This window comes from Pseudomonas fluorescens (assembly GCF_902497775.2).
Classification (GTDB): Bacteria; Pseudomonadota; Gammaproteobacteria; order Pseudomonadales; family Pseudomonadaceae; genus Aquipseudomonas; species Aquipseudomonas putida_F.
The window spans coordinates 5,882,293-5,939,356 of record NZ_OZ024668.1 but is presented as its reverse complement, the minus strand read 5'-3'; the positions used below and the strand labels follow the sequence as shown (position 1 = coordinate 5,939,356).

At 61.4% G+C, this 57,064-nt stretch carries 52 protein-coding genes and 1 tRNA gene (2 of these 53 running past the window's edge); 33 read left to right on the top strand and 20 right to left on the bottom strand.

Translation table 11 applies throughout. From position 1 onward, the window contains the following. Positions 1-1,460, bottom strand: partial view of a PAS domain-containing sensor histidine kinase gene (locus F8N82_RS27335; RefSeq protein ID WP_038998450.1) — the 5' portion only. It extends 937 nt beyond the left edge of the window; only the first 1,460 of its 2,397 coding nucleotides appear in the window; it begins with the start codon at positions 1,458-1,460; its stop codon lies beyond the left edge, outside the window. A 94-nt stretch (positions 1,461-1,554) separates the two neighbouring features. On the opposite strand from F8N82_RS27335, the gene F8N82_RS27330 reads away from it, so the two are divergent. Further along, entirely contained in the window at positions 1,555-2,559 is a 1,005-nt protein-coding gene (locus tag F8N82_RS27330) for an alpha/beta hydrolase family protein (protein ID WP_038998449.1), read from the top strand. Here F8N82_RS27330 and F8N82_RS27325 read toward each other — a convergent pair. Genes F8N82_RS27325 through F8N82_RS27315 form a run of 3 tightly spaced genes read right to left on the bottom strand, consistent with a single transcriptional unit; the run spans position 2,556 to position 5,015 of the window. Beyond that, entirely contained in the window at positions 2,556-3,320 is a 765-nt protein-coding gene (locus tag F8N82_RS27325) for a TerB family tellurite resistance protein (RefSeq protein WP_038998448.1), read from the bottom strand. The two genes, F8N82_RS27330 and F8N82_RS27325, sit on opposite strands and share 4 nt — an antisense overlap. A 1-nt stretch (position 3,321) precedes the next feature. Next, positions 3,322-3,993 carry an N-acetylmuramate alpha-1-phosphate uridylyltransferase MurU gene (gene murU, locus F8N82_RS27320; protein ID WP_038998447.1) on the bottom strand — a complete coding sequence of 224 codons (672 nt, stop codon included), beginning with the start codon at positions 3,991-3,993 and terminating at the stop codon, positions 3,322-3,324. Then, positions 3,990-5,015, bottom strand: a complete 1,026-nt coding sequence (locus F8N82_RS27315) for an aminoglycoside phosphotransferase family protein (RefSeq protein ID WP_038998446.1) — start codon at positions 5,013-5,015, stop codon at positions 3,990-3,992. The genes murU and F8N82_RS27315 overlap by 4 nt, the downstream gene beginning before the upstream one ends. 130 nt (positions 5,016-5,145) lie before the next feature. Here F8N82_RS27315 and F8N82_RS27310 point away from each other — a divergent pair, with 130 nt between their 5' ends. The 11 genes from F8N82_RS27310 (at position 5,146) to F8N82_RS27260 (ending at position 19,178) form a co-directional block, all read left to right on the top strand. Further along, entirely contained in the window at positions 5,146-7,962 is a 2,817-nt protein-coding gene (locus F8N82_RS27310) for an LPS-assembly protein LptD (protein ID WP_038998445.1), read from the top strand. Then, complete coding sequence (gene surA, locus F8N82_RS27305) at positions 7,943-9,262, top strand: peptidylprolyl isomerase SurA (protein ID WP_095163107.1); 1,320 nt, start codon at positions 7,943-7,945, stop codon at positions 9,260-9,262. The genes F8N82_RS27310 and surA overlap by 20 nt, the downstream gene beginning before the upstream one ends. Next, positions 9,259-10,248 carry a 4-hydroxythreonine-4-phosphate dehydrogenase PdxA gene (gene pdxA, locus F8N82_RS27300; RefSeq protein ID WP_038998443.1) on the top strand — a complete coding sequence of 330 codons (990 nt, stop codon included), beginning with the start codon at positions 9,259-9,261 and terminating at the stop codon, positions 10,246-10,248. The genes surA and pdxA overlap by 4 nt, the downstream gene beginning before the upstream one ends. Next, on the top strand, positions 10,245-11,051 hold the full coding sequence (rsmA, locus tag F8N82_RS27295; RefSeq protein ID WP_038998441.1) for a 16S rRNA (adenine(1518)-N(6)/adenine(1519)-N(6))-dimethyltransferase RsmA: 807 nt from the start codon (positions 10,245-10,247) through the stop codon (positions 11,049-11,051). The genes pdxA and rsmA overlap by 4 nt, the downstream gene beginning before the upstream one ends. A gap of 103 nt (positions 11,052-11,154) precedes the next feature. After that, positions 11,155-11,535 carry a Co2+/Mg2+ efflux protein ApaG gene (gene apaG / locus F8N82_RS27290; protein WP_038998440.1) on the top strand — a complete coding sequence of 127 codons (381 nt, stop codon included), beginning with the start codon at positions 11,155-11,157 and terminating at the stop codon, positions 11,533-11,535. Further along, positions 11,535-12,410, top strand: coding sequence for a symmetrical bis(5'-nucleosyl)-tetraphosphatase (locus tag F8N82_RS27285; protein WP_038998439.1), 876 nt, complete (start codon positions 11,535-11,537; stop codon positions 12,408-12,410). The genes apaG and F8N82_RS27285 overlap by 1 nt, the downstream gene beginning before the upstream one ends. 14 nt (positions 12,411-12,424) lie before the next feature. Continuing rightward, on the top strand, positions 12,425-12,754 hold the full coding sequence (gene glpE, locus F8N82_RS27280; protein WP_038998438.1) for a thiosulfate sulfurtransferase GlpE: 330 nt from the start codon (positions 12,425-12,427) through the stop codon (positions 12,752-12,754). A 281-nt stretch (positions 12,755-13,035) separates the two neighbouring features. Beyond that, positions 13,036-14,958 (top strand): PrkA family serine protein kinase, encoded by a 1,923-nt coding sequence (locus tag F8N82_RS27275; RefSeq protein WP_010221441.1) that lies wholly within the window; start codon positions 13,036-13,038, stop codon positions 14,956-14,958. A 104-nt stretch (positions 14,959-15,062) separates the two neighbouring features. After that, positions 15,063-16,334: a YeaH/YhbH family protein gene (locus F8N82_RS27270; RefSeq protein ID WP_038998437.1), complete on the top strand. Its 1,272-nt coding sequence runs from the start codon at positions 15,063-15,065 to the stop codon at positions 16,332-16,334. Further along, entirely contained in the window at positions 16,331-17,893 is a 1,563-nt protein-coding gene (locus F8N82_RS27265; protein WP_038998436.1) for a SpoVR family protein, read from the top strand. Before F8N82_RS27270 ends, F8N82_RS27265 begins: the two co-directional genes overlap by 4 nt. A gap of 55 nt (positions 17,894-17,948) precedes the next feature. Continuing rightward, positions 17,949-19,178 carry a multifunctional CCA addition/repair protein gene (locus tag F8N82_RS27260; protein ID WP_038998435.1) on the top strand — a complete coding sequence of 410 codons (1,230 nt, stop codon included), beginning with the start codon at positions 17,949-17,951 and terminating at the stop codon, positions 19,176-19,178. Between the two features lie 63 nt (positions 19,179-19,241). On the opposite strand, the gene folK is transcribed toward F8N82_RS27260, so the two are convergent. Together folK and folB are read right to left on the bottom strand one after the other, a co-directional pair. Beyond that, positions 19,242-19,751, bottom strand: coding sequence for a 2-amino-4-hydroxy-6-hydroxymethyldihydropteridine diphosphokinase (gene folK / locus F8N82_RS27255; RefSeq protein ID WP_038998434.1), 510 nt, complete (start codon positions 19,749-19,751; stop codon positions 19,242-19,244). After that, a complete protein-coding gene (gene folB, locus F8N82_RS27250; protein ID WP_038998433.1) occupies positions 19,742-20,095 on the bottom strand; it encodes a dihydroneopterin aldolase in 354 nt (117 codons plus the stop codon). The genes folK and folB overlap by 10 nt, the downstream gene beginning before the upstream one ends. Positions 20,096-20,169: 74 nt before the next feature. Between folB and plsY the strand changes: the two genes are divergently transcribed. Continuing rightward, on the top strand, positions 20,170-20,739 hold the full coding sequence (gene plsY, locus F8N82_RS27245; protein ID WP_038998432.1) for a glycerol-3-phosphate 1-O-acyltransferase PlsY: 570 nt from the start codon (positions 20,170-20,172) through the stop codon (positions 20,737-20,739). Positions 20,740-20,765: 26 nt separating this feature from the next. On the opposite strand, the gene tsaD is transcribed toward plsY, so the two are convergent. Further along, positions 20,766-21,791 carry a tRNA (adenosine(37)-N6)-threonylcarbamoyltransferase complex transferase subunit TsaD gene (tsaD, locus tag F8N82_RS27240; protein WP_038998431.1) on the bottom strand — a complete coding sequence of 342 codons (1,026 nt, stop codon included), beginning with the start codon at positions 21,789-21,791 and terminating at the stop codon, positions 20,766-20,768. Positions 21,792-21,992: 201 nt separating this feature from the next. Between tsaD and rpsU the strand changes: the two genes are divergently transcribed. The 5 genes from rpsU (at position 21,993) to F8N82_RS27215 (ending at position 30,363) form a co-directional block, all read left to right on the top strand. Further along, positions 21,993-22,208, top strand: coding sequence for a 30S ribosomal protein S21 (rpsU, locus tag F8N82_RS27235; RefSeq protein WP_002551877.1), 216 nt, complete (start codon positions 21,993-21,995; stop codon positions 22,206-22,208). Between the two features lie 304 nt (positions 22,209-22,512). Beyond that, complete coding sequence (dnaG, locus tag F8N82_RS27230) at positions 22,513-24,483, top strand: DNA primase (RefSeq protein WP_038998430.1); 1,971 nt, start codon at positions 22,513-22,515, stop codon at positions 24,481-24,483. Positions 24,484-24,550: 67 nt separating this feature from the next. Beyond that, a complete protein-coding gene (gene rpoD / locus F8N82_RS27225; RefSeq protein ID WP_038998429.1) occupies positions 24,551-26,401 on the top strand; it encodes an RNA polymerase sigma factor RpoD in 1,851 nt (616 codons plus the stop codon). A gap of 128 nt (positions 26,402-26,529) precedes the next feature. Then, positions 26,530-30,273, top strand: a complete 3,744-nt coding sequence (locus F8N82_RS27220; protein ID WP_038998428.1) for an EAL domain-containing protein — start codon at positions 26,530-26,532, stop codon at positions 30,271-30,273. A 13-nt stretch (positions 30,274-30,286) separates the two neighbouring features. Continuing rightward, positions 30,287-30,363 (top strand) — tRNA-Ile (locus tag F8N82_RS27215). Positions 30,364-30,574: 211 nt separating this feature from the next. Here F8N82_RS27215 and F8N82_RS27210 read toward each other — a convergent pair. The 3 genes from F8N82_RS27210 to F8N82_RS27200 all read right to left on the bottom strand — a co-directional run bounded on the left by F8N82_RS27210 (position 30,575) and on the right by F8N82_RS27200 (position 32,516). After that, positions 30,575-30,997 carry a type II toxin-antitoxin system HicB family antitoxin gene (locus F8N82_RS27210; RefSeq protein WP_038998427.1) on the bottom strand — a complete coding sequence of 141 codons (423 nt, stop codon included), beginning with the start codon at positions 30,995-30,997 and terminating at the stop codon, positions 30,575-30,577. A 54-nt stretch (positions 30,998-31,051) separates the two neighbouring features. After that, complete coding sequence (locus tag F8N82_RS27205; protein WP_080764869.1) at positions 31,052-31,234, bottom strand: type II toxin-antitoxin system HicA family toxin; 183 nt, start codon at positions 31,232-31,234, stop codon at positions 31,052-31,054. A 628-nt stretch (positions 31,235-31,862) separates the two neighbouring features. Beyond that, positions 31,863-32,516, bottom strand: coding sequence for a hypothetical protein (locus tag F8N82_RS27200; protein WP_038998425.1), 654 nt, complete (start codon positions 32,514-32,516; stop codon positions 31,863-31,865). A gap of 270 nt (positions 32,517-32,786) precedes the next feature. Here F8N82_RS27200 and F8N82_RS27195 point away from each other — a divergent pair, with 270 nt between their 5' ends. Beyond that, positions 32,787-33,542 carry a lipopolysaccharide biosynthesis protein gene (locus F8N82_RS27195; RefSeq protein ID WP_318196223.1) on the top strand — a complete coding sequence of 252 codons (756 nt, stop codon included), beginning with the start codon at positions 32,787-32,789 and terminating at the stop codon, positions 33,540-33,542. Here the strand turns inward: F8N82_RS27195 and F8N82_RS27190 are convergent. Continuing rightward, positions 33,500-34,360: an AraC family transcriptional regulator gene (locus tag F8N82_RS27190; RefSeq protein WP_224793840.1), complete on the bottom strand. Its 861-nt coding sequence runs from the start codon at positions 34,358-34,360 to the stop codon at positions 33,500-33,502. The two genes, F8N82_RS27195 and F8N82_RS27190, sit on opposite strands and share 43 nt — an antisense overlap. Before the next feature lie 84 nt (positions 34,361-34,444). Here F8N82_RS27190 and panB point away from each other — a divergent pair, with 84 nt between their 5' ends. The 13 genes from panB to F8N82_RS27125 all read left to right on the top strand — a co-directional run bounded on the left by panB (position 34,445) and on the right by F8N82_RS27125 (position 46,806). Next, complete coding sequence (panB, locus tag F8N82_RS27185; protein WP_038998421.1) at positions 34,445-35,263, top strand: 3-methyl-2-oxobutanoate hydroxymethyltransferase; 819 nt, start codon at positions 34,445-34,447, stop codon at positions 35,261-35,263. A 92-nt stretch (positions 35,264-35,355) separates the two neighbouring features. Then, a complete protein-coding gene (locus F8N82_RS27180) occupies positions 35,356-35,817 on the top strand; it encodes an Lrp/AsnC family transcriptional regulator (RefSeq protein WP_038998420.1) in 462 nt (153 codons plus the stop codon). 172 nt (positions 35,818-35,989) lie between these two features. Further along, positions 35,990-36,274, top strand: a complete 285-nt coding sequence (locus tag F8N82_RS27175; protein WP_224793842.1) for a toxin — start codon at positions 35,990-35,992, stop codon at positions 36,272-36,274. A 1-nt stretch (position 36,275) separates the two neighbouring features. Next, positions 36,276-36,590 carry a helix-turn-helix domain-containing protein gene (locus tag F8N82_RS27170; RefSeq protein WP_038998419.1) on the top strand — a complete coding sequence of 105 codons (315 nt, stop codon included), beginning with the start codon at positions 36,276-36,278 and terminating at the stop codon, positions 36,588-36,590. Between the two features lie 159 nt (positions 36,591-36,749). After that, on the top strand, positions 36,750-38,432 hold the full coding sequence (locus F8N82_RS27165) for a flavin monoamine oxidase family protein (protein WP_038998418.1): 1,683 nt from the start codon (positions 36,750-36,752) through the stop codon (positions 38,430-38,432). A gap of 13 nt (positions 38,433-38,445) precedes the next feature. Further along, the gene (locus F8N82_RS27160) at positions 38,446-39,243 is read left to right on the top strand and encodes a carbon-nitrogen hydrolase family protein (protein ID WP_038998417.1); all 798 of its coding nucleotides are present in this window, start codon (positions 38,446-38,448) and stop codon (positions 39,241-39,243) included. A 38-nt stretch (positions 39,244-39,281) separates the two neighbouring features. Next, positions 39,282-41,615, top strand: coding sequence for a pyrroloquinoline quinone biosynthesis protein PqqF (gene pqqF, locus F8N82_RS27155; protein ID WP_038998416.1), 2,334 nt, complete (start codon positions 39,282-39,284; stop codon positions 41,613-41,615). 168 nt (positions 41,616-41,783) lie between these two features. Continuing rightward, positions 41,784-41,855 carry a pyrroloquinoline quinone precursor peptide PqqA gene (gene pqqA, locus F8N82_RS27150; protein ID WP_008365141.1) on the top strand — a complete coding sequence of 24 codons (72 nt, stop codon included), beginning with the start codon at positions 41,784-41,786 and terminating at the stop codon, positions 41,853-41,855. A 67-nt stretch (positions 41,856-41,922) separates the two neighbouring features. Next, positions 41,923-42,834: a pyrroloquinoline quinone biosynthesis protein PqqB gene (gene pqqB, locus F8N82_RS27145; protein ID WP_038998414.1), complete on the top strand. Its 912-nt coding sequence runs from the start codon at positions 41,923-41,925 to the stop codon at positions 42,832-42,834. An 8-nt stretch (positions 42,835-42,842) separates the two neighbouring features. Then, positions 42,843-43,598 (top strand): pyrroloquinoline-quinone synthase PqqC, encoded by a 756-nt coding sequence (pqqC, locus tag F8N82_RS27140; RefSeq protein WP_038998413.1) that lies wholly within the window; start codon positions 42,843-42,845, stop codon positions 43,596-43,598. Further along, complete coding sequence (gene pqqD / locus F8N82_RS27135) at positions 43,595-43,870, top strand: pyrroloquinoline quinone biosynthesis peptide chaperone PqqD (RefSeq protein WP_038998410.1); 276 nt, start codon at positions 43,595-43,597, stop codon at positions 43,868-43,870. The genes pqqC and pqqD overlap by 4 nt, the downstream gene beginning before the upstream one ends. Beyond that, on the top strand, positions 43,842-45,002 hold the full coding sequence (gene pqqE, locus F8N82_RS27130) for a pyrroloquinoline quinone biosynthesis protein PqqE (RefSeq protein ID WP_038998409.1): 1,161 nt from the start codon (positions 43,842-43,844) through the stop codon (positions 45,000-45,002). Before pqqD ends, pqqE begins: the two co-directional genes overlap by 29 nt. Beyond that, entirely contained in the window at positions 44,968-46,806 is a 1,839-nt protein-coding gene (locus tag F8N82_RS27125; protein WP_038998407.1) for a S9 family peptidase, read from the top strand. Before pqqE ends, F8N82_RS27125 begins: the two co-directional genes overlap by 35 nt. Before the next feature lie 60 nt (positions 46,807-46,866). Here the strand turns inward: F8N82_RS27125 and F8N82_RS27120 are convergent, their stop codons facing one another. The 3 genes from F8N82_RS27120 to F8N82_RS27110 all read right to left on the bottom strand — a co-directional run bounded on the left by F8N82_RS27120 (position 46,867) and on the right by F8N82_RS27110 (position 49,165). Beyond that, positions 46,867-47,025 carry a YqaE/Pmp3 family membrane protein gene (locus tag F8N82_RS27120; protein WP_003177654.1) on the bottom strand — a complete coding sequence of 53 codons (159 nt, stop codon included), beginning with the start codon at positions 47,023-47,025 and terminating at the stop codon, positions 46,867-46,869. 164 nt (positions 47,026-47,189) lie between these two features. After that, positions 47,190-48,470: an aspartate aminotransferase family protein gene (locus F8N82_RS27115; RefSeq protein ID WP_038998406.1), complete on the bottom strand. Its 1,281-nt coding sequence runs from the start codon at positions 48,468-48,470 to the stop codon at positions 47,190-47,192. Further along, the gene (locus F8N82_RS27110) at positions 48,467-49,165 is read right to left on the bottom strand and encodes an MOSC domain-containing protein (RefSeq protein WP_038998404.1); all 699 of its coding nucleotides are present in this window, start codon (positions 49,163-49,165) and stop codon (positions 48,467-48,469) included. The genes F8N82_RS27115 and F8N82_RS27110 overlap by 4 nt, the downstream gene beginning before the upstream one ends. A gap of 102 nt (positions 49,166-49,267) precedes the next feature. On the opposite strand from F8N82_RS27110, the gene F8N82_RS27105 reads away from it, so the two are divergent. Further along, positions 49,268-50,191, top strand: coding sequence for a LysR family transcriptional regulator (locus tag F8N82_RS27105; RefSeq protein ID WP_038998401.1), 924 nt, complete (start codon positions 49,268-49,270; stop codon positions 50,189-50,191). 229 nt (positions 50,192-50,420) lie between these two features. Here F8N82_RS27105 and F8N82_RS27100 read toward each other — a convergent pair whose 3' ends face one another. The 6 genes from F8N82_RS27100 to bioC all read right to left on the bottom strand — a co-directional run. Then, positions 50,421-52,199, bottom strand: a complete 1,779-nt coding sequence (locus F8N82_RS27100) for an acyl-CoA dehydrogenase C-terminal domain-containing protein (RefSeq protein WP_038998398.1) — start codon at positions 52,197-52,199, stop codon at positions 50,421-50,423. A 122-nt stretch (positions 52,200-52,321) separates the two neighbouring features. Further along, positions 52,322-53,605, bottom strand: a complete 1,284-nt coding sequence (locus tag F8N82_RS27095; RefSeq protein WP_038998396.1) for a GGDEF domain-containing protein — start codon at positions 53,603-53,605, stop codon at positions 52,322-52,324. A gap of 151 nt (positions 53,606-53,756) precedes the next feature. Next, entirely contained in the window at positions 53,757-55,562 is a 1,806-nt protein-coding gene (locus F8N82_RS27090; RefSeq protein WP_038998394.1) for a phenylacyl-CoA dehydrogenase, read from the bottom strand. Positions 55,563-55,831: 269 nt separating this feature from the next. Beyond that, entirely contained in the window at positions 55,832-56,128 is a 297-nt protein-coding gene (locus tag F8N82_RS27085; protein ID WP_038998393.1) for a hypothetical protein, read from the bottom strand. A gap of 107 nt (positions 56,129-56,235) precedes the next feature. Further along, entirely contained in the window at positions 56,236-56,916 is a 681-nt protein-coding gene (gene bioD / locus F8N82_RS27080; RefSeq protein ID WP_038998392.1) for a dethiobiotin synthase, read from the bottom strand. 1 nt (position 56,917) lies between these two features. Continuing rightward, a protein-coding gene (gene bioC / locus F8N82_RS27075) for a malonyl-ACP O-methyltransferase BioC (RefSeq protein ID WP_038998390.1) crosses the window boundary here: on the bottom strand, positions 56,918-57,064 show its 3' end. Its footprint extends 678 nt past the window's final position; the window shows 147 of its 825 coding nt (coding positions 679-825); its start codon lies off the right edge, out of view — the gene reads right to left on this strand; the stop codon is at positions 56,918-56,920.

Sequence of the window (57,064 nt, the reverse complement as noted above, 5' to 3'; positions counted from 1 at the left end):
CCTTCACTGATATAGGGGAACTCCAACTCACCTTCGGCCGGGTTGCGTTCAAGGCGAAATACCAGGCCTGGGACGTTGCCGGCGATGCCCTTGAGCCGCGCCTCGCTCTCGCGCAATGCCGCCAATGCACGCCTGCGCTCGGTGACGTCGGCGAGAAACACCACCAGGTACTCGGCATCGCGAAAACGCAGGAAGCTCAGCGACACATCCACCGGCAACAGGCTGCCATCGGCGCGCAGGCATTGGGTTTCAAAGTGCTGCGGGGCTTCATCGCTGGCCCGGGCGCGCTTCCACAGGACGAGCCAACGGTCCATATGCAGGTTCGGTTCGAAATCGATCAACGGCCGATCGATCAGCGCCCCCGAGGCGTAACCAAGCATGCTCTCGGCGGCGCGGTTGGCGTAGCGCACATGGCTGTCCCAGTTGACCCAGAGAATACCCACGGTGCTCTGATCGATCGAGAACTGGCTCAGGCGCAGCGCTTCTTCGCGGGCCTGGCGCTGGGCCAGGGTGTCGCGGGTGGCCAGCAGGCTGTGCTCGAGCTGATGCAGTTGCCGACGCTGCCAGATGACGATGGCCACGCAACTGAGCAGCAAGGCCGCCAGCAGTAAACCAAGGTTTTGCCAGAAGCCCGGGGACTCGCTCAGGCGTGGATACTTGGGTTCCAGCCAACGCTGGTGCAGCTGCTCAAGATCCTTGGCCGGCACCGCCTGCAGGCCGCGCTCAAGAATCTCGGCCAGCTCTGGCCAGTCCCGGCGCGAGCCAACCCGCAACAACTGCGGCAGGCCGATATCACCGACCACCACCAGTTCGCTGAACTCGCTTTCCCGAGACAGCCGACTCAGTTGTGCCTCATCCACTACTGCAAAACGTGCCTGATCGCTGAGCACCAGTTGCAGGGCCTGGCGTTCCTGAGGCACGCCTTGCAGGTTGAGATTGGTATAGGTGGCTCGCAGATAGTCGGCAACGGTACTGGGCATGCGCACGGCGACCCGATCGGTACTGGCCAGCTTCTCCAGATCCACTGACACCGCGCCGGTACGCGGCCCGACGATCAGTTGCGGCACGCGCATGTAGGGATCGCTGAACAACCACAGGCGCAAGCTGGCCGGGGTCTGGGTCAGGCCCGGGGCCAAATCGACTTCGCCCGCCAGCAATGCATGCTCAAGAGCCGCCTGGTCGGGAAAATTGCGCCAGGTCAGGTCCAGCCCCAACGAGCGACCGAGCCAGTTCATCAGCTCGACGTTGACCCCATAGAGTTGCTGCAGACGCCGGTCGAACTGGGCAAAAGGTGCCTGCAGCACCAACCCGACCCGCAGGCTGCGATGTTGCTCAAGCCACTGCTGCTGCGCAGGCTCCAGCACAACCTGCGCAGGTGCAGCAGCCGAAGCCGAAGCCGCCCAGGTGATCAAGGGCAGGCAAAAACAGCCGATAAGCAACAGGCAGCGCAAAAGCTTCATCTGCACTCTCATCAAGGGTAGGACGGTCATCGAGCATGGTCGTCCCGAGCAAATACTATTAGGCTGCCGGTATTAATCTGGCCTGGATCGATCCATGTTCGCACTTTATCGCACGACGCTACCGGCGTTATGCCTGTCACTGATACTACCTTGTACCGCACAAGCGGCAGCTGGAGAAACGCCAGAAGCTGCTGCAGACAGCAAACCTGCCGCTGTCGAGCGCCAACCGCTGGCCGAACGCAGCCAGGAAGACGCCCAGGCCCTGGAGCGCCAGGTTCCCCAGGCTGAACAGCAAACCCTGCAGGCTGGCAGCGACAGCTTCCTGGCCCTGTGGAAACCGGCCAACAGCACCGAGCCCGAAGGTGCCCTGATCATTCTCGCCGGTGCCGGCGAAAGTGCCGACTGGCCGAAAACCGTCGGCCCGTTACGGCGCAAGTTTCCCGATGCCGGTTGGCACAGCCTGAGCCTGGCCCAGCCGGACTTGCTCGCCAATGCTCCGCAGGCGCGCGTCGAAGTGGCACCGGCGCCGGCGAAAAAGGCCGAGCAAGGCGAAAGCGCGCCGGTCAAGGACACCCCGGCCAATGCCAACGCCAGTATCGAACAGGCCACGGCCGCCGAAAGCGACAACAACGAAAGCACCGAGCAAGCCCAGGCCCCGGTTGCCGATGACAAAGTTGACGCCGAACGTATCTTCGCCCGCCTCGATGCTGCCGTCGCCTACGCCCAGCAACAGAATGCCCGCAGCATTGTCCTGCTCGGCAACGGCAGCGGCGCCTACTGGGCAGCCCGTTACCTGAGCGAACGGCAACCGGCACAGGTGCAGAAACTGGTGATGGTCGCCGCGCAGACGCCAGCCCAAGCCGAACAAGGCCTGGACAGCCTGGCGCCGAACCTGAAGGTGCCCACCGCAGACTTTTTCTACGCCAGCCTGCCACAGGCCAAACGCGCCGCCGAGCAACGCCTGAAGGCCAGCAAGCGCTTGAAGGACGCCAACTACCGCCAGGTCAGCTTGACCGCCATGCCAGGCAACAGCGCAGCGGAACAGGAACAACTGTTCCGCCGCATCCGTGGCTGGCTGAGCCCGGAAAAGCTCGACTAAAAGCCGCGGCGCTTGCGAATGACGGCGTAGGCCTGATGCAGTTCGCGGGTACGCTCAGTGGCCTCGCGGACCTGCGCGGGGCTGGCGCCATTGCCCACCAGCTTGTCCGGGTGGTGACGGCTGAGCAGCCGCCGGTAGGCTTGCTTGATCTGCCCGGCTTCGGCGTCTGCGCTAACCCCGAGCATGCGCAAGGCCTGGGGATAACCTAGCGTGCCATCGGCCAGTGCCGCCTTTGGCGGTTCATAGTCCAGTGCCAACGCCTGGACCTTGGCCGACGACCAACCGAGGGCCTGGCCCCACTCCAGCAACAGCTCACGCTCATGCCGACCGGCCTGGCCATCGGCCCAGACCATACGCCAGCAAGCGCGCAACATGCCTTCGGCGGCATGCGGCTGTTGCTTGAGCCGCCGCAGATGAGCACCCAGGCGTTCCTTGCCGCTCTTGCCGCGATTGAACGCGGCAATGGCTCGTCGCCTGGCCGGCTCGGTCATTTCCAGGCGTTGCATTTCCACCCGCGCCTGCTGGATATGCCCATCGGCCACCCGACCGTCGCTCTTGGCCAGGCGCCCGAGCAGGACGAACAGCACCTCATCGTCGCGCAACACCGGCCGGCCGCCCAAACGCTCGCGCACGTGCGCCCAACTGTGCAACTGCAAACGGCGGTCCATCGCCTGGCCCAGCAACGCCCCCAACAACGCCCCGGGAATACTGGCGATGGCAAAGCCTGCTCCGGCACCTATCACTGTGCTCGGCCACAACATGTCAGCGGCGCTCGGCGAGCAGTTGCTCGACTTCGGCCAGACGCTCGAGGGTACCGACATCCACCCAGTGCCCGCTGAAATGCTCACCGCTGACCTGTCCGGCCGCCATTGCCTGGCGTAGCAGCGGCGCCAGCTTGAAGGCGCCTGCCTGGCAGTCGGCGAACAGTTGCGGGGCAAGCACGGCGATGCCGCTGTAGGTCAGGGTATCGGCATCGGCGTTGGCGTCACTGACTTGGCCGTGGTCAAGACAGAAGTCGCCCTTGCCGTGATGACCAGGGTTATCCACCAGCACAAGGTGCGCCAACCCGTTCAGGCTCTTTGGTAGACCGGCGAAGTCGTATTCGGTCCAGATATCGCCATTGACCAGCAAGAAGGATTCATCACCCAGCAACGGCAAGGCGTTGAAGATCCCGCCGCCGGTTTCCAGCGGCTCGCCTTCAGGCGAGTAACTGATACTCAGCCCCCAGTTCGAACCATCACCCAGGTGATCCTCGATCTGCTGCCCAAGCCAGGCGTGGTTGATCACCACTTCTTTGAACCCCGCTGCCGCCAGGGCTCGCAGGTGATACTCGATAAGTGGCATGCCGGCCACCGGCACCAGCGGTTTTGGCGTGTGCAGGGTCAGCGGGCGCATCCGCTCGCCTTTGCCCGCAGCAAGAATCATCGCTTTCATGGGCGCGCTCCGGCTGCGGCCTGCAGGCTTTCGATCAGCTCATCGAGCTCGGCAAGCTCCGGACGGCGGGCGATCACTTCATCTATATAAGCAAAGAAGCGCGGCACATCGGCCAGGTAGCGCGGCTTGCCGTCGCGGTGACAGATGCGCGCGAAGATGCCAATGACCTTGAGGTGACGCTGCACCCCCATCAGGTCGCTGGCGCGGTGGAAGTCTTCGAAATCGGCCTGCACCGGAATACCTTGGGCCTGGGCGCGCTGCCAGTACTCCTTGAGCCAGCCCTGCACCCGTGCCTGTGGCCAGCTCAGGAATGCATCCTTGAACAGGCAGGTAATGTCGTAGGTAACCGGCCCGTAAACCGCATCCTGGAAATCCAGCACCCCGGGGTTCGGCTCGCTGTCCATCAGGTTGCGTGGCATATAGTCGCGGTGCACCAGCACTTTCGGCTGGGCCAGGGCGCTGTCGATCAGCAGGCTGCTGATGCGTTGCCAGGCAGCCAATTGCGCATCGGTGAAGCCCAGGCCCAGTTCGCGGCCCACGTACCACTCGGGAAACAGCTCAAGCTCACGGCGCAACAGCGCAACGTCGTAGCTGGGCAGCGGCGCATCCATCGGCAACTGCTGGAAAGCCAGCAGCGCTTGAATTGCGTCATCGAACAGGCCATCGGCGTTTTCGGCGTGGATCACATCGAGGTAGGTCTGGGTGCCCAGATCGCTGAGCAGGAGGAAGCCGCGCTCAAGATCCTGGGCATGAATGACCGGCACATTGACCTTGGCAGTAGCCAACAGGTGGGCAATATCAACGAACGGCCGGCAGTTTTCCTGCGGCGGCGGCGCATCCATGACAATAAAGCTGTGGCCTTGGGCCTGCCAGCGGAAGTAGCGGCGAAAGCTCGCATCGCTGCTGGCAGCGGTCAGGCTACCCGCGGGAACACTGCCCCAGCCCTGTTTATGGAACAGATTTGCCAGCTGCTCGGCGAGCCAGACATTCAGGTGTTGCAAGCGTACATCGTGATCGGGCATTACAAGGGTCTCCGACGGCCCTAGCCGTCAAGCGGGTCATGCTTTATTATCCAGCATCTTTTTCAGACCATCGAGAGGCGTGCGGCCCCACACGCGGGCAGATGGCACGCAGGAAGCCCGGACTAATAAGATGGCATTGAAATCCCCCGCGTTTCGTAAAAAATTCCCGTTGCTGGTCACCGGCGGTTTGCTGGCGATGCAACCTCTGGCCACCTCATACGTGGTTGCCGCAGAGCAGTTCGACTGCCAAGTGTCTGCTGCCGGAGGCTGGGACTGCAAGCCCAAAACCCCTGCCGCCGCACTGCCGCCGCGCCCGGTGCACGCCGGGGCTGCCGCCAGCTCGTCCGGTGAAACGCCAGCCGGCTCCGGCGAGGTCGCCCAGGAGCAGGCTCAAGGTCCGGCGCTGGTCACCGAAGCCAAAGGCCGCGTGCTGAAATCCCGCAGCCCCGACGCCAGCCACCTGGACTGGGTGCCGCGTGATCAACTCACCCCGGCTCAGCTCGCCGAAACCGGGCCGTACTGCGCCGGTGCCTACATCGAGCCGACCCGTCCGGGCATGGATGACACCACGCCAAAAGACGAGTCGCCGACCTTCATTGGCGCCAAGGTCTCGCGCTACCAGCAGGAGCAGCAAATCGCTACCCTCGCCGGTGACGTGGTCATGCGCCAGGGCAGCATGCAGGTCGAGGCCGACGAGGCCAACCTGTACCAGGCTGAAAACCGTGGTGAGCTGAGCGGCAACGTGAAGATTCGCGACAACGGTTCGCTGGTAGTGGGCGATCACGCCGACATCCAGCTCGACACCGGTGAAGCCAAGGTCGACAACGCCGAATACGTGATGCACAAATCACGCATCCGCGGCAGCGCGCTGTACGCCAAGCGTGCCGAGAACGCCATCATCCGCCTCAAGGATGGTACCTACACCACCTGTGAGCCGAACAGCAACGCCTGGCAGCTCAAGGGCAACAACATCACCCTGAACCCGGCCACCGGCTTCGGCACCGCGACCAACGTCACCCTGCGGGTCAAGGATGTACCGGTGTTCTACACCCCGTACATCTACTTCCCGATCGATGACCGTCGCCAGTCCGGCTTCCTGCCACCGTCGTTCAGCACCAGCAGCGACACCGGCTTCATGCTGGTCACGCCGTACTACTTCAACTTGGCGCCAAACTATGACGCCACCTTGTATCCACGCTACATGGCCAAGCGCGGCATGTTGATGGAAGGCGAGTTCCGCTACCTGACCAAGTCCAGTGAAGGTCAATTCGGCGGTGCTTACCTGAATGACAAGGAAGATGAGCGCAAGCTGCAATCCGACTACAAAGATCAGCGCTGGATGATCAATTGGCAGCACAAGGGCGGCCTCGACGAGCGCCTAATGACTGAAGTCGACTACACCGACATCAGCGATCCTTACTACTTCCAGGATCTGGAATCGGATCAGATTGGCGTCGAAAACCGGGATTTCCTTAACCAGCAAGGCGCCTTGACTTATCGCGGCGACTCCTACACTGCTCGCTTTAATGTTCAAGCTTACAAGCTAGCGACAATTACTGAAATCACCCCCTATGATCGGCTACCTCAGATCACTTTCAACGGGAAGTTACCTTACCATCCAGGTGGGCTAGACTTCGCTTACAATACTGAATTTGTAAGATTCGATAGAGATCTACGCAATGGCAATTTCGTAGACAAGAACAATGTTACGGCCCCTTGGCTAGACAATAATGTTAGAGGCTTAGCACGTTCCACTGGCGACCGTATAAATATAGCGCCAGAAGTCAGCTTGCCGCTTGAGTGGACCTACGGTTTCTTGAAGCCGTCCATAAAAAATACCTACACTCGTTACGACTTGGACTTGGACAATAAAGGGAAGCAGGACATTGCTTTCGGATTGGACAATGCCAATCGCAACGGTACTGAGTATATCGATGGTGAGTTCAAGGGTACCCGTACCCGCAACGTACCGACTTTCAGTGTAGATAGCGGTCTGTATTTTGACCGAAGCACTCAATGGTTCGGTAAAAATTACCGTCAGACATTAGAACCACGCCTGTACTACTTGTATGTACCCTATGAGGACCAAAAAGATATTCCGGTCTTTGATACTAGCGAGAGCACATTCAACTATGCTTCGCTTTTCCGAGATAATCGCTTTTTTGGTTCAGACCGCATCGGCGACGAAAACAAACTTTCGCTGGGTGTAACCAACCGCTGGATTGAAGACAACGGCTTCCAACGCCAGCGCTTCAGCATCGGTCAAGCGTTGTACTTTAAAGATCGCAAGGTCCAATTACCCGGTATCGACTGGAGAACTCGCGACGACGCCCAGGCAAATGTCTCACCTTATGCACTGGAATATGAGTATCGCTTCAACCGCGACTGGCGCTTCAACTCCGACTTTAACTGGGATCCGGACAGCCGCAGTACCCGTTCGGGCAGTGCGATGTTCCACTACCAGCCTGAAGATAATGTGAACAAGGTTGTGAACCTTGGTTATCGCTATCGCAATGACATGGTCCGCTATGACAACGCTACTGGCAAATGGTCCGTTGGCGGCGGGGATTATGGTTCTCCAGGCGACCCGAACTACGTCAAGGACTACTACAAGATCCAGCAGCATGATTTCTCGGTCATGTGGCCAATCGTGCCACAGTGGACCGCGATCGCCCGCTGGCAGCACGACTACAACCGCAACCGCACCCTGGAAGCCTTCGGTGGTTTCGAATACGACAACTGCTGTTGGAAGCTGCGCCTGATCAACCGTTACTGGGTTGATTACGACGAGTTCAGCCAGGATGCACCGCAAAACGAAAAAGGCGACCACGGCGTCTTCCTGCAGATTGTGCTGAAAGGCCTCGGCGGCGTAGTGGGCAATAAGGTCGAGTCTTTCCTCGACAAGGGCATTCAAGGTTATCGTACTCGTGAAGACCAAGCTTACTGATTGTCTGCGCCCGCTGTTGCTGGGCGCAGTATTGCTGACCGGCACGGCACATGCCGCCGTGCAACCTCTGGACAGCGTTGTGGCCATCGTCGATAACGACGTGGTGATGAAGAGCCAGCTGGACAGCCGCGTGCGTGAAGTCCAGCAGTCCATCGCCAAGCGTGGTGGCTCCGTGCCGCCCGCCAGTGTTCTGGACCAACAGGTGCTTGAGCGCCTGATCGTCGAAAACCTGCAACTGCAGATCGGCGATCGCTCGGGCATCCGCATCACCGACGAAGAACTGAACCAGGCCATCGGGACCATTGCCCAGCGCAATGGCATGAACCTGGAGCAGTTCCGCGCGGCCCTGGCTCGCGATGGCCTGTCGTACGACGATGCCCGCGAGCAGGTTCGTCGCGAGATGATCATCAGCCGCGTACGTCAGCGTCGGGTTGCCGAGCGCATCCAGGTCTCGGAGCAGGAAGTGAAGAACTTCCTCGCCTCGGACATGGGCAAGATGCAGCTGTCGGAAGAATTCCGTCTGGCCAACATCCTCATCCCGACCCCGGAAAGCGCCAACTCGGCGCAGATCCAGGCGGCGGCCCAGAAGGCTGGCGAGGTGTACTCGCGCCTGAAGAGCGGCGCCGACTTCGGCCAGATGGCAATCGCCAACTCCGCCAGCGAGAACGCCCTGGAAGGCGGCGAAATGGGCTGGCGTAAAGCTGCTCAGTTGCCACCGCAGTTCGGCGAGATGCTCAGCAGAATGAGCGTTGGTGAAGTCACCGAGCCGCTGCGCATTCCGAACGGCTTCATCATCATCAAGATGCAGGAAAAACGCGGCGGCAGCGAAGCGATGATGCGTGACGAAGTGCATGTCCGCCATATCCTGATCAAGCCAAGCGAAATCCGCAACGAAGCAGCCACTCAGCAACTGGCCGAGAAGCTGTACGAGCGCATCCGCAATGGCGAAGACTTTGCCGAACTGGCCAAGGCCTTCTCCGAAGACCCAGGCTCGGCCCTCAATGGCGGCGACCTCAACTGGATCGACCCGAGCGCCCTGGTGCCGGAGTTCCGCGAAGAAATGGCCAACGCCCAGCAGGGCCAGGTGACCAAGCCGTTCAAGACCCAGTACGGCTGGCATGTCCTCGAAGTGCTGGGCCGCCGCGCCACCGACAGCACCGAACAGGCCCGCGAGCAACAAGCGATGAACGTGTTGCGTAACCGCAAGTACGATGAAGAGCTGCAGACCTGGCTGCGTCAGATCCGTGACGAAGCCTACGTCGAAATCAAGCTTCCTGGCGCCGATCAGGCCGCGCAGTGAAACCTCAGCGCTTCGCCCTCACACCCGGCGAGCCGGCCGGCATAGGTCCTGACCTGTGCCTGCTGCTTGCCACGCAAGCCCAGCCGCACCCCCTGATTGCCATTACCAGCCGTGACCTGCTCGCCGAGCGGGCCGCGCAGCTGGGCGTGGCCGTCACGCTGCTGGCAGTGAACCTCGACGCCCTCCCCGATCAGCCCGCTCCGGCAGGCAGTCTGTACGTCTGGGATACACCGCTGCAAAAACCGGTGGTAGCAGGGCAGTTGGACAAGGCCAACGCCGCGTTCGTGCTGCAGACCCTGACCCGCGCCGGGCAAGGCTGCCTGGACGGGCACTTCGCCGGAATGATCACCGCGCCCGTGCACAAGGGTGTGATCAACGAAAGCGGTATCGCCTTCTCCGGGCATACCGAGTTCCTCGCCGACCTGACCAGCACCGCGCAAGTGGTAATGATGCTGGCAACCCGCGGCCTGCGCGTGGCCCTGGTGACCACTCACCTGCCCCTGCGCGACGTTGCCGATGCAATCACCAGCGAGCGCCTGGAGCGCGTTACGCGGATCCTGCATGCCGACCTGCAAAACAAATTCGGCATTGCCAACCCGCGCATCCTTGTCTGCGGACTCAACCCGCATGCCGGCGAAGGTGGCCATTTGGGCCACGAAGAAATAGACACCATCGAACCGACATTGGCGCGCCTGCGCAGCGAAGGCATGGACCTTCGCGGCCCGTTGCCCGCCGACACCCTGTTTACCCCCAAATATCTGGAGCACTGCGATGCAGTGCTGGCGATGTACCACGACCAGGGCCTGCCCGTGCTCAAGTACAAAGGCTTCGGCGCTGCAGTCAACGTGACCCTGGGCCTGCCGATCATCCGCACCTCGGTCGACCACGGCACTGCCTTGGACCTGGCCGGCAGCGGTAAGATCGACACCGGCAGCCTGCAGGTCGCCCTGGAAACCGCCTACCAGATGGCCGAGACCCGAAAATGACCGAGCAATACCAACACAAGGCGCGCAAGCGCTTTGGCCAGAACTTCCTGCACGACGCCGGGGTCATCGACCGCATTCTGCGCTCGATCCACGCCAAGGCCGGCGAGCGCATGCTGGAAATCGGCCCGGGCCAGGGTGCCCTGACCTCCGGCCTGCTGGCCAGCGGCGCACAGCTGGACGTGGTCGAGCTGGACAAGGACCTGGTGCCGATCCTCAACCAGCAGTTCGCTGGCCGCGACAACTTCCGCCTGCACCAGGGCGATGCGCTGAAATTCGACTTCACCACTCTCGGTGCTGCCCCCCACAGCCTGCGCGTGGTCGGCAACCTGCCGTACAACATCTCCACGCCGCTGATCTTCCACCTGCTGGCCAACGCCGAGCTGATCCGCGACATGCATTTCATGTTGCAGAAGGAGGTGGTCGAGCGACTGGCCGCAGGCCCTGGCGGTGGTGACTGGGGCCGCCTGTCGATCATGGTGCAGTACCACTGCCGGGTCGAGCACCTGTTCAACGTCGGCCCGGGCGCGTTCAATCCGCCCCCCAAGGTCGACTCGGCGATCGTGCGCCTGGTACCGCACGAAACCCTGCCGTTCCCGGCCAAGGACCATCGCCTGCTCGAGCGCATCGTGCGCGAAGCCTTCAACCAGCGCCGCAAGACCCTGCGCAACACCCTCAAGGCCCTGCTCAGCAGCGACGCCATCGAGGCTGCCGGCGTCGATGGCAGCCTACGCCCGGAGCAACTCGACCTGGCCGCCTTCGTGCGCCTGGCCGACAAACTGGCCGAGCAACAGGGCGCCGCGTAACTTGCCCCTATGGCCAGTCATGCAGCATGACTGGCCGGCTACCCCGCCGATAGCCTAGACTGACGCCATCGCCGTATCCGCGTCTGTTGCCAAGGCCCCTTGCATGTCTGATCCCCGTTACCAGATCGACGTCAGCGTCGTGACCCGCTACCTCAAAGAACAATCTGATCCCGAAAACGACCGTTTTGCCTTCGCCTATACCATTACGGTGCAGAACAACGGCACTGTGCCGGCCAAACTGATGTCACGCCACTGGCTGATCACCAACGGTGATGGTCATGTCGAAGAGGTCAAGGGAGCAGGTGTTATCGGTCAGCAACCGCTGATCGAACCGGGCCAAAGCCACACCTACAGCAGCGGCGCGGTGATCAGCACCAAGGTCGGCACCATGCAGGGCAGCTACCAGATGTTCGCTGAGGACGGTAAGCGTTTCGACGCCGTCATCAAACCCTTCCGCCTCGCCGTGCCCGGAGCCCTGCACTGATGGCGGTATACGCAGTCGGAGACCTGCAAGGCTGCCTGCAGCCGCTCAAGTGCCTGCTCGAACGGGTAGCCTTCAACCCGGCGGTCGACCGCCTGTGGCTGGTCGGCGACCTGGTCAACCGCGGCCCGGAATCGCTGGAGACCCTGCGCTTCCTTTATTCCATCCGCGAATCGCTGGTGTGCGTACTGGGCAACCATGACCTGCACCTGCTGGCCGCCTGGCACAACATCGAGCGTCTGAAAAAGAACGACACCCTGCGCGAAATCCTCGATGCTCCGGATGCCGGCGAGTTGCTCGACTGGCTGCGCCGGCAAAAGCTGCTGCACTACGACGAGCAACGCGGCATAGCGTTGGTCCACGCCGGCATCCCGCCGCAGTGGACCCTGGGCAAGGCTCTGGAGCTGGCAGGCGAAGTCGAAGAAGTGCTGCGCGACGACAATCGCCTCAAGCCCTACCTCGATGGCATGTACGGCAACGAACCGAACAAGTGGAGCAAAGACCTGAGCGGCGTCACTCGCCTGCGGGTAATCACCAACTACTTCACCCGCATGCGCTTTTGCACCAGTGAAGGCAAGCTCGACCTCAAGGGCAAGGAAGGCGCCGAGACCGCCCCGCCCGGCTATAAGCCGTGGTTCGCCCACAAGGGTCGCCGCTCACGGCATGTGAAGATTATCTTCGGCCACTGGGCTGCCCTTGAAGGGCGCTGCAAGGAGCCCGGGGTGATTGCCCTGGACACCGGTTGCGTCTGGGGTGGCGCCATGACTCTGTACAACGTCGACAGCGGCGCATTCCACCGCTGCGAATGCGCCGACCAAGGCACCCCGCGAATGCAGCCTGCACCGGCACAACCCGCTAGAATGAACGACCAGTCCTGAAGGAAACCGTACCCATGAGCGAATTCAAACGCATCCCTCCCGAGCAGGCCCAGGCGCTGCGTGAGCAAGGTGCGGTCGTGGTCGATATTCGCGACCAGCCAACCTTTGCCCTCGGACACATCACCGGCTCGAAGCATCTGGACAACCACTCGGTAGCGGACTTCATCCGCGCTGCCGATCTCGACGCGCCAACCGTGGTGGTCTGCTATCACGGCAATTCCAGTCAGAGCGCTGCCGCTTACCTGATCAGCCAGGGCTTTTCCGACGTCTACAGCCTCGACGGCGGCTTCGAGCTGTGGCGTAACACATATCCTGCAGAAACTGCCCAGGGCACTGCCGAATAATTTTTTTCATCTCCCGCAGCCCGCGTCCTGTGCGGGCTCGCGCCTGACCAGACGAACGGTCATGGCGAACTTCATGTACAACCGCCCTTGACCTCCCCGATTCCGAACTATCCTTAAGCGCAGGCCATCCAAAAAGGGGAGAGCCGGTACACCGGCGTGCGGGTCATCGGTAGCGAGTTCTAGGTGTTCTGGGGGGTATACAGCAATCGGCGGTGTCGATTGCATGCCAGCATCAGCTGACTGATCCGGCGTCGGCTCCACGTATCGAGCGAGGTGACGTCATGAGTATTTTTAGCCACTTCCAACAACGTTTCGAGTCCACCCGTCAGGAAGAACTTTCGCTGCAGGAGTACCTTGAGCTCTGCAAAAGCGATCGCAGTGCTTATGCGTCGGCGGCCGAACGCCTGTTGATGGCTATCGGTGAGCCGGAACTGGTCGACACCTCGAACAACTCAAGGCTGTCGCGCATATTTTCCAACAAGGTGATTCGCCGCTATCCGGCCTTTGAAGACTTCCATGGAATGGAAGAATGCATCGACCAGATCGTGTCCTATTTCCGCCATGCCGCTCAGGGCCTGGAAGAGAAGAAACAGATCCTCTACCTGCTGGGCCCGGTGGGCGGCGGTAAATCGTCCCTGGCCGAAAAGCTCAAACAGCTGATGGAGAAGGTGCCCTTCTATGCCATCAAGGGCTCGCCGGTTTTCGAATCGCCCCTGGGGCTGTTCAACGCCGCGGAAGACGGCGCCATTCTCGAAGAAGACTTCGGCATCCCGCGGCGCTACCTGAACACCATCATGTCGCCCTGGGCGACCAAGCGACTGGCCGAGTTCGGGGGCGACATCAGCCAGTTCAAGGTGGTCAAACTCTACCCGTCGATCCTTAACCAGATCGCCGTGGCCAAGACCGAACCGGGTGACGAAAACAACCAGGATATTTCCGCCCTGGTCGGTAAGGTCGATATCCGCAAACTCGAGGAATACCCGCAGAACGACGCCGACGCCTACAGCTACTCGGGCGCATTGTGCCGGGCCAACCAGGGCCTGATGGAATTCGTCGAGATGTTCAAGGCGCCAATCAAGGTCCTGCACCCATTACTGACGGCCACCCAGGAAGGTAACTACAACAGTACCGAAGGCCTCGGTGCGATTCCGTACTCCGGGATCCTGCTGGCCCACTCCAACGAATCGGAATGGCACAGCTTCCGCAACAACAAGAACAACGAAGCCTTTATCGACCGGATCTACATCGTCAAGGTGCCGTACTGCCTGCGGGTCAGCGACGAAATCAAGATCTACGACAAGCTGCTGTTCAACAGCTCGCTGGCCAAGGCCCACTGCGCGCCCGACACCCTGAAGATGCTCGCCCAGTTCACCGTGCTGTCGCGGCTCAAAGAGCCGGAAAACTCGAACATCTATTCGAAAATGCGCGTGTATGACGGCGAAAACCTCAAGGATACCGATCCCAAGGCCAAGTCGATCCAGGAATACCGCGATGCGGCCGGGGTCGATGAGGGCATGAACGGTCTGTCGACCCGCTTTGCCTTCAAGATCCTCTCCAAGGTGTTCAACTTCGATCCCCATGAAATTGCCGCCAACCCGGTGCACCTGCTGTATGTACTGGAGCAGCAGATCGAACAGGAACAATTCCCTGCCGAAGTGCGCGAACGCTACCTGCGCTACCTGAAAGAGTACCTGGCGCCACGCTACATCGAGTTCATCGGCAAGGAAATCCAGACCGCTTACCTGGAGTCCTACAGCGAATACGGGCAGAACATCTTCGACCGCTACGTGCTGTACGCCGACTTCTGGATCCAGGACCAGGAATACCGCGATCCGGAAACCGGCGAGATCCTCAACCGCATTGCCCTCAACGAAGAGCTGGAGAAGATCGAGAAGCCGGCCGGCATCAGCAATCCGAAGGATTTCCGCAACGAAATCGTCAACTTCGTGCTGCGCGCCCGGGCCAACAACAACGGCAAGAACCCGACCTGGCTCAGCTACGAAAAACTGCGGGTGGTGATCGAGAAGAAAATGTTCTCCAACACCGAGGACCTGCTGCCGGTCATCAGCTTCAACGCCAAGGCCAGCAAAGAGGATCAACAAAAGCACAACGACTTCGTCACCCGAATGGTGGAACGCGGTTACACAGACAAGCAAGTTCGGCTGCTCTCGGAATGGTACCTGCGGGTCAGAAAATCGCAGTGACCGAGCTGTAAGTGGCAAGCCGCAAGCTGTTCGCCAGGCACCCGTGAGCCGCCTGGCAGGGCTTGCGGCTTGAAGCTTGAGTCTTCAGCTCCCCGGAGGGGCCTATGAGCTATGTGATCGACCGACGCCTGAACGGCAAGAACAAGAGCACGGTCAACCGCCAGCGCTTTTTGCGGCGTTACCGTGACCACATCAAGAAGGCTGTCGAGGAGGCCGTGAGCCGCCGCTCCATCACCGACATGGAGCATGGCGAGCAGATCAGCATTCCCGGTCGCGACATCGACGAACCGGTGCTGCACCATGGCCGTGGCGGCAAGCAGACGGTGGTGCATCCGGGCAACAAGGAATTCACCGCTGGCGAACATATCGCCCGTCCGCAAGGGGGCGGCGGGGGCGGCGGCCGTGGCAAGGCTGGCAACTCCGGCGAAGGCATGGACGAATTCGTCTTCCAGATTACCCAGGAAGAATTCCTCGAATTCATGTTCGAAGACCTCGAACTGCCCAACCTGGTCAAACGTCACCTGACTGGCACCGACACCTTCAAGACTGTGCGCGCCGGTATCAGCAACGAAGGCAACCCGTCACGCATCAACATCATCCGCACCCTGCGTTCGGCTCATGCCCGGCGCATCGCCCTGTCCGGCAGCAGTCGGGCAAAACTGCGAGTAGCTCAGGAGGAACTGGCGCGACTGAAGCGGGAAGAACCGGACAACTTCGGCGATATTCAGGAAATTGAAGCAGAAATCGAACGCTTGAGTGCACGCATCCATCGTGTGCCGTTCCTCGACACCTTCGACCTCAAGTACAACCTGCTGGTCAAGCAACCCAACCCCAGTTCCAAGGCGGTGATGTTCTGCCTGATGGACGTTTCCGGCTCCATGACCCAGGCCACCAAGGACATCGCCAAACGCTTTTTCATCCTTTTGTACCTGTTCCTCAAGCGCAACTACGACAAGATCGAAGTAGTGTTCATCCGCCACCACACCAGCGCCCGCGAAGTGGACGAAGAGGAATTCTTCTATTCCCGGGAAACCGGCGGCACCATCGTCTCCAGCGCCCTGAAACTGATGCAGGAGATCATGGCCGAACGCTACCCGGCCAATGAATGGAATATCTACGCCGCCCAGGCCTCGGACGGCGACAACTGGAACGACGACTCGCCGATCTGCCGCGAGATCCTCACCAAACAGATCATGCCGTTCGTCCAGTACTACACTTACGTCGAGATCACCCCTCGCGAACATCAGGCATTGTGGTACGAGTATGAGCGTATCGGCGAAGCCTTTGCCGATACGTTCGCCCAGCAGCAGCTGGTGTCGGCCGGCGATATCTATCCGGTCTTCCGTGAACTCTTCCAGCGCAGGTTAGTGACATGACCGCTAGAGAGCAGAAGCGCCACCCTATTTCTACCGGGTCCGAATGGACATTCGAACTGATCCAGGCCTATGACCGGGAAATCAGCCGCCTGGCCGAGCGCTATGCCCTGGACACCTACCCCAACCAGATCGAGGTGATCACCGCCGAGCAGATGATGGACGCCTACGCCTCCGTCGGTATGCCGCTGGGCTATCACCACTGGTCGTACGGCAAACACTTCCTCAGCACTGAAAAGTCCTATAGCCGTGGTCAGATGGGCCTGGCCTACGAGATCGTGATCAACTCCGACCCCTGCATCGCCTACCTGATGGAAGAAAACACCATCTGCATGCAGGCGCTGGTGGTCGCCCATGCCTGCTACGGGCATAACAGCTTCTTCAAGGGTAACTACCTGTTCCGCACCTGGACCGACGCCAGCTCGATCATCGATTACCTGGTGTTCGCCAAGCAGTACATTACCCAATGCGAAGAGCGCCATGGCATCGATGCCGTCGAAGACCTGCTCGACTCTTGCCACGCCCTGATGAACTACGGCGTCGACCGCTACAAGCGGCCCTATCCGATTTCCGCCGAAGAAGAGCGACGCCGGCAGAAAGAACGCGAAGAACACCTGCAAAAACAGATCAACGACCTGTGGCGCACCATTCCCAAGGGCGCCGACAAGAACAGCGACCGCGACAACGCACGCTTCCCGGCCGAACCTCAGGAGAACATCCTCTACTTCATCGAGAAACACGCGCCGCTGCTCGAGCCCTGGCAGCGCGAGATCGTGCGCATCGTGCGCAAGATCGCCCAGTACTTCTACCCGCAACGCCAGACCCAGGTGATGAACGAAGGCTGGGCAACCTTCTGGCACTACACCCTGATGAACGACCTCTACGACGAGGGCCTGGTCACCGAAGGCTTCATGATGGAGTTCCTGCAGTCGCACACCAGCGTGGTGTTCCAGCCAGGCTTCGACAGCCCCTACTACAGCGGCATCAATCCCTATGCCCTGGGCTTTGCCATGTACCGCGACATCCGGCGCATGTGCGAACACCCCACCGAAGAGGACCGTCGCTGGTTCCCCGACATCGCCGGCAGCGACTGGCTGTCGACCATCAAGTTCGCCATGAGCAGCTTCAAGGACGAGAGCTTCATTCTCCAGTACCTGTCGCCCACGGTGATCCGCGACCTCAAGCTGTTCAGCATCCTCGATGACGACCAGCGTGAAGACCTGCTGGTACCGGCCATCCACGACGAAAGTGGCTACCGGATCATCCGCGAGACCCTGGCCGCCCAGTACAACCTCGGCAACCGTGAACCCAACGTGCAGATCTGGAGCATTGACCGCCGCGGCGATCGCTCGCTGACCCTGCGCCACCAGCAACACGACCGCAAACCCCTGGGTGACTCTACCGAGGAGGTTCTCAAGCACCTGCACCGCCTCTGGGGCTTTGACATCCACCTGGAAACCCTGCAGGGCGATCAGGTGATGAAAACCCACCACGTGCCCCCCAGAGGCGAGCACGGCGAAGCGGACTACGGCCGCCTGGACCTGGCGGTAGTGCACCTCTAGCGTGCCCTCCGTTGCTGCCAGACAGGTTATCCTGTGGCATCAACGGAGGTTCTACATGCAGATCTACAAAGTCGGCGGCGCCGTACGCGACCGCCTGCTCGGCAGGCCGGTCAGTGATATCGACTGGGTCGTGGTCGGTGCCACGGCGGAACAGATGCAAGCCTTGGGTTATCGCCCGGTCGGGGCGGATTTCCCGGTATTCCTGCACCCCAAAAGCGGCGAGGAATACGCCCTGGCGCGCACCGAGCGCAAGAGCGGACGCGGCTATGGCGGCTTCACCTTCCACGCCAGCCCCCAGGTTACCCTTGAAGAAGACCTCATCCGCCGCGACCTGACCATCAATGCCATGGCCGAAGATGACCAGGGCAACGTCTGCGATCCGTATAACGGCCAGAAGGATCTTGAAGCCCGCATCTTGCGCCATGTATCCCCGGCGTTCGCCGAAGATCCCTTGCGCGTGCTGCGCGTCGCCCGGTTTGCCGCGCGCTATGCCGGCATGGGCTTTAGCGTGGCCCCGGAAACCATCGAACTGATGCACGCACTCAGCGAATCCGGCGAGCTGCAGGCGCTGACCGCCGAGCGCAGCTGGAAGGAAATCGCCCGGGCGCTGATGGAAGATCAGCCTCAGGTATTCATCCAGGTGCTGCGCGATTGCGGCGCCCTCAAGCAGTTGATGCCAGAGCTCGATGCGCTGTTCGGCGTGCCACAGCCTGAGGCCCATCACCCGGAGATCGACAGCGGTATCCACACCCTCTCGGTGCTCGAACAAGCCGCCCTGCACCAACAGCCCCTGAGCGTGCGCTGGGCCTGTTTGCTGCATGACCTGGGCAAAGGCCTTACCCCTGAAGAAGAATGGCCACGACATATCGCTCACGAGCAGCGCGGGCTGAAATTGATCAAGGCGGTGAACCAGCGCTTCAAGGCGCCGCGCGAATGCCAGGAGCTGGCGTTGCTGGTGGGCGAGTACCACACCCATTGCCACCGGGCGCTGGAGCTGCGGGCTTCGACTTTGCTGGAATTGCTGCACAGCTTCGACGTGTATCGTCGGCCGCAGCGTTTCGAGGAATTTATCGTCGCCTGCGAGATGGACGCCCGGGGCCGCAAAGGCCTGGAGCAACGTGATTATCCACAGGCGGATTATCTGCGCGGCGCGGCAGCGGCGGCGCGGGCGGTACAGGTGCAGCCACTGCTGCAGCGAGGGCTGACCGGGCAGGCGCTGGGCGAGGCGCTTAAGGGCGAGCGGCTGAAAGCGCTGAAGGCTTACAAGGACGATCCCGGGCGCTGAACCTATCGCGGGGCAAGCCCGCCCCTACAATCCTGTGGGAGCGGGCTTGCCCCGCGATCGAAGCTAAAGGCTGGTCAACTGCTGCCCACGCCACTCGAACGGCACTGGCGCCAGTACTTGCTCGATCTGCGCCTCGGCCCACAGCTGGCCCATGGTTTTGCCGGCGCCCGGGTGCATCAGCTCAGGCGCAATCAACGCCAGCGGCCACAGCACAAATGCGTTCCTGAGAATTTCCGCCCGCGGTAATACCAGACCGTCAAAGCTGCCATGCAGGTCGTTGTACATCAGCACATCGATATCCAGCGGCAGGCCCTTGCGCTCGGGGGCATAACGGCCATTGTCGGCCTCGATGAACTTGAGCCTGCGGTCCAGCTCCATCAATGGCAACCCGGTCAGGCCGGTGACCACCAGATTGAAGAACGGCCCGCTCTTGATGCCCACCGCCTGGCTTTCGAATACTGCCGAGCAGCGCATGTCGGTCAGCATCCCGGCCAAGGCGTCGAGCCCGGCGGTCAGATTCCGCTCGCGCTCGATGTTACTGCCCAACCCGAGGTAAACCCTGTTCAGAGACATCCGCGCTCGATCTCCACGCCCACCCCACTGGCGGCAGGTACCGCGCCAGGCTTGGTCAGCTTCAGGCGCAACCAGGGAATCTGGAACTCATTCATCAGCACCGCCGCCAGGCGCTCGGCGAAGGTTTCCACCAGCTGGAACTCGGACTGCTCGGCAAACGCCTGGATGCGCGCCGAAACGCTAGCGTAGTCCAGGGCCTTGGTCAGGTCGTCACCGGCTGCGGCCGGGCGGTTGTCCCAGGCAAAATTCAGGTCCAGACGCAGGCACTGGCGGATTCCGCGTTCCCAGTCATAGGCGCCGATCACGGTATCGACTTCCAGCCCCTCGATGAACACTCTGTCCAAGCACTTCTCTCCACAGCACGACAAGGGCGCGTTGCGCCGTTAGAATCAGGGCGTCCTCGCCCGGAATGGTTAGCATGTTTTGGTTACTGGCGCTGTGCGCCTACCTGCTCGGCTCTCTGTCCTTTGCCATTGTCCTCAGCCGCCTCAATGGCAGCCCGGACCCGCGCATGAGCGGTTCAGGCAATGCCGGTGCAACCAACATGCTGCGCCTGGCCGGCCGCAAACTGGCGGTCCTGACCCTGCTTGGCGACCTGTGCAAGGGCCTGCTGCCCGTGCTGGTCGCCAATCTTGCTGGCCTCGATCTGCAGCAACAGGCCTGGATCGGCGTGTGCGCAGTCATTGGCCATCTGTTCCCGGTGTACTTTCGCTTTCGCGGCGGCAAAGGTGTCGCCACCGCCGCCGGCATGCTGCTGGGGCTCTACCCGCCAGCCGCCCTGCTGGCCATCAGCGCCTGGCTGCTGACCTTCTTCCTGACCCGCACCAGCTCGCTGGCGGCGCTGATCGCAACCCCCCTGACCCTGCCGCTACTGGCCTGGCGCGAGCCGGAAGCGTTGCTGCCGATCAGCGTGCTGACCGTGCTGATCGTCTGGCGTCACCGCGGCAATCTACGCGACCTTTTCGCCGGACGCGAACGGCATTTCTGAATCCACTGCATGAGCAACGCTCAGTTTCACAGTGGCGCCAGCTGCTCCATCGGCCAGCGCGCCTGCACGCTGATTGCCAGGCTCTCCTGCTGCCCGGCGGCCAGACGCTGGCAGCCGGCATAGGCAATCATGGCGCCGTTATCGGTGCAAAACTGCGGCCGGGCGTAGTACACATTGCCCTTGATGCCGGCCAGCATGTCTTCCAGCGAAGCGCGCAAGGCCTTGTTGGCGCTGACGCCGCCTGCAATCACCAGGCGCTTGAGGCCGGTTTGCTTAAGGGCCCGCTTGCACTTGATGGTCAAAGTCTCCACCACCGCCTGCTGGAAGGCCAGCGACACGTCGCAACGAGTTTGCTCGCCGTCGTCTCCAGCACTCTGGCACTGCTGCCAGGTGTTGAGGGCGAAGGTTTTCAGGCCGCTGAAACTGAAATCCAGCCCCGGGCGATCGGTCATCGGCCGCGGGAAGACAAAGCGCCCCGGCACGCCCTGAGTCGCCAGGCGGGCAATCTCCGGGCCGCCCGGGTAAGGCAGGCCGATCAGCTTGGCGGTCTTGTCGAACGCTTCGCCAGCGGCGTCGTCGAGCGTCTCGCCGAGCAGTTCGTATTGGCCGATGCCGTCGACCCGCACCAGCTGGGTGTGCCCGCCCGACACCAGCAAGGCGACGAACGGGAATTCCGGCGGCTGCTCTTCGAGCATCGGCGCCAGCAGGTGTCCCTCCATGTGATGCACGCCCAGAGCCGGGATACCCCAGGCAAAGGCCAGGGCCTGGGCGCAGGAAGCGCCCACCAGCAGGGCGCCAACCAGGCCAGGACCTGCGGTGTAGGCAATGGCGTCGATCTCGGTGGCAACGCAGTCGGCTTCGGCCAGCACCTGGCGGATCAACGGCAGCATGCGCTTGACGTGATCACGCGAGGCCAGCTCCGGCACTACCCCGCCATAGACGCGGTGCAGGTCGATCTGACTGAACAATGCATCGGCCAAAAGGCCGCGTTCACTGTCGTATAATGCGACGCCGGTTTCGTCGCAGGATGTTTCCAATCCCAGTACTAGCATGGGTCCGTGCCTTGTTGAGGCTGAATTCGAAGGCGCGCATGATAGTCCCCGCTCCCGACGCCGACCAGCGGTTTTCGATCAGAGGCTTTGCATTCCGGTCGGCTAAGGGTTAACATCCGCAACCCTTAAAAACCGACGTTCTCCAGCGCACATTTTTGCCACGAGTTCGTTGACCCCGGTAATGAATGAAGGTAGCTCTGGATGCCAGCCGTCAAAGTTAAAGAGAATGAACCCTTCGACGTAGCTCTGCGTCGTTTCAAGCGCTCCTGCGAAAAAGCCGGTGTTCTGGCTGAAGTTCGTAGCCGCGAATTTTACGAGAAGCCGACTTCTGAGCGTAAGCGCAAAGCAGCAGCCGCTGTTAAACGTCACGCCAAGAAAGTTCAGCGCGAACAGCGCCGCGCCGTTCGTCTGTACTAATACAGACGTCCGTCGCAAGCTTCTGCCTCGCCCGGCCTACAGCCGGGCTGCCGGCAGTTGTTGCTTGATCCTTTGGCCTTCGGGCCCAAGGCGTCCTGTTGCTCTGCAGCATGGACAACCTGCCTGAATCGTCAGAACTGGCCTCAACGCCAGCTGTGCACGTCCTTCCTGACGAGCCCTCACCGGCTGCAGACGAGCACGTCTTTCCGTATTTTGTGTTACGCCATTCGACATCGCTCGAACGCGCAGCCGTTCCCGCCGCATTAGCGATTACACTTGCTTATCGCCTGATGATGAGAGTGCCATGGCCGGGCTGATTCCCCAAAGTTTTATCGACGACCTGCTTAACCGTACCGACATCGTCGATGTGGTGAGTTCGCGCGTGCAGCTGAAAAAAGCTGGCAAGAACCTCACGGCCTGCTGCCCGTTCCACAAGGAAAAGACCCCGTCCTTCAGCGTCAGCCCCGACAAGCAGTTCTATTACTGCTTTGGTTGCGGCGCGGGCGGCAACGCCCTTGGCTTCATCATGGACCACGACAACCTGGATTTCCCCCAGGCCGTCGAGGAACTGGCCAAGGCCGCCGGCATGGAGATCCCCCGCGAAGAAAGCGGGCGCGGCCACAAGCCCCGGCAACCGGTCGATTCACCGCTGTACCCGCTGCTTGAAGCTGCCGCCGAGTTTTATCGCCAGGCGCTGCGCAGCCACCCGACCCGCAAATCAGCGGTCGACTACCTCAAGGGCCGTGGCCTGTCCGGCGAGATCGCCCGTGACTTCGGCCTGGGCTTTGCCCCGCCTGGCTGGGACAACCTGTTCAAACACTTGAGCAGCGATACCCTGCAGCAAAAGGCCATGATCGATGCCGGCCTGCTGATCGAGAACGCCGAATCCGGCAAGCGCTACGACCGCTTCCGCGACCGGGTGATGTTCCCGATCCGCGACAGCCGCGGCCGGGTGATCGCCTTCGGTGGCCGGGTACTGGGCGACGACAAGCCCAAATACCTGAACTCTCCGGAAACCCCGGTGTTCCACAAGGGCCAGGAGCTGTACGGGCTGTATGAGGCGCGCAAATTCAACCGCAACCTCGATGAAATCATCGTGGTCGAAGGCTACATGGACGTCATCGCCCTCGCGCAGCAAGGCCTGCGCAACGCGGTGGCAACCCTGGGCACGGCCACCAGCGAAGAGCACCTCAAGCGCCTGTTTCGCGTAGTACCCAGCGTGCTGTTCTGTTTCGACGGCGACCAGGCCGGCCGCAACGCTGCCTGGCGCGCCCTGGAAGCAGCGCTTTCGAGCCTGCAGGACGGACGCAAGGCGCGCTTTCTGTTTCTACCCGAAGGCGAAGACCCGGACACCCTGGTACGCGCCGAAGGCACCGACGCCTTCCGCGCCCGTATCAACCAGCATGCGCAGCCGCTGGCCGATTACTTTTTCCAGCAACTGACCGAGGAAGCCGACCCGCGCTCGCTCGAGGGCAAGGCGCACATGGCCACCCTCGCGGCACCGTTGATCGAAAAAGTACCCGGGGCCAACCTGCGCGCGCTGATGCGCAATCGCCTCAAGGAAATCACCGGGCTGGACAACCAGCAGGTCGAACAACTGGCGCACAGTGCGCCGGCTGAAGCCCCACCCAGTTACGACCCGGGCATCGATTACGACGCCATTCCCGACTACACGCCGGATTACGGCGATTTTCACCAGCCCGAGTATGCGCCGCCGCAACAGCAGTGGACGCCGAACAAAGGTGGCAAGAAAAAGTGGGAAGGCAAGCCCTGGGACAAGAAGGGCAAGCCCTGGGAGCGCAATGGCCAGCGCCAGGATGCGCCACCACGGGTACCGACCTCGGTAGAACCGCCGACCTTGAGCGCTCTGCGCACCCTGTTGCATCACCCGCAACTGGCGAAAAAGGTCGAGGATGCCAGCCAACTGGCGGCCGAAGAACATGTCTACGCCCAACTGCTGGTGGCCCTGCTCGAGGCATTGCAGAAGAATCCTGAACTACGCTCACTACAGCTGATCGCCCGCTGGCACGGCACCGAACAGGGCCGTCTGCTCAGGGCATTGGCAGAAAAGGAATGGCTGATCGATGCCGATAACCTTGAACAACAGTTTTTCGACACTATAACTAGCTTGTCCGCTCGCCAACGCGAGCGCAGCCTGGAACATCTGCTCAGGAAAGCACGTCAAAGTGACTTGAGCGCAGAGGAAAAAAATCAGCTGCGTGACCTGTTAAGCCGGAATGTTCCCGCACAAACCCCGACCTCAACTGGCGCGTGAGGTCCTAGCTCGGGTATAATCCTCGGCTTGTTTTTTGCCCGCCAAGACCTTCAGTGGATAGGGTGTTATGTCCGGAAAAGCGCAACAGCAGTCTCGCATCAAAGAGTTGATCACCCGCGGTCGTGAGCAGGGCTACCTGACTTACGCGGAGGTCAACGACCACCTGCCAGAGGATATTTCAGATCCGGAGCAGGTGGAAGACATCATCCGCATGATCAACGACATGGGGATCAACGTATTCGAGAGTGCTCCGGATGCGGATGCCCTTTTGTTGGCCGAAGCCGACACCGACGAAGCCGCAGCTGAAGAAGCCGCCGCAGCGTTGGCGGCTGTGGAAACCGATATTGGTCGTACGACTGACCCAGTGCGCATGTACATGCGTGAAATGGGTACCGTCGAGCTTCTGACCCGCGAAGGCGAAATCGAAATCGCCAAGCGGATCGAAGAAGGTATTCGTGAAGTCATGGGTGCTATTGCCCACTTCCCGGGTACTGTCGAGCACATCCTCTCCGAATACGATCGCGTCACCACCGAAGGCGGCCGCCTGTCCGACGTCCTCAGCGGTTACATCGACCCGGACGACGGCATTGCGCCGCCGGCCGAGGTGCCACCGCCGGTCGATCCGAAAGCCCCAGCCAAGGCTGATGCTGACGACGACGAGGAAGAGAAGGAAGAAAGCAGCGACGAAGAGGAAGAAGTCGAAAGCGGTCCGGACCCGGTCGTCGCGCAACAGCGCTTCGGTGCTGTCCAGGATCAGCTCAACGCTACCCTCAAGGTGCTGAAAAAGAACGGTCGCAGCCACAAGGACAGCCTCAAGGCGATGCTCGATCTGGCTGAGCTGTTCATGCCGATCAAGCTGGTACCGAAGCAGTTCGAAGCCCTGGTTGAGCGCGTTCGTAGCGCCCTGGATCGCCTGCGTCAGCAAGAACGCGCCATCATGCAACTGTGCGTCCGTGACGCGCGCATGCCACGTGCCGACTTCCTGCGCCTGTTCCCGAGCAACGAAATCGACCAGACCTGGGCCAGCGACCTGGCCAAGCGCAGCACCAAATGGGCTACGGCCCTGGGTGAAAAAAGCGACGCCATCGTGGCCTGCCAGCAGAAGCTGATCGACCTCGAAAGCGAAACCGGCCTGACCATCGCCGAGATCAAGGACATCAACCGTCGCATGTCGATCGGTGAAGCCAAGGCTCGTCGTGCCAAGAAGGAAATGGTCGAGGCCAACCTGCGTCTGGTTATCTCGATCGCCAAGAAGTACACCAACCGCGGCCTGCAGTTCCTCGACCTGATCCAGGAAGGCAACATCGGCCTGATGAAGGCGGTGGACAAGTTCGAATACCGTCGTGGTTACAAGTTCTCGACCTATGCCACCTGGTGGATTCGCCAGGCGATCACCCGTTCGATCGCCGACCAGGCCCGCACCATCCGTATTCCGGTGCACATGATCGAGACGATCAACAAGCTCAACCGTATTTCCCGACAGATGTTGCAGGAAATGGGTCGTGAACCGACCCCGGAAGAGCTGGGTGAACGCATGGAAATGCCTGAGGACAAGATCCGCAAGGTATTGAAGATCGCCAAAGAGCCGATCTCCATGGAAACCCCGATCGGTGACGACGAAGATTCGCATCTGGGTGACTTCATCGAAGACTCGACCATGCAGTCGCCAATCGATGTGGCCACGGTCGAGAGCCTCAAGGAAGCGACCCGTGACGTGCTCTCTGGTCTGACCGCACGCGAAGCCAAGGTGCTGCGCATGCGTTTCGGTATCGACATGAACACCGATCACACCCTCGAAGAGGTCGGTAAACAGTTCGACGTGACCCGTGAGCGGATCCGTCAGATTGAAGCCAAGGCGCTGCGCAAGCTGCGCCACCCGACGCGAAGCGAGCATCTGCGCTCCTTCCTCGACGAGTGATGACAAACCCCGGCCCAGGCCGGGGTTTTTCTTTTCCGGCGAACGGCGCTTTTCAGCCTTTGCCCACTACCCCGCCGCTTGAATGCCCGTCTACACTCGAATCAATCCACCTGTGTGACGAGGCCGTTATGCCCCGAATGCCGGCCCTTCTGTTGGCTCTCCTGCTCGTCTGGAGTGCAACGGCCGGCGCCCTGACCCTGACTGAAGAAGAACAAGCCTGGCTCAGCGCACATCCGCAGCTGCGCCTGGGCGTCGATGCATCCTGGCCACCTTTTGAATACCGGGACCAGGACGGTCGCTACCAGGGATTGGCCGCCGACTACATTGCCCTTATCCAGGAACGCCTGGGTGTGCAGTTCAAGCCGATCGAACCGATCAGCTGGACCGCCGTACTCGAGCAGGCGCGCAAGAACAAACTCGACCTGCTGCCCGGCATCATGTCGACCCCCGAACGCCAGAGTTTTCTGGCCTTTACCCGCCCGTACCTGGATTTCCCGATTGTCATCCTGGCCCATGAAGGCGGCCCGCAACCGCGCACTATCAAGGACCTGTACGGCCTGAAAATCGCCGTGGTGGAAAACTACGCCCCCCATGAGCTGCTGCGCACTCACCACCCGGACCTCAACCTGGTGGCCCTGCCCAACGTCAGTTCAGCCCTGCAGGCCCTGGCTACCGACGAGGTCGATGCGGTAGTCGGCGACCTCGCCTCGAGCATCTGGAGCCTGCGCCAGCTCAAGCTTGACGGCCTGTACGTCAGCGGCGAAACGCCCTACCGCTATCAGTTGGCCATGGCTGTGCCACGGGAACAGAAGATCCTGGTCGGGATTCTCGACAAGGTCATGGCCGACATGAGCCCCAGCGAAATCAGCAATATCCAGGAGCGTTGGGTCGGCAAGGTGCTCGATCACCGCACGCTCTGGTACGACCTGCTGATCTACGGCCTGCCCGCCCTGCTGCTGATGATCGCCATTCTGGCGGCCGTGATCCGCGTCAACCGGCGCCTGAGCTCGGAGATTTCCCGGCGTATCGCCCTGGAACAGGAACTGCGCAGCAGCGAGTACCACTACCGCGGCCTGATCGAAAGCCTTTCAGCCATTGCCTGGGAAGCCGATGCCAACGACTTCACCTACAGCTACGTCTCGCCCCACGCCGAAGACCTGCTTGGCTATCCCTTGAACCAGTGGCTGCGCCCAGGCTTCTGGCGCAGCATCATTCACCCTGACGACGCGCTCTGGGCCCAGGCCTACTGCGACAGCGAAACCGCCGCCGGGCGCGATCACAGCCTCGATTACCGGGTCATCCGTGCCGATGGCCGCAGCCTCTGGGTGCGCGATATCGTCAGCCTCATCGAGCACGGACGCAAACCGGTGATGCGCGGGCTGATGATCGACATCAGCGAAACCAAGAACGCCGAAGAAGCCCTGCGCCTGTCGGAACAGAAGTTCGCCTCGGTGTTCCAGCAATGTCCGGACATCCTGGTCATCGCCCGAATGAGCGACGGCTGCCTGCTGGAGGTCAACGAAGCCTTTGAAGAGCAGATCGGCCTGAGCCCGGCGCAAGTTCTGGGCCGCACGGCGACCGAGCTGAATATCTGGGGGATCGACGGCGTCGGCCCTGACCTGCTCAAGCGCTTGCAGTCAGGCAGTATCCGCAACCTGGAGATGATGTTCCGGCGCAGCAACGGCCAGTTGTTCACCGGCCTGACCTCGGCCGAGACCTTCCAGCTCGACAGCACCCCGGCGTTGGTGGTGGCAGTGCGCGACATCAGCCAGCTGAAAGAAACCCAGGAGCAACTGCAAACCTCCGAAGAGAAGTTCGCCAAGGCGTTCCATGCCTCCCCTGACGGCTTGCTGCTATCGCGCCAGAGCGACGGCCTGCTGATCGAAGTGAACGAAGGCTTCTGCCGCCTGACCGGCTACGACACCCACATGTCGCTGGACCACACATCGCTGGACCTGGGCATCTGGGTTGACCTCAACGAGCGTCGCCGGCTGCTGGAGATGATTCAGCGCGACGGCTTTGTGCGCGACTTCAGTTGTCATATCCGCCGCAGCGACGGCCAGATCCGCCTTTGCGAACTATCGGCCAGGCCGCTGCCGATTGCCGGCGTCGATTGCATGCTGACCATCGCCCGCGACATCACCGAACGCCACCTGATGCAAGAAAAGCTGCAACTGGCTGCCACGGTATTCGAGAACACCGCCGAAGGCGTGTTGATCACCGACACCGACCAGCGCATCAGTGCGGTCAACCGCGCCTTCAGCGAGATCACCGGCTACAGCGAATTTGAAGCCCTGGGCCAGACTCCGCGGCTGCTCGCCTCCGGCCAGCACGACAGCGCCTTCTATGTGGCCATGTGGCACCAACTGACTGCCGAAGGCCATTGGCAGGGCGAAATCCACAACCGGCGCAAGAACGGCGAAATTTATCCCAGCTGGCTGACCATCAGCGCCGTGCGCAACAGCGAGCGGGTCATTACGCACTTTGTTGCCGTGTTCGCCGACATCTCCAGCCTCAAGCATGCCCAGGCCAAGCTCGACTATCAGGCCCATCACGACCCGCTCACCGGCCTGCCCAACCGCACCCTGTTCGAAAGCCGCCTGCAGGCCGCGCTCAACTGTGCCCAGGCCTCGAAGCGTCAAGGCGCGGTGCTGTTTCTCGACCTTGATCGCTTCAAGCACATCAACGACAGCCTCGGCCATCCGGTCGGCGACCTGTTGCTCAAAGGCATTGCCCAACGGCTCAAGGAGCAAGTGCGTGACATCGACACGGTCGCGCGCCTGGGCGGCGACGAGTTCATCATCCTGCTGCCCGGCCTGCACCAGCCAAGTGATGCCGAGCACATCGCACACAAGCTGCTGGCCTGCTTCGGTGCGCCGTTCCAGGCCGGCGAACATGAGTTCTTCACCAGCGCCAGCATCGGCACCAGTCTTTATCCACAAGACGGCACCGACGTCGCCTCGCTGATTCGCAACGCCGATGCGGCCATGTACCGATCCAAGGCCAAGGGACGCAACCGGGTTGAGTCCTACACCCGCGACCTGACTGCGCAGGCCAGCGAACGCATTGCCCTGGAGCACGAACTGCGCCGGGCCATCGAACGCAATGAACTGAGCCTGTGCTACCAACCCAAGTTCAGCCTCAAGACCCAGAGCCTGGTCGGCGCCGAGGCACTGATCCGCTGGACCCACCCTGGGTTCGGCGACGTCCCGCCAGAGCACTTCATACCGCTGGCTGAAGAGAACGGCATGATCCTGCAACTGGGTGACTGGGTGCTGGAGCAGGCCTGCCGGCAAATGCAGGACTGGAAGCGCAGCTACCTGGCATTCGGCCCGCTATCGGTCAACCTGGCCGGCGCCCAGCTGCGCCAGCCAAGCCTGGTCAAGCGCATCGAACAGCTGCTCAAGACCCACCAGCTCAAGGCTGGCGACCTGCAGTTGGAAATCACCGAGAACTTCATCATGAGCCAGGCTGAAGAGGCCCTGGCCATTCTTCATCAGCTCAAGCACCTGGGTGTGCAATTGGCGATCGACGACTTCGGCACCGGCTACTCGTCGCTTAGCTACCTCAAGCGCCTGCCGCTGGACATCCTCAAGATCGACCAGTCGTTCATCCGCGGCCTGCCGGACGATCCCCACGACGCGGCGATTGCCCGCGCCATCATCGCCCTGGGCCGCAGCATGCAACTGACCATCATTGCCGAAGGGGTGGAAAGCCAGGCCCAGCAGCAGTTCCTCGCCGCCGAAGGTTGCGAACAGATCCAGGGCTACATCGTCAGCCTGCCGCTGCCGGCTGAAGAATTCGCCAAGACCTTCCTTCGCATAGCTCTTTCAGATCTTTCGGATGGCACAGCCTGGAATCCCTCGTTATAATCCGCGTCCACTGGGGCCTATAGCTCAGTTGGTTAGAGCAGGGGACTCATAATCCCTTGGTCGCAGGTTCGAGTCCTGCTGGGCCCACCATCTTCAAAGCCGCGCACTGCGCGGCTTTTGTCGTTTCTGACACTGCTGTTTTCACTTCAGTTAGGTCATCTCTCGGCTTCATGTGCCCACAAAGCGTCCACAGGTGCCATTGCCAGTGCGGGGGCAAAGGCCGGTACACTGGAGGGACAGCTCAAACCGATAACGCTTTAGTCCAGCAACAACAAACCCGCCAGTCCGGCGGGTTTGTTGTTCACGCTCTGATGTCGGGGGATGCTTCTTGCAGCACGCGCAGCGCTGCAGACGCCAAGAAGCCCGAACGGCTTTTCTGTTCTGGATGATTCTTCACATAGTTGTCGATGCGCTGCAGCAGAAACTCCGGCAGAGACGCATTGAACCGTACCGACTTGCCCAGGTATGGGGTCACATCGAAATCAACGACGGCCCACACGCCACCCGCATAATCGGGATTGCTCAAATGAGCATCGATAGCTTGGCTTTGAGGCAATGGCTCTTCATCGGCAACTAGTGATTCGAAGTGCAGGGCCAAAGCCTCCTGGACGTTGTCCAGCGCTTCGTCAACGGTTGCACCTGAAGAAAAGCAGCCCGCGACATCCGGCACCGTCACGCCGTAGTCTGAATCTGGGTCTTTATGAATGACGACTGGAAATTTCATGAGCGCTCCTGTTCTCAACCCTTCCTCAAGGAGGGGCGTGCAAACTTGCAGGCCTCACTTGAGGCCAGCGGTTTTCAGTATGTTGTTCAACGTCCCTTTTGGTATATCGCTCTTGGGATGTGGGACCGTCACCCTGCCGGGTTTGGTTGGATGCTTGAAGTGGTGGTGACTACCTCTCACACCTACCTCTTGCCATCCATCCTCCTCAAGTAGCGCGATTATTTCTCTACTTCGCATGCTGCCGCTTCGCGCCATTTCGTGTGTACATTACACACGACTACAGGTCCGGGCAACAAATATATACACACGATACACACTAATTAATTCATCCTGGTACAGACGAACCGCCCCTGACCGACATAGGTCCCCTTCCCTTCGATCCGTTGATCAGGCACCACCAGGTACACACTATCCAGGGTGCGCTAGTCATCGGGAAACACGGCCTCAACTACGAAGAAGATCCCCCTCCCGCCGACGCGCTTTGCGTCGCGAAAAAGTGCAAAGCTCCGGGGCGATGCAATCGGGGCCGCGCCCAGGCCTGCTGTGGGCCCTGTGGGGCCGAGGGGCATTGCACTCTGGGGCCCACCAAACAAAAAACCGCGCAGTGCGCGGTTTTTTATGTCTGGGAACAAAGGCAGGTTTCATCTGCGACGCCTGAGCTTGTCCAGCAACCAGTCACCGACAATCAGCGGCACCCACACAAGCGGTATCAAAACGAAGCTGAGCGCTGCCAAAGCGCCCAGCAATGCGCGCTTCAATGACTGAAGCGTGCGAAAGGTCTTATGGTCATTCATCTCGAACCCTGAGTATTAAAAGCGCAGCGACATCCTTGCCGCCGGTACCTTCACCACTCTAGCCCGTTACCTCAGAAACGCACTCGAAACAGCGTACGCCAGAAGTTCTTCAGCGGCGAAATGCGATGCTTGTCCCAGTTGCGTTGCCAGAACTCGTCTTCATTCCTGACCAGCGTTTCGATATCGCTGCCCGTCGCTGACGCCGCATGCTGGCGGAATAGCATGGGGAACACGCAGTGCTGTTTGATCCGCTGCTTGAACAGCACATCCACCGGCGTGCCGTCGTACGGCGTTTCCGCCAGGATCCGGCAGCCTGCAGGCGACAAAATGTAAGCATGCAGCGCCACCACCCGGCCACGGGCAATGTAGGGGAACCAGGTCAGCCAGGTTCTGCCCATGCTGTACCCCAGGTGCAGCGCTTGGAAATTACGCGTGCGGATGAAGCGGTTGACCCAACGGATAGGCGCCGCCTTCAGTGCATAGGCCTGTACGTCATCCTCGAAGATCAGCACGCGCTGCAAGCCTTCTGCCAATGCCTGGCGTGCCAAGGCCTGGTGGGACTCATAACAGCCCCGGACCGGATCATCACTACGCTCGACAACGTGAAAGATCACCTGATTCTGGATCAGGCTGCCAACGGTCTGCCGGAACAACTCGCGCCGGTCGTTTCGCTCTTTGATGGAAATGCAATAAACGGCATCTACGTCGAACTTGATCTTGCTCAAAACGGTTCCCTTGAACGGGCAACCCACTCACGTCTGGCCGCGCCTGAAAAGCTGGGGAGTTTACTGACTTCAAAGCATGAGCACAAAGCCACTATCTGACGGCGAGATTAAGCCTCTTCTTGCACATTCGCAGGAACCTTGGCCCGGCCTGGCAGGTCAACTTTTTAACAATAATTTACAAGTCGACAGCATGCGGCTTTCGTTGATGCCAGATGTGTAAGGACCTGACCTATGGGCGCCACTGCAGTAACACGTCCCCATGAACACCCCTTGAGCGTCAGCAATTTCGAGAAATGCCGGAACATCCGCTCAGGTCCGGTATTTATTGTCGCCTCTGGCAGATCAGCAGCGGGGTTCCCGCTGGAGGCTTTCAGTGACGTTCCGATGATCACTATGAACGGCGCGATTTCGATGTTTCTCGATACGCCCATCAAACCGTTTTTCTATGCCTGTACCGACCGCGACTTCTCGGTTCAGCAACCCGAGCTATTTGCCCAGGCAATGCTGCGCAGCGAGCGGGTCGCACTCTGGCAAGATCACTTTGCCGGAGCGCACGTTGCCACCGAAGCCGAGCTGTACTTTCTAAAGAAAGCTCCCAAGCCAAAGTTGACCGATTTTCTTTCGCGCAATAACCAGGACCTGGTGCGCAATCGCTCCTTTCTCGGCTGTCGCAGGAAATCCCTGGGGTTCAGCAAGAATCTGCAGCATGGTTTTTTTGATGCCCGCACGGTGGCGTACCTGGCCTTGCAGATTGCCTATCATGCTGGTTTCAACAGGGTGTTCCTGGTCGGCGTCGATCTCGACCAGAACCTAGGCCGATTCTACGAAAGCCCCGGCACGACAGCTTCCCCTTGTGGCCTGGATCAGCATTTTGAATCACGTATCCTGCCGTCTTTCCAACTGGTCGCCGACTCGGTGATAAGCAAGGACTTTGCTGTCTATAACCTCTCTGCCACGTCGCGCATTCCGCGCAACCTCATCGCCTACAAGTCGCTGGAGGAAGTAACTGCCATGGTTCGCGGCTGATTATCCCAAGGCAGCTGATTCGGTGCGCAAAGCCGCGCACCGTATATACCGGGTGTTACCCCGTAATGGCGTTGAAACAGTGCAATGAACGCCGACACCGAGTCATAGCCCAACTCATTGGAGAGGGTCGTCACGCTCATACCCTGGGCCAACATCGGTAATGCCGCGAGCAAGCGCAGGCGCTGACGCCATTCGCGGAACGATAGCTGCGTCTGTGCCTGAAACAGCCGCACCAAGGTGCGCCGTGAAGCCCCTACAAGCCGAGCCCAATCTTCAACACTGCGGTTGTCCGCAGGATTGGCTTGCAAGGCTTCAGTGATTCGCCGCAAGCGCGGGTCGCTGGGCAGCGGCAGGCCGAATGGCGCTTCGGGCAGCTCGCGCAACTCATCGACCAACACTTGTAAGAGCCGCGCCTGTGCCCCTTGTGCAGGATACTCCGGGGCAAAACGACTGGCCTTGTCGATCAGTTCGCGTACCAACGGCGTGACTTGCAGCACACCACAAGGACGCTGATAACCATTGAGCAGCGAGTCGTCCAGGTACAGCCCGCGAAACTCGATGGCCTGGTCGCTATAGGCGGTGTGCTCGATGCCTGCCGGTATCCATAACGCACATTGCGGCGGCAACAGGTAGCTGTGTTGTTCGGTCAGCACCTGCATGATCCCGGCACTGGCATAGGTGAACTGCACCCAGGGATGGCTGTGCATCTGCACCCGATGGCCCGCCGGAATGGCAAACATGCGCCGATAGACAGGGTCTGGCAGTTGCTGAAAGTCCGGCAGCGGCGGCACTTCACTGGTTTGTCTCGTTGGCGGCATTACCTGTCTCCTTTGCTCAAGTGAGCCGACAAAGGCCGATGGTAGCCTGCGCCCGGCTTCGTTGAACAACCCAAGGAGACACCGATGAGCAGCCATGTACGTGTAAACCGCTTGAGCGTGCCCGCCATCCAGCAGCGCAAAGGCGCTGGCAACCTGGTCGTGCTGACCGCCTACAGCATGCCAATGGCGCGCTGGGTCGATGCCGAGGCCGATGTGATCATCGTCGGCGACTCGCTGGGCATGGTCCTCTACGGTATGCCCAGCACCCTCGGCGTTACCCTGGAGATGATGATTGCCCACGGCCAGGCGGTAATGCGTGGGTCCGAACGCGCCTGCGTGGTCATCGACCTGCCATTTGGCAGTTATCAAGCTTCACCTGAACAGGCATTCCTCAGTGCCGCCCGACTGCTGCGCGAAACCGCTGCCCAAGGCGTCAAGCTTGAAGGCGGTGAAGAGATGGCCGAGACCGTGGAATTCCTCACTCGCCGTGGGATTCCGGTCATGGCCCATGTCGGGCTGATGCCGCAGCAGGTCAATTGCCTGGGCGGTTTCAAAGCCCAGGGCCGCGACGATCAAAGTGCCGCCAAAGTGCGCCGGGATGCCCTGGCCATGCAGGCCGCCGGCGCCTTTTCGGTCGTGCTCGAAGGCATCGCCGAACCCCTGGCGCGGCGCTTGAGCGAAGAGTTGGCAATCCCCACCATCGGTATCGGTGCTTCGCCAGCCTGTGATGGTCAGGTACTGGTCACCGAGGACCTGCTTGGTTTGTTCGGCGAATATCAGCCGCGCTTCGTCAAACGCTTTGCCGACCTTCAGCCGCAGATCGCCCACGCCCTGGCCGCCTATGCTCGAGAGGTGCGTGACGGCAGCTTCCCCCAAGCCGAGCACTGCTTCAAGCCGCGCTGAGCACAGACGTCTTGCCCAAGGGTCAGGGCAATGGATAGGCTATCGCGCTTATTCCATGAGCCGTGAAATGCGGCTCTTGCCAGAGAGTGCCCATGTCCGACAGCCGCCCCGTTGCCCTCGACGAAATCGATCGCCAGTTGATCTCGCTGCTGCAGATCAACGCCCGTGAAAGCGTCGCCACGCTTGCCCGGCAACTGGGTATCGCGCGCACCACGGTAACCTCGCGCCTGGCCCGCCTGGAGAAGACCAAGGTCATCAGCGGCTATGGCGTGCGCCTGGGCCAGCGCTTGATCGATGGCGGCCTGCAGGCTTATGTCGGCATCAAGGTGCAGCCGCGTTCGGGCAAGGACGTGGTACGGCGCCTGAGCGCCATGGGCCAGGTCCAGCAATTGTGCGCGGTCAGCGGCGAATTCGATTACGTCGCTTGGCTGCGCAGTGATTCGCCCGAGCAACTGGACCAGTTGCTCGATCAGATCGGCAGCGTTGAAGGCGTGGAGAAAACCACCACCTCGATCATTCTCAGCAGCAAGGTGGATCGCGGGCAGCCGGTTTGACACGCCAGGCAATCATCCCCCCGGCGGCCTCACGGCTGCACGTATAGGCTGGTTACAGGCCCGTCGCTTGACGGCAAAGCCTGATGACCACAAACTATACGCAGATAACGTACAGAGCATGGAAGCACTTTTCGTCGAACTGCCGGCCTTTGCGCGCTATCGCCGTGAATAACTGGATGACGAGGCACTAAGGAGTTTGCAGTTGATATTGCTGCTCAACCCCCAGGCTGGCTCAGTCATCCAGGGGACCGGTGGCCTGCGCAAGATCCGCTTCGCCGATGGTCTGCGGCACAAGGGCAAACGTGGCGGTATTCGAGTCATCTACTACTGGTGGAACAATGGCCAGCAGTTCTGGCTGCTCACCTTGTATGGCAAGGATCAGCAGGACGATCTGAGCCCTGTGCAACGCCAGTCGCTCAAACAGATGCTCGATCTGGAAATCGAAGCGAGGACATAAAATGAAACGCGATATTTTTTCCGAACTGAACGAAGGCTTCGATGCCCTTGCCCAGGAGCGTCAAAGCAAGCTGACCCTGCGCTCGCACAAAGTACAACTCGCCGAGCTGATGGAGGTGTCGGCCGAAGAGCTGGTGGCTATTCGCGAACGCCTGAACATGTCGCGCGCGGTGTTCGCCATGTATCTGCGCACCAATGCCCGCACCCTGGAAAACTGGGAACAAGGCAGGGCCCGCCCCAATGCCCAGGCAATGACGCTGATCCGCCTGGTAGAAAAATTCCCTGAGACGGTCGAACACCTGGCCGCTTTGACGTGATTCGTCAATTCGCTAATTACTAGCGTCAAAATGACCTATTTCTAATCATAACGACGACACTCTGCATCTTAATTACGTAACCCCCACCCCCTAAAATGACCGCCAGTGTTTTTCTATACTCAAGCTCCGCACCCCGCGCAGCGCCTGGCAAGGTCACTTATGAACAAGAACAATCGCCACCCCGCCGACGGCAAGAAACCCATCACCATTTTCGGCCCGGATTTCCCCTTTGCCTTTGACGACTGGATCGAGCACCCGGCTGGTCTGGGCAGTATTCCGGCTGAACGCCATGGCGAAGAAGTGGCGATTGTCGGCGCCGGTATCGCTGGGCTGGTGGCCGCCTACGAGTTGATGAAGCTGGGCCTCAAGCCTGTGGTGTACGAAGCCTCGAAAATGGGCGGGCGCCTACGCTCGCAAGCCTTCGAAGGCACCGATGGGATCATCGCCGAACTGGGTGGCATGCGCTTTCCGGTGTCGTCGACGGCGTTCTACCACTATGTGGACAAGCTCGGCCTTGAAACCAAGCCCTTCCCCAACCCGCTGACCCCCGCCTCGGGCAGCACGGTAATCGACCTGGAAGGCCAGACCCACTACGCGGAAAAACTCTCCGACTTGCCCAAGCTGTTCCAGGAAGTGGCCGATGCCTGGGCCGATGCTCTCGAAGACGGCGCCCGCTTCGGCGATATCCAGCAGGCTATCCGCGACCGCGATGTGCCGCGCCTCAAAGAGCTGTGGAACACCCTGGTACCGTTGTGGGACGACCGCACCTTCTATGACTTCGTCGCCACTTCCAAAGCTTTTGCCAAGCTCAGCTTCCTGCACCGCGAAGTATTCGGCCAGGTCGGTTTCGGCACCGGTGGCTGGGACTCGGACTTCCCCAACTCGATGCTGGAAATCTTCCGCGTGGTAATGACCAACTGCGACGATCACCAGCACCTGGTGGTCGGCGGCGTCGAGCAGGTACCGCTGGGCATCTGGCGTCATGTCCCGGAGCGCTGCGCACACTGGCCGGCCGGCACCAGCCTGAGCGCGTTGCACCGCGGCGCGCCTCGCCCCGGGGTGAAAAGCATTGCCCGCGATAGCGACGGGCGCCTGGCGGTGACCGACAACTGGGGCGACACCCGCCACTACGCCGCCGTGCTGACCACCTGCCAAAGCTGGCTGCTGACCACCCAGATCGAGTGCGAGGAATCGCTGTTCTCGCAGAAGATGTGGATGGCCCTGGACCGTACCCGTTACATGCAGTCGTCGAAGACCTTCGTCATGGTCGATCGGCCGTTCTGGAAGGACAAGGACCCGCAAACCGGTCGCGACCTGATGAGCATGACCCTGACCGACCGCCTGACCCGCGGCACCTACCTGTTCGACAACGGCGACGACAAGCCGGGGGTGATCTGCCTGTCTTACTCGTGGATGAGCGATGCGCTGAAAATGCTCCCGCACCCGGTGGAAAAGCGCGTCAAGCTGGCCCTCGATGCTCTGAAGAAGATCTACCCGAAAGTCGATATCGCCGGGCACATCATCGGCGACCCGATTACCGTGTCGTGGGAGGCCGATCCGCACTTCCTCGGTGCCTTCAAGGGCGCCCTGCCTGGCCATTACCGCTACAACCAGCGCATGTACGCGCACTTCATGCAGCAGGACCTGCCAGCCGAGCAACGCGGCATCTTCATCGCCGGTGACGATGTGTCGTGGACCCCGGCCTGGGTCGAAGGCGCGGTGCAGACTTCGCTCAATGCGGTGTGGGGTATCATGAATCACTTCGGTGGGCAGACCCACCCGGACAACCCAGGCCCGGGCGATGTATTCAATGAGATCGGCCCCATCGCCCTGGCCGACTGACGGGAGAATTGCCATGCGCATCGCCCTGTTCCAAGGCGAACCGCAACCGCTGGACATCCCCGGCAACCTCGAGCGCCTGCACCAGCAGGCGCAACTGGCCGCTGCCCGCGGTGCCGAGCTGCTGGTGTGCCCGGAGATGTTCCTGAGCGGTTACAACATCGGCAGCGAAGCCGTCGCACGCCTGGCCGAAGCCGAAGACGGCCCGTCGGCCATGGCCGTGGTGGAGATCGCCCAAAGCAATCGCATCGCCATTGCCTACGGCTACCCGGAGCTGGCGGACGACGGTCAGATCTTCAACAGCGTGCAGTTGATCGACGCCCATGGCAGCAGCCTGTGCAACTACCGCAAGACCCACCTGTTCGGTGGCCTGGACCGGGCGATGTTCAGCCCGGGGCCGGATCACTTCCCGGTGGTCGAGCTCAACGGCTGGCGCCTTGGATTTCTGATCTGCTACGACATCGAGTTCCCGGAAAACGCCCGGCGCCTGGCCCTGGCCGGTGCCGAGCTGATCCTGGTGCCGACGGCGAACATGGTGCCCTTCGACTTCATTGCCCAGGTCACCGTGCGCGCCCGCGCCTACGAGAACCAGTGCTACCTGGCGTACGCCAACTACTGCGGCAGCGAAGACGAAATCCACTACTGCGGGCAAAGCAGTATCGTCGGCCCGGACGGCAGCATCCTGGCCATGGCCGGTCGTGACACGGCGCTGCTGAGCGCCGACCTGGACCTGCAGCGGGTGCAGCAAGGGCGGGCCAACAACCCTTACCTGCACGACCTGCGCCCCGAGCTCTACAGCACGCCGCGGCAATAATCCGCTAGCATGACGGTTCGCCTGTATCCGGAGCCGTCATGCCCAGCGCCCTTCACATCCTGACCCTCGCCAATGGCCTGCAGGTGACCCTGCGCCATGCGCCGCAGCTAAAACGCTGCGCAGCGGCAGTGCGGGTACAGGCCGGCAGCCATGACGCGCCACGGGCGTGGCCGGGGTTGGCGCACTTTCTCGAACATCTGTTCTTTCTTGGCAATCAACGTTTCGCGCTGGAAGACGGCCTGATGCGCTACGTGCAGCACTACGGCGGCCAGGTGAATGCCAGTACCCGTGAACGCAATACCGAGTTCTTCTTCGAAGTGCCGCCAGCGGCCTTTGCCGGTAGCCTGGAGCGTCTTTGCCAGATGCTTGCGCACCCGCAGTTCGACCTTGAACGGCAAGTGCGCGAGCGGGAAGTGATCCATGCCGAGTTCATTGCCTGGTCACGCAATCCACAAGCGCAGCGGCAGTTTGCCTTGCTTCAGGCTGCTGGCAGCGAACATCCGTTGAGCGCTTTTCAGGCTGGCAACCGTTACAGCCTGCAGGTTCAAAGCCCGGCGTTCCAGGCGGCATTAAGGGATTTTCATCAGCGCTTCTATCAGGCCGGGCAGATCACCTTGAGCCTGAGCGGGCCGCAAAGCCTCGACGAACTGCAGGCGCTGGCGTGTCGATTCGGCCAAGTGTTCAATAGCGGGACAAAAGTGCAGCAGTCGCTGCCACCGAGCTTCCACAGCCGGGCGCCTTTGCTGATGTGCAGCGAGCGGCAACTGGATGTGCTGTACCCATGTGACCAACTGCCCCCAGGCGTTGAGCAGGCCATCGACTTTCTCGCGACCTGGCTGAGCGACGCTCGCCCTGGCGGGTTGCCGGCAACCTTGCGTGAGCGCAATTGGCTAGCGCAATTGGAGTTTTCATCGCTCTACAGCTTTGCCGGCCAGACCCTGCTGCATGCGGGCCTGACACTCAAGGATGCGGCTCAGGCCGAGCAGGTCCAGGCATTGCTGAGCGACTGGCTGGCGTTCTTCCGAGCGGCTGACGTGAGCCGCATCAATCAGCAATACGCTCGCTTGCAGCAATGCCGCGAACAACGCGCCAGCGCACTGGAACTGGCACGCCGGGACAGCGCCGGGCAACCCTTCGCGGCACTGGACAAGCAAGGGCTCACAGCGCTCGGGCTGCTACTCGCGAGAATGCTCGATGGCCAGACACAAACGCCCGGTGAACCTTGGCGGCTGCCCGCCGCGAATCCACTGCTGAACGTCGAGCTTCAAGCCGTTGCACCAACCGCCGTTCCCCAAGGCCTGACCCTGTCGCCCCTGCTGCCGCCGGTATGCCAGCATGGCGTTATCTACCTGCGTTGGCAGCTGACCTCAGCCTTGCGCGAACGTCTCTGGCAAGTGCTTGATCGGGCCCTGCAAACCCTGCGCGAACAGGCAGCCCAGGCCGGCGTGCAAGTGCAGTTCAGCGCCTGCGACAAGTACTGGCAGCTACGCTGCGCCGGTAACGGCGCAGTGGTGGTCGCGGTTGTCGAACAGGCGTTGGCGATACTGCGGCTCCCCGCCAGCCAAAGCTGGACACCCGGCGCTGCCGAGCAGAACGACGCTATGCCCATCCGTGCCCTGCTCAGGCAGCTTGCAGAGCAGGTGCTGGGCCGCATCGACGAACCGCTGCCGGCCTGCACCATCAGCCAGAGCGATCTTGATGCGCTGTGGAAGTATTCAATATGGAATGGACTCTCGACCGGCTTCAGTGCCGCCGAGCAATCGGCATTGAACCAGGCCTTGGGCAAGGTGCCCGGGCGCGCCGGCAGGCATCTACCCGCCAGAATCGAAGCTGTGCGGCGCTGGCAAACACTACCGCCGGTGGCCAGCGAACACGCACTGTTGCTGTTTTGCCCGGTCGAAGACCAAGCCACTGGCCGGCTCCTTGCCCAGCAGTTGCAAGGGCCCTTCTATCAACGGCTGCGAGTCGAGCTGAATCTGGGCTATGCGGTGTTCAGCGCCTTCCGTCAGATCGAGGGCTGCAATGGCCTGCTACTCGGCGTGCAGTCGCCGTCGGCCAGCCACGCCGAGATCGTCAGGCACATCCACACAGTACTCGATGCCCTGCCCGCCACGCTGAGCTGCAACACCGCGGACAAGCAGGCCCTCGCCGCACAGTTCGACGAACAGGCCATGACCAACAATGACGTTGCCGAATGGGCCTGGCAGGCGCATCTGGCCGGCCATCGGCAGCCGCTGCTGAGCGATCTGCAAGCGGCGATCCTGGCCGTCGACACGCCACAGCTACAGCACCTGGCCCGCCAGACAAGCCAGGCCGAACACGGCTGGCTGTGCCTGGCCAACGGTCCGCGCCCCAGCGAAACCTGGCACTGACGCGGGCGATTTTTACCCTCCCTGTAACGACGTTTATCTTAGATTTAACCATTCGGTCCGTATTTTTTTAGTAAGATAGCGCAATCTCGGCTATGGGAACCCCTCATCTGGAGGGTGGACTAAATAAGTAGCTGGCAAACCCCAGACCTATCCGGAAGGAGTAATCCCATGTGGACCAAACCTGCTTACACTGACCTGCGTATCGGCTTTGAAGTGACCATGTATTTCGCAAGCCGCTGAACCTGCTTGCGGTACAACGCCTCGGCCCGCCGGGGCGTTTTTATTTCAGGACGCGGCAGGAGTGGCCATGTACATCCAGATTCTAGGTTCCGCCGCCGGCGGCGGGTTCCCGCAGTGGAACTGCAACTGCGCAAACTGCAAAGGCTTCCGCGACGGCAGCTTGCGCGCCACGGCGCGTACCCAGTCATCGATTGCCTTGTCTGACGACGGTATCCACTGGGTTCTGTGCAACGCCTCGCCGGACATCCGCGCGCAGTTGCAAAGCTTTGCCCCGATGCAACCGGCCCGCGCCCTGCGCGACACCGGCATCAATGCCATCGTCCTGCTCGACAGCCAGATCGACCACACCACCGGCCTGCTCAGCCTGCGCGAAGGCTGCCCGCACCAGGTCTGGTGCACTGACATGGTCCATCAGGACCTGAGCACCGGCTTCCCGCTGTTCACCATGCTCAGCCACTGGAACGGCGGCCTGCAATGGAACCGCATCGAACTCGAAGGCAGCTTCGTCATCGACGCCTGCCCGAACCTGCGCTTCACCCCATTCCCACTGCGCAGCGCCGCACCGCCCTACTCTGCACACCGCTTCGACCCACACCCGGGCGACAACCTCGGGCTGATGGTCGAGGACCTGCGCACCGGCGGCAAACTGTTCTACGCCCCGGGCCTGGGCCAGGTCGACGACAAACTGCTACAGATGATGGCCGACGCCGACTGCCTGCTGGTCGACGGCACCCTGTGGGAGGATGATGAAATGCAGCGCCGTGGTGTCGGCACCCGCACCGGCCGCGAGATGGGCCACCTGGCGCAGAATGGCCCGGGCGGCATGCTCGAGGTGCTGGAAGGCTTCCCGCGTCAGCACAAGGTGCTTATCCACATCAACAACACCAACCCGATTCTCGATGAGGATTCGGCCGAACGCGCCGAATGCGCACGCCGCGGCGTCGAAGTCGCCTTCGACGGCATGAGCATCACCCTCTAGGAGCCGACATGAGCGACGCCAAACCGCTGTCCCCCGCCGAATTCGAGCAGGCCCTGCGCGCCAAGGGCGCCTATTACCACATCCATCACCCCTACCATGTGGCGATGTATGAAGGCCGGGCGAGCCGCGAGCAGATCCAGGGCTGGGTCGCCAACCGTTTCTACTACCAGGTCAACATCCCGATGAAGGATGCCGCGATCCTGGCCAACTGCCCGGATCGCGAGATCCGTCGCGAGTGGATTCAGCGCCTGCTCGACCATGACGGCGCCCCCGGCGAAGACGGCGGCATCGAAGCCTGGCTGCGCCTGGGCCAGGCGGTCGGCCTCGACCCAGACCAACTGCGCTCCCAGGAACTGGTGCTGCCCGGCGTGCGCTTTGCCGTGGATGCCTATGTCAATTTCGCCCGCCGCGCCAGTTGGCAGGAGGCGGCCAGCAGCTCGCTGACCGAGCTGTTCGCCCCGCAGATCCACCAGTCGCGGCTGGACAGCTGGCCGCAGCACTACCCGTGGATCGACCCGGCTGGCTACGAGTACTTCCGCACCCGTTTGGGCCAGGCCCGGCGTGACGTCGAGCATGGGCTGGCGATCACCCTGCAGCACTACACTACAGTTGAAGGCCAGCAGCGCATGCTGGAGATCCTGCAGTTCAAGCTGGACATTCTCTGGAGCATGCTCGATGCCATGAGCATGGCTTACGAACTGAACCGCCCGCCGTATCACAGTGTCACCAGCGAAAGGGTCTGGCACAAAGGAATCGCCTTATGAGTTTCGATCGCACGCAAGTCCCGGCATGGCGCCCGGGTTATCGCTTCCAGTACGAGCCGGCACAAAAGGCTCATGTGCTGCTGTATCCGGAAGGGATGATCAAGCTCAACGAGAGTGCCGCGCTGATCGGCGGGCTGATCGACGGCCAGCGCGATGTCGCGGCGATCATTGCCGAACTCGACACCCAGTTCCCCGACGTACCTGAGCTCGGTGACGACATCGAGCAATTCATGGAGGTGGCCCGTGCCGAACACTGGATCACCCTTGCCTGAACTGCCGGCAAAACCTGAAGTCGGCCTGCCGCTGTGGCTGCTTGCCGAACTGACCTACCGTTGCCCGCTGCAGTGCCCGTACTGCTCCAACCCCCTGGACTTCGCCGCCCAGGGCCAGGAGCTGAGCACCGAGCAATGGTTCAAGGTGATGGCCGAGGCGCGGGAGATGGGCGCCGCGCAACTGGGCTTCTCTGGCGGCGAGCCGCTGGTGCGCCAGGACCTTGCCGAGCTGATCGGCGAAGGTCGGCGCCTGGGCTATTACACCAACCTGATCACCTCCGGCATCGGCCTGACCGAGCAGAAGATCGCCGCCTTCAAAGAGGCTGGCCTGGACCATATCCAGATCAGCTTCCAAGCCAGCGACGAGCAGGTGAATAACTTGCTGGCCGGTTCAAAAAAAGCCTTCGCGCAGAAGCTGGAAATGGCCCGGGCGGTAAAAGCCCATGGCTACCCGATGGTGCTCAATTTCGTCACCCATCGACACAACATCGACAAGATCGACCGCATCATCGAGCTGTGCGTTGCCCTCGAAGCCGACTTCGTCGAACTGGCCACTTGCCAGTTCTACGGTTGGGCCCACCTGAACCGCGTCGGCCTGCTGCCGACTCGCGCCCAGCTTGAACGCGCCGAGCGCATCACCAACGAATACCGGGCCAAGCTGCAGGCCGCCGGCAACCCGTGCAAGCTGATCTTCGTCACCCCGGACTATTACGAAGAGCGCCCCAAGGCCTGCATGAACGGCTGGGGCAGCGTGTTCCTCACCGTCACCCCGGACGGTACTGCCCTGCCCTGCCACGGCGCCCGGCAACTGCCGGTGCAGTTTCCCAATGTCCGCGAGCACAGCATGCAGCACATCTGGTACGACTCGTTCGGCTTCAACCGCTTTCGCGGTTATGACTGGATGCCCGAGCCGTGCCGCTCCTGCGACGAAAAAGAAAAAGACTTCGGCGGCTGCCGCTGCCAGGCCTTCATGCTGACTGGCGATGCCAGCAATGCCGACCCGGTTTGCGCCAAGTCGGCCGAGCACGGCATCATCCTCAAGGCTCGCGAAGACGCCGAGCACGCCCACCAGACCATCGACGAGCTGACCTTCCGTAATGAGCGAAACTCCCGTGTCATTGTCCGCGGCTGAGCGTTTCAGCGCCGCCCAGGCGGTCGCCGCCGGTACCGATTTTGCCGAGCTTCGGGTTGCCGCCCAGGGGCTGTTCTGGAACGAGTTTCGCCCCAGCGACGGCGCCTGCCGGATCTGGCACTGGCGCGATGGCCAGGCCCGTTGCCTGACGCCCAACGGTTTCAGTGTGCGCAGCCGGGTCTATGAATACGGCGGTGGCAGCTTTTGCCTGAGCGACGATGGCCTGGTGTTCGTCAACGAGGCCGACCAGCAGCTCTATTCCCAGGACCTCGACGGCGGGCAGCCGCAACCCTTGAGCGACGGCCAGCGCCGTTACGGCGACCTGCGCTGGGCCAACGGGCACGTGCTGGCGGTCGAAGAAAGCCATGGCCCAGGGGCGGTCGAGCATCGCCTGGTGGCCATCGCCAAGGACAGCCGCACAGTATTGGCCGAAGGCGCTGATTTTTATGCCGCGCCAACCCTGAGCAACGACGGCTCGCGCTTGGCCTGGATCGAATGGAGCCGGCCGGAGCAGCCGTGGACCGCAACCCGGTTGCTCTGCTGCCAACGCCAGGCTGATGGCCAGTGGAGTTCGCCGCGCTGCATCGCCGGTGAACAGGCCCCGCAACAATCCCTGCAGCAGCCTCACTTTGATGCCGCCGGTCGCTTGTATTGCCTGTCCGATAGCAATGGCTATTGGCAGCCCTGGGGCGAAACCGCCACAGGCTGGAAGCCGTTGCCGGCCGCCACTGCCGATCATGCCGGCGCACCCTGGCAGCTGGGCGCCAGCACCTGGATGCCAGTGGACCAGCAACGCTACCTGGCCAGTTGGTTCGAAAACGGCTTCAGCCGCCTGGGCATCTGTAATGCCGACGGTTCGGTAGAGGACTACAGCGCAGGCTACAGTCGTTTTCGCTGTCTCGACCTGGACGAGCAGCACATCTATGCCATTGCCGCGTCCGCCATCAGCCCACCCGCCGTCATCGCCATCAACCGCCAGAACCACCAGGTACAGGTATTGGCGGGCGGTGCTTTACCGCTGCCGGCCGAACGCATCAGCCGCCCGCAAGCGCTGCGCTACCCCAGCGGCGACGGCATCGCCCATGGTTTCTTCTACCCGGCCATGAACGCTGAGGCACAGCCGCCGCTGCTGGTGTTCATCCATGGCGGCCCGACCTCGGCCTGCTACCCGGTGCTCGACCCGCGCATCCAGTACTGGACCCAGCGCGGTTTTGCCGTGGCCGACCTCAATTACCGTGGCAGCAGCGGCTATGGCCGCGACTATCGCCAGGCCCTGCACCTGCGCTGGGGCGAGATTGACGTCGAAGATGCCTGTGCCGTGGTCAGGCACCTGGCCGAGCGCCAGTTGATCGACCCGCAGCGTGCGTTTATCCGCGGCGGCAGTGCCGGCGGCTACACCACCCTCTGCGCCCTGGCGTTCCACGATGTATTTCGCGCCGGTGCCAGCCTGTATGGCGTCAGTGATCCGCAGGCGCTGGCCCGGGCGACGCACAAGTTCGAAGGGGATTATCTGGACTGGCTGATTGGCGATCCGGTGGCCGATGCCGAGCGTTACCAGCAACGCACCCCGCTGCTGCATGCCGCGAACATCAAGGTGCCGGTGATCTTCTTCCAGGGTGAGCTGGATGCCGTGGTGGTGCCGGAGCAGACCCGTTCGATGCTGCAAGCGCTGAAGGCCAACGGCATTCGCGCCGAAGGGCATTTCTACCCTTCGGAGCGTCACGGTTTTCGTACTGCGAGCAACCTGGCGCATGCGCTGGAAGAGGAATGGAAGTTCTATTGGCGAGTGCTGGAGGGCAGTTAGATCGCTATCGCGGGTCAAGCCCGCTCCCACTGTGGGAGCGAGCTTGACCCGCGATTAGCCTCACCGCTTGGCGATGATATACACCGCATGCACGATGCCCGGGATATAGCCCAGCAACGTCAGCAGGATGTTCAGCCAGAAGGCGCCGCCGAAGCCAACCTGCAGGAACACGCCAAGCGGCGGCAGGAGAATGGCGATGATGATGCGGATAAAGTCCATTGGGCAGCTCCCTTCTAAGATGTACTAGAACTGACTCTAGCGCGTCACCAGGGTTCCACTTGCACGCAGCAGACAAAAAAACGCCCCAAGCCAAAAACAACAGGCCCGGGGCGATGCGCAGGAACGCGAGACGGTTCGGAAAATTCGTTAAAGCACTGTATTGATCAGGCAGTGGCCTCGCGCCGCTGGTTCTGCTGCGCGGTGTGCACGCGGGCAAAAGCCCGGGCCAGGCGCAGGAGCATCTCGTCGATGTTGCCCTTGCTCACCGTCAGCGCTGGCGAAAAGCGCAGCACGTCAGCTTGTGGAGCATTGAGCAACAAGCCTTCGTGTAAGGCGGCCTGAACCAGCTCGGCGGCGATGTCTTCACTCAGTTGCAAGGCCCAGAGCAGCCCCTGGCCGCGCACCTCGACCTGGCCGTAGCGGCCGGCCAGACGACTGAGGCCGTCGCGCAGATGCCGCCCGGAATCCTGCACATGCTCGAAAAAGCCCGGTTCCAGCACGGTTTGCAGCACTGCCAGGCCCGCCGCACTCATCAGCGCATTGCCATGATGGCTGCCTTCCAGCTCGCCGGCCTCGGCGCAGCAGGCACTGCCACGCGCCAACAGGGCCGCCAGGGGCACGCCACCACCCAGGCCCTTGCCAAGGGTAAGAATGTCGGCGCGTACGCCATACAACTGTTCGGCGAGCATTGCCCCACAACGGCCTACGCCGGTCTGCACTTCATCGAGAATCAGCAGGATGCCCAGTTCGCGGCACAGGCGCTCGACGCCCTGCAGATACGCCTGGGTCGCCGGAATCACCCCGGCTTCGCCCTGGATCGGTTCGAGCATAATCGCCACGGTGCGCGAATCGACGGCCGCGTGCAGCGCTTCAAGGTCGTTGAACGGCACCTTGCTGAAACCGGGTAACCCCGGCTCGCAACGGTTGCACGGCGACGGGTCGGAGGCCGACAACGCGCCCAGGCTGCGGCCATGGCAACTCTGGCTGGCAGTGATGATGTGATAGGCGCCGTTACGATGCAGCTGGCCCCATTTGCGCGCCAGCTTGATCGCTCCTTCACAGGCTTCGGCGCCGCTGTTGAGCAGGTAGGCCTGATCGCTGCCGGTGCTTTCGCACAATTGATTGACCAGGTTCAACAGGCCACGGTTATGAAAACCGGCACCCGGATTGATCAGCGCCTGGGCTTGGCTGCCCAGAGCTTTGACCAGCACACTCGGGCTGTGGCCAAGGCTGTTGACCGCACAACCCTGGGTGAAATCCAGATACGCGTGACCTTCGCTGTCCCACAACCATGAGCCCTGGCCGCGGACGAATACCTGGGGCGCACGCTCTACCGCGGGCATCAGGTATTCACGCGACAGTGCGTCTGCAGGCTGAGTAACGGTGGGAACGCTCTTGCGCTCGGCCACGGCAGGAGCCGGGCGGCGCAGGTTGAACAGGTTCATGCACGCAGCCCCTCGAGCGGCAGGCCAAGCAAGCGCGCGGTCCAGTCTTCGACCTGACCGGTGCGCATGCGCTTGATCGCGATATCGCGCCAGCGTGACGAGAGGGCCGGACAATCCACCAGCTTTTTCAAACCTGCATGCTCCAGAGGTTCACGGTAAAAAGTGCGCAGCGCCCAGGCCACGGTCAGGCCCGGATAACTGCGTTGAATCAGTTCAAAAGGCTCGTCGGCGCTGACGAAACCAGGCTTGAGCACCCGGTAGAACCAGCCACAGCGGCCACTGTCCTGCGCCTGTTGCGGCAAGTTCGGCAGCCCCCAACGATGGCTCAGGCGGTAGCACGGCGAACGCGGCTGGCTGATCTGCAACAGTGCCCCGCCCCAGCGGAACATGTCGCCCAGGCACACCTGGTGTTCATCCAGGCCGTGGGTCGAGAGGTTCTCGCCGAAACCCGGGGCGCGCCAGTCGGTCTGTGGATAACGTTGCCGCCACCAGGCGTAGTGCTCGGCCGGGTAGTGATGCAAGGCCCGTTCGGGGCCGGTATGAAAGCGTGGGTCGCCGTGTTCGTCGTTACCCAGCCCCTGTGGCCATAACCACAACCGTCTTGCAACCTCCTGCTTATCGATATCAGTCAACAAGCCATGCCCGAGGTTTTTTGCCTTGCCTATGTAAACGCCATCCACATACACGGTATTCATCGCGCCTTCTGGCCCTGTAAACCTTGTGAATACGGGATAGACTAGGCTTCTTGCGGGCCAACGGCCATTTGGTTTTTCGAGCATTTTTGATAAGTATTACTTATGGATTTTCGCCAACTGCGTTATTTCGTCGCGGTGTATGAAGAAGGCCACGTCGGCCGGGCTGCCGAGCGCCTGTCACTGTCGCAACCGGCACTGTCACAGCAGATCCGCCAGCTTGAGCAGAACCTTGATGTCAGCCTGTTCGAGCGCGGCAACAAGCGCCTGCTGCCGACCCTGGCCGCACACACCCTGTACAACCACGCCCTGCCCTTGCTCGATGGCCTGCAGCGGGCCCGCGAGGCGTTGCGCAACTTCAAGGGCCAGTCGTTGCGTACCCTGGCCATTGGCGTCCTGCAAACCGTGCGCCCAAGCCTGGTACCGCAATTGCTCGACCGGGTGCGCAAGGCGCAGCCGCACCTGGTGGTGCAGATCTATGAGCTGTCGGGCCTGGAAATCGAACGACGCCTGCTCAATGGCAGCCTGGACATCGGCATCAGCTACCTGCCGCCGCGCCAGCCAGGCCTGCATGGGCTATTGCTGTACGAAGATGAACTGCAGCTGGTCATCCCCAACACCCACCCTTTGCGGGAATTCAAGAAAGTCTCGCTCAAGCAGGCTGCCGAACTGCCTATGCTGCTGCTCGGCGAAGAATTCCAGGTGCGCCAGATCTGGCAGTCGCAACTGGCCAACCTGGGCAGGCGGCCACAGGTGCAGGCGGAAATGAACAATATGGGCGGGATTCTCGACAGCCTGGCGCATACCTCGCTGGCCACCGTCTTGCCGGGGCGCGCCAAGGAAGTGGTCGAAGATGATCAACAACTGCTGTGGAAACCATTGAGCGAACCGCGGGTGCCGCTGAAGATCGGCCTGGTGTTTCGCGATGCGCAGCGCCAGCAAGCGTCGGTAGAGCTGCTGCGCAACCTGCTGGAAGAAGAAGCCGATCCGCGGCAGATCGGGGTATCGCCGCTGGATGTGCTGGGCTGAGGTCAAATCGCGGGCAAAAGAAAACCCCGCCGAAGCGGGGCTTTGCAGACTGTTTCCCTGACATCCTTTTCGCCCCGCCATCCTGGCAGGAATCCTTCGTGTCCGTGTTCTGTACTTTGCGCTTCCTGCGCTACGTCCATGTGAGAAGATTAACTGTGGATCCAATCTTCCGATAGAGGCGAAAAGTCACCACGTCATGTAAGAGAATGCTTACAAACTACTATCACGCTTAAAACTGCCCCGCCTCCAGCAGGTACAGCGACTCGCTACCGGCTTTGACCGAAGCGCTCAGCGAGTGAATACGCGGCAGCAAACGGGCGAAATAGAAGCGTGCAGTGCCCAGCTTGCTGGCATAGAAATCGTCCTCGCCTTGCTTGGCCAGGGCGGTACGGGCCATCAGCGCCCACATGTAGGCATAGGCGGTGTAGCCGAACGCCTGCAGGTACTCCACCGACGCCGCGCCGATTTCGTTCGGGTTGTTCTTGGCCCGGTCCAGCACCCAGGCGGTCAGGTCGTCGAGGGTATCCAGGGCGGCATTGAGCGGTTTGACGAATTCGCCCAGCTCGCTGCCGGCGCTGGCGGTGAAGTGGCGGATTTCGTCGGCGAACAGCTTGTACAGGGCGCCACCGCTACCGACTACCTTGCGCCCCATCAGGTCGAGGGCCTGGATGCCGTTGGTGCCTTCGTAGATCTGGGTGATGCGCACATCGCGCACCAGTTGCTCTTGTCCCCACTCACGGATGTAACCGTGGCCGCCGAACACCTGCTGGCCATGAACCGTCGATTCCAGGCCCAGGTCGGTGAGGAAAGCCTTGGCCACCGGCGTCAGCAAGGCCACCAGGTTTTCGCCGCGCTTGCGCGTCTCGGCGTCTTCGCTGAACTTGGCGGTATCGAGCTGCATCGCCACATAGGTGGAGAACGCACGGCCGCCTTCGTTGAGGGCCTTCATGGTCAGCAGCATGCGTCGCACATCCGGATGGACGATGATCGGGTCAGCGACCTTGTCCTTGGCTTGCGGGCCAGTCGGGGCACGGCTCTGCAGGCGATCGCGGGCATACTCGACAGCGTTCTGGTAGGAGCGCTCGGCCGAAGCCAGGCCTTGAATACCTACGCCGAGGCGCTCGTAGTTCATCATGGTGAACATCGCCGCCAGGCCCTTGTTCGGCTCGCCGACCAGGTAACCGACCGCTTCGTCGAAGTTCATCACGCAGGTGGCCGAGGCCTGGATGCCCATCTTGTGCTCGATCGAGCCGCAATTGGCCGGGTTGCGCCCGCCCAGGCTGCCATCGGCATTGACCAGGAACTTCGGCACCAGGAACAGGGAAATCCCCTTCGGCCCAGCCGGCGCGTCCGGCAGTTTGGCCAGTACCAGGTGGATGATGTTCTCGGTGAGGTCGTGTTCACCACCGGTGATGAAAATCTTGGTGCCGCTGACCTTGTAGCTGCCATCGGCCTGAGGCTCGGCCTTGGTGCGGATGATGCCCAGGTCAGTACCGGCGTGCGGCTCGGTCAGGCACATGGAGCCCGCCCAGATACCGGCGTACATGTTTGGCAGGTACTTTTCCTTGAGCTCTTCGCTGGCGTGGGCGTTGATCGACAGGCAGGCACCGGCAGTCAGCATCGGGTACAGGCCGAAGGCCAGGCTGGAAGAGTTGACCATCTCCTCGACCTGGGCCGAGATAACCTTGGGCATGCCCATGCCGCCGTAGGCCGGGTCGCCACCGACGCCAACCCAGCCGCCTTCAGCGTAGGTCTTGTAGGCCTCGATAAAACCGGCCGGGGTGCTCACCGCGCCGTTGTCCCAGCGGCAACCTTCTTCATCGCCACTGCGGCTCAGCGGCGCAATGCTCTTGCTGGTGACCTTGCCGGCTTCTTCGAGCACCGCCAGGGCGGTGTCTTCGTCCACCACTTCGGCCAGGCCGGGCAACTGTGCCCAAAGCGTGGAAACCTCGAAGACCTCATTGAGGACGAAGCGCATATCGCGCAGGGGCGCTTTATAGTCAGCCATGGCAACCTCTCACACTAGACTCGGGGACGGCCTGCAGGGCCGCATCACTGTTATGGAAGCAGTGTAACCGAACAACTTTTGTGACACATAGGGTCATCTAGCGACTATATAGTTTATTTCGGTCACGCCATGCGTACAGCACCACGCTTTGCCTGAACCCCATAGGCGACGACACAGTTACGCCCGGCGCCTTTGGCGCTGTACAAGGCCTGGTCAGCGGACTTGAGCACTTCATCGGGCGAGCGATGATCAGCCAGGCGTTCACTGACGCCGATACTGATGGTCACCGAGACACTGGAGGCTGCCGATGCACCGCGGCGCTGGCGCCCTTGCTGGTCGTCCTGGGGGCGGTTGTCCTGGTTGCGCAACTGGATGTTGTAGTTGGCAATCACCTCGCGTACCGCCTCAAGGTGCGGCATGCACTCCTCGATGCTCTTGCCGGCGAACACCACGGCAAATTCCTCACCGCCATAGCGATAAGCCCTACCGCCGCCGGTGACCTTGGACAGTTTGCTGGCCACCAGGCGCAACACCTGGTCACCGACATCGTGGCCATGGGTGTCGTTGAATTTCTTGAAGTGGTCGACGTCGGTCATCGCCAGCACGTAGCTGCGCCCCAGACGCTGCATGCGTTCGTTGAGCGCGCGGCGGCCGGGCAAGCCGGTCAGCTCATCGCGAAAGGCCATTTGATAAGCCTCGTGAGACACCGCCGCAGCAATCATCAGCATCACCTGGCTGCACATGATGTTCAGGGTGAACGGCAGGATGAAGGTCTTGGGCAGCATCCAGAAGATACCGATCAAGCCGATTAGCTGGGCCGCATGCAACGGCCGTGGCTGGCGCAAGTACTGCACTACCAGCAGGATGAAAGCGCAGAAAAACACCGGGTACGCCAACTGGATCAGGCTCATCCACTGGCCATGCAATGACGGCCAGCGGATCTCCGCCAGCCAGCTGAGCAAGGCCTGGGGGAAACTCTGCTCCAAGCCCAGGGCGACGCTGCCGACCGCCAGCAGCACGGCAAAGCGCGCGACCAAATCCTGGAACAGATGGGTGCGCTCCTGCCAGGCGCCGTACAGGGCAAACATCAGTGGCAGTAACAGGCAGACCAGGTGGAACACCACCGCCGCGTCTTCGCGGACACGGCCATTGTCACGGTAGAAATCGGTCTGGGTATCGAGCAGGAAGTAGGCGATGTACACCGTGAGCATCAGGAACAGTTCACGCTGACGGCGGTACACGGCGCAGTAGGCGCCGCCGAGCAACAGGACCAAGGTGGGCAGGACATTGAACAGCGATGTGAAGAAGACGCTGAGGTCTCTCACATAAGCGGCCGCGAGCCCTGACACCAGCAAACAGACTGATGGCAGGAAGTGGCTCAGGCGTACAGCGGATAAACGAAACAAGGGTAATCTCCGACCCGGCAGATCAATAATGGCATTGTGCCTTAGTGTATCGGCAGCGCACATGAATAGATGAATGCGCTCCCACAGGAAGCAAAAGGCAAAAAAAAACGCCTGCCGGTGAGGGCAGGCGTTTTTCCTTACAGCCTTTGAATCAGTACGAGAGACCGAAGTGCTCTTCGTTCATGTCCATCAGGTTGCTAGCTCCCGACAGCATGGTTGCGACATGAGTGCGGGTACGCGGCAGGATGCGCTGGAAGTAGAAGCGCGCGGTCTGCAGCTTGGCGGTGTAGAAGGCTTCTTCACTGGTGCCGGCAGCCAGTTTCTCGGCAGCCAGGCGCGCCATGTCGGCCCAGAAGTAAGCCAGGCAGGCATAACCGGAGTACATCAGGTAGTCCACCGAAGCGGCACCGACTTCTTCGCGGTCTTTCATCGCTGCCATACCGACCTTCATGGTCAGCTCGCCCCACTCTTTGTTCAGTTGGGCCAGCGGTGCGACGAACTCGCTGATCGCTTCGTTGCCTTCGTTACCCTGGCAGAACTTGTGCACGATCTTGGTGAAGCCCTTGAGCGCTTCGCCCTGGGTCATCAGCACTTTACGGCCGAGCAGGTCCAGCGCCTGGATGCCGGTGGTGCCTTCGTACAGCATCGAAATACGGCTGTCGCGAACGTTCTGCTCCATGCCCCACTCGGCGATGAAGCCGTGGCCGCCGTAGATCTGCACGCCGTGGTTGGCTGCTTCGAAGCCGACTTCGGTCATGAACGCCTTGGCAATCGGAGTCATGAAGGCCAGCAGTGCGTCGGCTTTCTTCTTCTCTTCTTCGTCCTGGCTGTACTTGACGATGTCCACCTGCTTGGCGGTGAAGTAGACCATGGCGCGGTTGCCTTCGGCGAACGCCTTCGTGGTCAGCAGCATACGACGCACGTCCGGGTGAACGATGATCGGGTCAGCCGCTTTGTCCGGCGCTTTCGGGCCAGTCAGCGAGCGCATTTGCAGGCGGTCGCGAGCGTATTTCAGGCCGCCCTGGAACGCCACTTCAGCATGGGCCAGGCCTTGCAGCGCGGTACCCAGGCGAGCGGTGTTCATGAAGGTGAACATGCAGTTCAGGCCTTTGTTGGCCGGGCCGATCAGGTAACCGGTAGCGGCGTCGAAGTTCATCACGCAGGTAGCGTTGCCGTGGATGCCCATCTTGTGTTCGATCGAGCCACAGGAAACGGCGTTGCGCTCACCGACAGTGCCTTCGGCGGTCGGCAGGAACTTCGGCACGATGAACAGCGAAATACCTTTGGTGCCAGCCGGTGCATCGGGCAGGCGGGCCAGAACGATGTGGACGATGTTGTCGGCCATGTCGTGCTCACCGGCCGAGATGAAGATCTTGGTGCCGGTCACTTTGTAGGAACCGTCAGCTTGAGGTTCGGCCTTGGTGCGCAGCATGCCCAGGTCAGTACCGCAGTGTGGCTCGGTCAGGCACATGGTGCCGGTCCACTCGCCGGAAACCAGCTTGGTCAGGTAGGTCTCCTGCTGCTCGGCGGTGCCATGCTCGGAGATGGTGTTCATCGCGCCGTGGGACAGGCCAGGGTACATACCCCAGGACCAGTTCGACTCGCCGACCATTTCGCTGACTGCCAGGCCCAGCGACTCAGGCAGGCCCTGACCGCCGTGCTCGACGTCATGGGCCAGGCTCGGCCAACCGCCTTCGACGAACTGCTTGTAGGCTTCCTTGAAACCGCTCGGGGTTTTCACGCCCGACTCGCTCCAGGTGCAGCCTTCCAGGTCACCGACACGGTTCAGCGGGGCCAGTACCTGTTCACAAAACTTGGCGCCTTCCTCGAGGATGGCGTCAACCATGTCCGGGGTAGCGTCCTGGCAAGCCGGCAGGCTCTGATAATGCGCTTCGTAGCCGAGCAGCTCGTCACGAACGAAGCGAATATCACGCAAGGGGGCTTTGTAATCAGGCATAGCGATGAACCTCTGCTGATGAATCCTGGATAGGGAGACCGCAATATACCGACCAGCTCTAGGCGGCTTTCGGTCAAACAGTTGTTTGAAACATACGTTTACGCCGAAAACTTGTCAAGCATCAAGCAGAGGGCAGTTCGGCCATGCCAGACTGCGCGATTGCCTTGGCAAAATGCCCCGCAAACGCGCAGCCGAGCGCCGGCCAACAAGGCCAAAGCGCTGATACATAAAGACTAGTTGAAGGCTCGCAGAGAGCGAGCCGAAGGGGGTCAGGCGTAAGTGTCGATCAGGGTACCGAGCATTTCGTCCGATGCTTTGGCCACTTTGACACCTAATTCGACCTGATGCTTGCCCAGCGCCATCTCGACGCTGCTGGTAGCCAGGTCCATCTGCTGGCTGCGATCGACCGCGCGCAGGCGCTCGGCCTGATAGTCGCTGGACTGGCTGGTGGCGGCACGCTCGACGGTGGTGTTGGCGATCTGGCTGGCGGCCTGATCGACGCGGTTCTGCCCGGCCTGAATGGCGCCGAGCCCTGCGTAATATGCTGAGTTGCCCGAGATTTCCATGTCGAAACTCCATGACGCTGAAAGCGAACAGCCTCTATTGAAGCAGACTTGCCGGCAAAAGACCCGTTGAAAACACTAATAGCACTTTGCCTTATGATAGACGAGTGTCAGTCCAGCAGGTCCAGTTGCAGGTGCGCGGCCACGGCTTGAGCGCTTACCTGCTTGAGTTTCGGCACCCGGCCAAGACAGGGTGCCGGTAAACGCTCGGCGAGGCTGGCCAGGTTTTCTTCCAGGCGCGAGGTGCGCGGGTCGACGATGTTGGCAACCCAGCCGGCCAGTTGCAGGCCGTCGCGGGCGATGGCTTCGGCAGTGAGCAAGGCGTGGTTGATGCAGCCCAGACGCACACCGACCACCAGGATCACCGGCAGCTTCAGGGCAATGGCCAGGTCCGACAGATTGGCTTGGTCGGACAGCGGTACGCGCCAGCCTCCGGCGCCTTCGATCAAGGTGAAATCAGCGCCTTGGTTCAGCACCTCACGCATGGGCGCCAACAAGGCGTGCACGCTCAGGGCGACACCGGCCTCCCGTGCAGCCAGGTGCGGGGCAATGGCCGGTTCGAAGGCGAACGGGTTGACCTGCTCGTAGGGCAGTTTGAGCGAACTTTCGGCGATCAGCGCCATGGCATCGGCATTGCGCAGGCCTTTGCTGCTGGCCTCGCAACCGGAAGCCACCGGCTTGGCACCCAGGGTGCTCAGGCCGGCCAGGTGCGCGGCATGCAGCAGCCCGGCGGCGATGGTGGTCTTGCCGACGTCGGTGTCGGTCCCTGCGATGAAATAGGCCGGGTTCATCTCAATCCCCTTCTACCGGCGGCTTTTGCAGTACACCGTAGACCACCTGATAGGTCGCCGGTAGTCCCTGAGGCTGACGGAAGCGCTCATAGGCCTGTAACAGCCCCTGCATCCGCGCCCGTCCGGTCAGGCCAGCCGGGCGGCCGGG

What these genes read in the sequence shown, in the direction of transcription:
- F8N82_RS27125 (WP_038998407.1), top strand. Translation starts at nt 44,968, where the DNA reads ATGAGCGAAACTCCCGTGTCATTGTCCGCGGCTGAGCGTTTCAGCGCC.
- tsaD (WP_038998431.1), bottom strand. Translation starts at nt 21,791, where the DNA reads ATGCTAGTACTGGGATTGGAAACATCCTGCGACGAAACCGGCGTCGCA.
- F8N82_RS27265 (WP_038998436.1), top strand. Translation starts at nt 16,331, where the DNA reads ATGACCGCTAGAGAGCAGAAGCGCCACCCTATTTCTACCGGGTCCGAA.
- dnaG (WP_038998430.1), top strand. Translation starts at nt 22,513, where the DNA reads ATGGCCGGGCTGATTCCCCAAAGTTTTATCGACGACCTGCTTAACCGT.
- F8N82_RS27105 (WP_038998401.1), top strand. Translation starts at nt 49,268, where the DNA reads ATGGATTTTCGCCAACTGCGTTATTTCGTCGCGGTGTATGAAGAAGGC.
- F8N82_RS27100 (WP_038998398.1), bottom strand. Translation starts at nt 52,199, where the DNA reads ATGGCTGACTATAAAGCGCCCCTGCGCGATATGCGCTTCGTCCTCAAT.
- pqqD (WP_038998410.1), top strand. Translation starts at nt 43,595, where the DNA reads ATGAGTTTCGATCGCACGCAAGTCCCGGCATGGCGCCCGGGTTATCGC.
- F8N82_RS27315 (WP_038998446.1), bottom strand. Translation starts at nt 5,015, where the DNA reads ATGCCCGATCACGATGTACGCTTGCAACACCTGAATGTCTGGCTCGCC.
- F8N82_RS27190 (WP_224793840.1), bottom strand. Translation starts at nt 34,360, where the DNA reads ATGCCGCCAACGAGACAAACCAGTGAAGTGCCGCCGCTGCCGGACTTT.
- F8N82_RS27260 (WP_038998435.1), top strand. Translation starts at nt 17,949, where the DNA reads ATGCAGATCTACAAAGTCGGCGGCGCCGTACGCGACCGCCTGCTCGGC.
- rsmA (WP_038998441.1), top strand. Translation starts at nt 10,245, where the DNA reads ATGACCGAGCAATACCAACACAAGGCGCGCAAGCGCTTTGGCCAGAAC.
- F8N82_RS27275 (WP_010221441.1), top strand. Translation starts at nt 13,036, where the DNA reads ATGAGTATTTTTAGCCACTTCCAACAACGTTTCGAGTCCACCCGTCAG.
- pqqB (WP_038998414.1), top strand. Translation starts at nt 41,923, where the DNA reads ATGTACATCCAGATTCTAGGTTCCGCCGCCGGCGGCGGGTTCCCGCAG.
- apaG (WP_038998440.1), top strand. Translation starts at nt 11,155, where the DNA reads ATGTCTGATCCCCGTTACCAGATCGACGTCAGCGTCGTGACCCGCTAC.
- F8N82_RS27115 (WP_038998406.1), bottom strand. Translation starts at nt 48,470, where the DNA reads ATGAACCTGTTCAACCTGCGCCGCCCGGCTCCTGCCGTGGCCGAGCGC.
- F8N82_RS27120 (WP_003177654.1), bottom strand. Translation starts at nt 47,025, where the DNA reads ATGGACTTTATCCGCATCATCATCGCCATTCTCCTGCCGCCGCTTGGC.
- plsY (WP_038998432.1), top strand. Translation starts at nt 20,170, where the DNA reads ATGTTTTGGTTACTGGCGCTGTGCGCCTACCTGCTCGGCTCTCTGTCC.
- folK (WP_038998434.1), bottom strand. Translation starts at nt 19,751, where the DNA reads ATGTCTCTGAACAGGGTTTACCTCGGGTTGGGCAGTAACATCGAGCGC.
- panB (WP_038998421.1), top strand. Translation starts at nt 34,445, where the DNA reads ATGAGCAGCCATGTACGTGTAAACCGCTTGAGCGTGCCCGCCATCCAG.
- F8N82_RS27310 (WP_038998445.1), top strand. Translation starts at nt 5,146, where the DNA reads ATGGCATTGAAATCCCCCGCGTTTCGTAAAAAATTCCCGTTGCTGGTC.
- F8N82_RS27090 (WP_038998394.1), bottom strand. Translation starts at nt 55,562, where the DNA reads ATGCCTGATTACAAAGCCCCCTTGCGTGATATTCGCTTCGTTCGTGAC.
- murU (WP_038998447.1), bottom strand. Translation starts at nt 3,993, where the DNA reads ATGAAAGCGATGATTCTTGCTGCGGGCAAAGGCGAGCGGATGCGCCCG.
- F8N82_RS27270 (WP_038998437.1), top strand. Translation starts at nt 15,063, where the DNA reads ATGAGCTATGTGATCGACCGACGCCTGAACGGCAAGAACAAGAGCACG.
- F8N82_RS27160 (WP_038998417.1), top strand. Translation starts at nt 38,446, where the DNA reads ATGCGCATCGCCCTGTTCCAAGGCGAACCGCAACCGCTGGACATCCCC.
- rpsU (WP_002551877.1), top strand. Translation starts at nt 21,993, where the DNA reads ATGCCAGCCGTCAAAGTTAAAGAGAATGAACCCTTCGACGTAGCTCTG.
- F8N82_RS27110 (WP_038998404.1), bottom strand. Translation starts at nt 49,165, where the DNA reads ATGAATACCGTGTATGTGGATGGCGTTTACATAGGCAAGGCAAAAAAC.
- F8N82_RS27165 (WP_038998418.1), top strand. Translation starts at nt 36,750, where the DNA reads ATGAACAAGAACAATCGCCACCCCGCCGACGGCAAGAAACCCATCACC.
- F8N82_RS27170 (WP_038998419.1), top strand. Translation starts at nt 36,276, where the DNA reads ATGAAACGCGATATTTTTTCCGAACTGAACGAAGGCTTCGATGCCCTT.
- F8N82_RS27285 (WP_038998439.1), top strand. Translation starts at nt 11,535, where the DNA reads ATGGCGGTATACGCAGTCGGAGACCTGCAAGGCTGCCTGCAGCCGCTC.
- pqqC (WP_038998413.1), top strand. Translation starts at nt 42,843, where the DNA reads ATGAGCGACGCCAAACCGCTGTCCCCCGCCGAATTCGAGCAGGCCCTG.
- bioD (WP_038998392.1), bottom strand. Translation starts at nt 56,916, where the DNA reads ATGAACCCGGCCTATTTCATCGCAGGGACCGACACCGACGTCGGCAAG.
- glpE (WP_038998438.1), top strand. Translation starts at nt 12,425, where the DNA reads ATGAGCGAATTCAAACGCATCCCTCCCGAGCAGGCCCAGGCGCTGCGT.
- F8N82_RS27085 (WP_038998393.1), bottom strand. Translation starts at nt 56,128, where the DNA reads ATGGAAATCTCGGGCAACTCAGCATATTACGCAGGGCTCGGCGCCATT.
- F8N82_RS27205 (WP_080764869.1), bottom strand. Translation starts at nt 31,234, where the DNA reads ATGCGAAGTAGAGAAATAATCGCGCTACTTGAGGAGGATGGATGGCAA.
- F8N82_RS27220 (WP_038998428.1), top strand. Translation starts at nt 26,530, where the DNA reads ATGCCCCGAATGCCGGCCCTTCTGTTGGCTCTCCTGCTCGTCTGGAGT.
- rpoD (WP_038998429.1), top strand. Translation starts at nt 24,551, where the DNA reads ATGTCCGGAAAAGCGCAACAGCAGTCTCGCATCAAAGAGTTGATCACC.
- pqqF (WP_038998416.1), top strand. Translation starts at nt 39,282, where the DNA reads ATGCCCAGCGCCCTTCACATCCTGACCCTCGCCAATGGCCTGCAGGTG.
- F8N82_RS27330 (WP_038998449.1), top strand. Translation starts at nt 1,555, where the DNA reads ATGTTCGCACTTTATCGCACGACGCTACCGGCGTTATGCCTGTCACTG.
- F8N82_RS27325 (WP_038998448.1), bottom strand. Translation starts at nt 3,320, where the DNA reads ATGTTGTGGCCGAGCACAGTGATAGGTGCCGGAGCAGGCTTTGCCATC.
- F8N82_RS27180 (WP_038998420.1), top strand. Translation starts at nt 35,356, where the DNA reads ATGTCCGACAGCCGCCCCGTTGCCCTCGACGAAATCGATCGCCAGTTG.
- F8N82_RS27210 (WP_038998427.1), bottom strand. Translation starts at nt 30,997, where the DNA reads ATGAAATTTCCAGTCGTCATTCATAAAGACCCAGATTCAGACTACGGC.